This window comes from Tepidimonas sp. HKU78, assembly GCF_049860815.1.
Taxonomy (GTDB): domain Bacteria; phylum Pseudomonadota; class Gammaproteobacteria; order Burkholderiales; family Burkholderiaceae_C; genus Tepidimonas.
On record NZ_CP187547.1, the window covers coordinates 1,286,889 to 1,338,948 of the forward strand.

The window sequence follows — 52,060 nt, forward strand, 5'->3', positions numbered from 1 at the left end:
GGCGGATCATCTACACCACCAACGCCATCGAGAGCGTGCATTCGCGGTTACGCAAGATCATCAAGAGCCGCGGGCACTTCCCAAGCGACGAGGCGGCCACCAAGCTGATCTGGCTGGCCTTGCGCAACATCACCGCGGACTGGAAGCGGGCGAGCAAGGAGTGGAAATCGGCGATGAACCAGTTCGCGATACTATACGGCGACCGCTTCACCCTCGCACCACGCTGAACGACACGAGGACAGATTCAGAAACCGCCCCACACACAAAAAACAGGACATCCCCCTCGTTCGTTCCAGGTCTGACGGTCGAGGTCGATGCCGCCACTGCCGATCAGATCCTGGCGCAACAAGCTGGCATCGCTGCCGAGCCTGTTGCAAACGCCGAAGCGCCAGCCACTCCTCGCCGCCGGAAGTCCGCCGATGCTGAAACTTGACGTCACCGCCGATGTGGCCAAGGCGACCGAGCATCTGTCTGATCTGGCGAAACGGCACGTCCCCAATGCCGCCGCCCAGGCGCTCACTCGCACGGCATTCGATGCCCGCGATGCGGTGCGCGAGGGTCTGCCCGAGCGCTTCAACCTGCGCCGCCCGTGGATCAGCCGGGGCATTGGCGTCACGCCGGCCAAGCCCCGCACCTTGATGGCCGAGGTCTGGTCACGGGATCGGTTCATGGCGCTGCAGGAAACCGGGGGCACCAAGACCGGCAAGCTGGCGATTCCGGTCGGGCCGATGGCACAGACCGCCCAGACCCGCGTCATCCCCAAGAGCCAGTGGCCGGGCCGACTCTTGGCAAAGAAGAATGTGTTCTACCGCGCCGGTGCCGTGTTCGAGCGTCGTGACGAGAAGCGCATCCTGGCCTTGTACCTGCTGCGCCGCCAGCAGAAGGTCGAGCCGCGCTTTGGCATGGCCGACACCGTGCGAAGCGTGGCTCTGCGGGAGTACCAACGGCAGATGGAGCGGGCGCTGCGGGAAGAGCTGACGAAGGGCTGAAGCGTGCGTCGGAACACTGAAAGTCGATAGCCCTAAAAAGCGACAGGAAGCGTTTTGAGCGATTTTGCGATGCGGGCATCTCCGAGCATTGCCAGGGCTGCAATTGCGCCTCTGGCGACGATTAACGGGTCCTCCCGGGCCATCTGAAACGCGGGGGCCGCGCGCAGCGCGACGCTTGCCTAGCGTCAGACTCAAAAAATAGGTGGTCAGGTGGTCGGTGGTCACCCGCTCTGCCATCGACCCGTTGGAGATTTTTATGAGCATGAGTTTGCGCGCCTACGCCCGGCATCGCGGTGTAGCGCTGTCCGCCGTTCAGAAGGCGATTGCCAGTGGCCGCATTCACCCGGAACCCGATGGCAGCATCGATCCCGCCAAGGCCGATGCCCAGTGGGATCGGCACACCCGAACCGCCCAGCCGACCACCCCGAGGGTGACCACCGCCCGACCACCGCCTGTTGCCCAGCACGCTTCCCAGCCTGCCGCACCACCGCCGCAGCCCCAGGCCAGCGACGATGCCCGAGGCGTCGATTACCACAAGGCCCGGGCAGTGCGCGAAACCTACTCGGCCCGCCTGGCCAAGCTCGAATTCGAAGAGCGCACGGGCAAGCTGATCAATGCCGACGAGGTGAAGGTCAAGTACTTCAACCTTGCGCGTCTGCTGCGTGACCGCATCCAGCAGATTCCCCGCAAGGTCGCCCCGCAGATCGTGGCGGCCGTGGTCGCACAACCCGACCAGCGCGTGGTGGAAGACCTGCTGATGGAGGCGATCCGCGAAGCCCTGGAGGAACTCTCCCGATGACCGTCACCCCTGCTATGGCCAGCCGCATCGAGCTGTGGCCACTGGATCGGCTCAAGCCCTACGCCAAAAATGCGCGCACCCACTCGGATGCGCAGGTGGCACAGATCGCCAGCAGCATCGTCGAGTACGGTTTTACCGCGCCGCTGCTGGTCTCGGGTGATGGCGGCATTCTGGCTGGACATGGTCGCTTGGCCGCTGCGCAGAAACTCGCGCTCGACGTCGTGCCGGTGGTCGTCCTGGATCACCTCACGCCCACTCAGCGCCGCGCCTACATCCTGGCGGATAACCAGTTAACGCTGCAGGGAGGATGGAATGAAGAGTTGCTGGCTGCCGAACTGGCCGAGCTGTCTGCCGCCGGGTTCGACCTGGCGCTGACTGGTTTCAGCGACAAGGAGATCGAGGATCTGCTCGGCGATGCCGATCCGGACGACGACACAAATCCGCCCATGGGCGGATTTACTGGGGACGCCGACGAGGACATTCCTGATGCGCCGGTGATCCCGGTGTCACGCCCGGGCGACATCTGGCAACTCGGCGACCATCGTCTGATCTGCGGTGACTCGACCGACCCGGCTGTGGTCGCCGCGCTGATGGCGGGCGAGCGTGCGGCGCTGCTCTTTACCAGCCCGCCGTATGCCAACCAGCGCGACTACACCACCGGCGGCATCGCGAACTGGGACGCGCTGATGCAGGGCGTGTTCGGCGCTGCTCGCGCGGCACTGCGCGAGGACGCGCAAATCCTGGTCAACCTCGGGCTCGTGCATCGCGACAACGAGTGGCAGCCGTACTGGGACGGCTGGATCGCATGGATGCGCACTCAAGGCTGGCGGCGCTTTGGCTGGTACGTGTGGGACCAGTCGGTGACCGTGCCCGGCGACTGGGCCGGGCGGCTGGCGCCCCGGCACGAGTTCGTCTTCCACTTCAACCGACGCTCGCGCAAGCCGAACAAGATCGTGCCCTGCAAGTGGGCCGGGCACGAGACGCACCTGCGCGCCGACGGATCGTCCACCGCGATGCGCGGCAAGGACGGCAAGGTCGGCGCCTGGAACCACGCCGGGCAGCCGACGCAGGCGTTCCGCATCCCGGATTCCGTCATCGAGGTGACGCGTCAGCGCGGGCGTATCGGGGAGGGCATCGACCATCCGGCGGTGTTCCCGGTGGGGTTGCCCCGGTTCTTCATCGAGGCCTACACGGAGGCGGGCGAGATCGTCTTCGAGCCGTTCGCCGGCTCGGGCACCACGCTGCTGGCCGGCCAACTCACCGGCCGCCCGGTACGCGCCATCGAACTGGCTCCGTCCTACACCGACGTGGCGGTCAAGCGCTTTCAGCAGAACCACCCCGACATCCCGGTGACCTTGCTGGCCACCGGACAGACCTTTGCCGAGGTCGAGGCAGAACGCCGGATCAGTAGTGGTAGCGCCCCTGCAGAAACTCGATCCGATCCGCTTTCACCAGATAGACGCAGCGGTGCTCTTGCGTAATGCGACGTGACCACACATCCGCGCCCAAGTACTTCAGTGGTTCGGGATTGCCGATGCCCTTGAAGGGATCACGTAGTGCGGCCTTGACCAGTTCCAGTAACCGTTTGGCCGTGCGGCGTTCCGTTTCTACCCAGTAGCTCAAGTCTTCCAGAAACTCGGGCTGAAACACCGCGACGCGTTTGGCCTCAGGCTTCGAGGCCATAGTGCTTCTCAAGGGCATCGACGGCGGTCGGGGCGACATCCCCAGCACGGGCGCGTGCCAAGGCGGCCAGCAGACGCTCGGCATTCTTCGGCGAGCGCAGCAGGTGTGCCGTCTCCATCAGGCTTTGCAGCTCATCGGCGGCAATCATCGCCACCGCATCCCCGGAACGGCGGCGTACCAGTATCACTTCTCGGTCATCGACTGCGCGGTCCATGAGCGTCTTGAACTGCTCCCGGGCTTGGCTGTAGGTGGTTTCGATGGTCATGGCAACCTCCTTCTAATTGGACAGAATTATTGTACAACTATGGACCAACAAATGCTCGCTGACAAAATCGAACTCTGGCCAACCAGTCGGCTGATCCCCTACGCCAGAAACCCCAGGAAGAACGATCACGCGGTCGAGCAGATGGCCAGTGCCATCAGGGAGTTTGGCTTTCGCTTGCCCATCGTCGCCAAGAGCACCGGCGAAATTTGTGATGGCCATCTTCGCTACAAGGCCGCGCTGCATCTGGGCTTGGAACAGGTGCCGGTCATCCTCGCCGACGACCTGACCGAGACGCAGATCAAGGCCTTCCGTATCCTGGCCAACCGCTCGGCCACCTGGGCGGACTGGGACGAGGACCTGCTGCGCCTCGAACTCGAAGAGCTCAAGCTCGACGACTTCGATCTCGCGCTCACCGGCTTCGATGCCGACGAGCTCCTGGAAATCATGGCCGGCGAAGAAACCACCACCGAGGGCAACACCGACGAGGATGCTGCTCCCGAGGTGCCAGTCAACCCGGTATCCAAACCCGGCGACGTCTGGATCATGGGCCAGCACCGGCTGCTCTGTGGCGATGCGACCGATCCGGCAAGTTACGACACGCTGCTGGGCACCGAGCGGGTGGCGATGATCTTTCAAGATCCGCCGTACAACGTGGACTATGCCAACAGTCCCAAGGACAAGCTGCGCGGCACCAACCGTCCGATCCTGAACGACAACCTTGGGGACGGATTCCAGGACTTCCTGCTGGCGGCGTTCAAGCCCGCGCTGGCCCGATGCAATGGCGCGGTCTACGTGGCGATGTCCTCATCGGAACTCGACACCCTGCAGTCCGCCTTTCGGGCTGCCGGGGGCCACTGGTCCACCTTCATCATCTGGGCCAAGAACACCTTTACGCTCGGGCGCTCGGATTACCAGCGCCAGTACGAGCCAATCCTGTATGGCTGGCCCGAGGGCGCCACCCGCCACTGGTGTGGCGACCGCGATCAAGGGGATGTGTGGCACTTCAACAAGCCGCGCGTCAACGATCTGCACCCGACGATGAAGCCCGTGGAGCTGGTCGAGCGCGCCATCCGCAACTCCAGTCGGCCCGGTGATGTGGTACTCGACCCCTTCGGCGGCTCCGGTACCACGCTGATCGCCGCTGAGAAGTCCGGTCGTCAGGCGAGGTTGATTGAGCTCGATCCCAAGTACGTGGACACCATTGTTCGCAGGTGGCAGGACTACGCTGGAGCGCAGGCAGTGCGTGAGGCCGATGGCGTTCGATTCGATGACCTCGTTGGCGCTGACCCCGGAGAATCGTCACGCCTCAGTGACGGCAGCGGTGTGGCGGCACTTGGGGAAGTTGGCGCAACCGAGGAAGGGACGTCCTGCATTGGGGCCTGATTTGGCTGTGCGCTGAATCAGATCCCCACCGCATTTCGGGCAGGTTGTCGTGCTGCTATGGCGCTGCTGCAATGACGCGATGTGCGCGTTCCGGGTGGCCCAGGTCTTGGGCAACATCCCGGTGCGCAGCGCCTCGATCAACTGGGCGACTTCCTCATCCGAGAACAGCACGGTCTGCTTGCTCTTGATGTAGGTCGCGTAGCCCCTGGTCATCACGTTTGGCGGCATCGGGGTTTTCAGTTCAGCCTCACCCCAGAACATCACGACCGAATGCAGTTTGTCGTGATCGATCCCCAGGAAGTCAGCCAGCGCCTTGGTGTGCCGGTAATTCTGGTGCAACGGGTTCTGGAAGCGGTGCTTTTTGCCGAAGAGGCTCTGGGTCCACTGCTTGCTGTGCTCGTCGCCGAAGATCCAGCCCTTCATGTTCTTGGTCTCGACGACAAAAAGACCGAAGCGCGAGACGATGACGTGATCGATTTGCGTGGTGCCGTTGGCCGTCGGAATCGTCACGTTGTTGATCGAGTGATAGACCGTGTCGTCCAGGAACAGCGTGTGCGCCACCGCTCCCTGCGCTTCTCCCAGCCAGCCTTTGAATACCGACAGCAATGACATCTTCTCTCCCGTTTGCTTCTTATGACGGGTCGATGATGCCACCGATAGGGACTGAATGAACAACCGGGGTGCAGGGATGAAGCAGACACGCTGGATGTCGCTGGTGGAAGCTGTGACCAACGTGCTGGTCGGCTACGGGGTGGCGGTGGCCACCCAATGGGCGGTGTTTCCGCTTTTCGGTCTGCACGCCACATTGCAGCAGAACCTGGTGATCGGCCTGATCTTCACGGCCGTGTCGCTGGTCAGGAGCTACGTGCTGCGCCGGACGTTCGAGGCGTTGCGTATTCGTCAGCTGTCCGGAAACTCCGGATAAAGATCGCCGCTGCTGATGTCGGCGATGTAGGTGACGTCGCGAAAATCTCCGGGCGCGTCGGCCAGGATCACGCCGCCGACCGACTGGATGGCGATGCCGTACTTGCGGGTGAGTGCCGTCAGTTCGGCGATGAACTGGTCGTAGTTGGCTTCGAGTTGTGGGGTGGTGGAGATGGCGGCCACGTTGTGATCCTCACGCCGCCAGGGACTCTTCGACGATCTCGCAGTGGATCACGAAGCCCGTCAGGTAGGGAAGGCCCTTGGGGATGCCGTACTGTTTGCTGGTGCTGCGGCCAATCGTCCAGCCCATCCAGCGTTGCGTGGCCTGCGCGATGGCGTCGGCCAAGGAAGCACCGGCGTAGAGGCCGTTTTGCACATCGTCGGCAAAGTGGCGACCGTGGCGGCTGTCGAGGAAGGTGCGGACTGACTCGAGTGGCTGGCAGGTGGCGTCCGAGATCGCGGTCATGGCCAGCGGCCAGGCGGCTTCGGCGTGCTCGGCCATGGTGCCAAAAAACCCGAAGTCGGTGACGGTCGGGGCGGGGATCTGGGTGGAGGTGTTCATCTCTGGCTCCTGGTGGTTGATCGTTGCGACACCCGTAGTAACGCGCTGTTCGAGATGGAAGCCAAGCGCCTGTTCGATCTTTTTGCGCTTGGCCCCGGGGGCCCTCAATCGGCCATCGTGTCGGCACGCACCAGTTCTGCCTGGGCGCTGGCGATCAGGTCCAGGCGCACGTTGTTGGGCACGTAGGTGGCCAGATGGCTCAGCGTCCAGTTGAGGACATTGGCCTTGTCTTTGAGCGACTCGGCTTCGTCATAGCGGGCGATGTAGCGGTCGAGTTCTTCCAGGGCGCGCTGCATCGTGGCTCGGGCGTTGGCAAGCGCATCACGGCCACTGGTTTCGGCGTAGTGGGTTTGAAATTCGCGGGGGGTGTTCATGGTGTGCTTTCCTTCTCAGTTGATCGTTGCGACACCTGTATGAACGCGCTTCTCGCCACACGAGCCAAGCTCAATCTGCATCTCCCGGCAGGTCACCAGCAACGCTGGCAACAGGTTTGCCGGGATCGGGGCGTTGGGCTGCGTGCTCACGCGCTGGCTTCCTCGGCAATGCGGTAGAGGCGCTGTCCTGCACCCGGCGTGCCGGCGGGGCCTTCGATCTTCTCGGAGACGATATTCAGGCCCAGCTTCTTCTTGAGCGCGCCGGCAAAGGTGCCGCGCACCGTATGCGGTTGCCACGATGTGGCCTCGCAGATCTGCGCGATGGTGGCGCCCTCGGGGCGTTTCAACATCTCGATTACCAGCGCCTGCTTGCTGTTGCCCGGGCCACGCTTGGGCGACTCAAGGGTGCTGGCGGGTTGAACCTGCTGCCAGCTGGCTTCGGCGGCAGCTACGGCGGCTTCCAGTTCCGGGTCGTCGGCCAGGGGCGGTGTGGGTGAGGTGGCGGCACCCTTTACCGCAGGCAGCACGTCCTCCGGTTGGGCTTCGCCCTTGATGATGGAGATGGCGGCACCCGTGATGCGCCACTGGCCATTCATCTGCTCGATCAGCCCGCGCTGCGCGAGGTTGGCGATCATCTTGAGTTTGGCGCCGCCCTTGAGGTCGAGCAGCGGCTCGATCAGGCCATTGGCATCGCAATGCGCGCGGGTGATGAGCTCCAATTGGCGTTCGGTGATGGGCGTGGTTTGTGCGGACATGGTCATGCTCCTTGTGGGTGATGAAGGTCAGGCGGCTTGTTGTTCGATCGGCCGATCAGTGGCCTTGGCGGCGGCGCTTTGGCCTGCGGCCAGGCCTGCTTGGTAGGCCGCCACCAGGGCGCTTTTGACGCCCCAGACGCTGACGTCGTGGAAATCCAGGCTGTCGCTGTTTCGTGTGGCCAGGGTCTCGATGAAGAGGTGCTCCTGGGCGATCCGGGCGAGCAGCAGGTCGAGTTGCTGCGCGGCTTTGGTGGTGGTGGCTTTGGTGGTGGTCTTGCGCATGGTGTTCTCCTGGGGGTGGGTTGCTGTGCTTGTAGTAACGCGCTGTTCAAGCAGGAAGCCAAGCGCCCGTTCGATCTTTCTGCGCCAGGCGTGCCACTCAATCTCGCCCGTCCTTGAGCACCTGGATGCCGGCGTGTGCCAGGCTCAGGGCCGCGCTCTGGAAGGCCACGTGCGCCACCGTCGGCGCCTCGCGCGCATCGGTGAGCAGTTCATCCAGCACCGGCCCGACCTGGGCGCGCATCGCGGCGCAGGCGGCGTCCAGTTGGGCGGTCGTGGCCTGGCGCACCTCCGGGTAGAGGCGCACCAGTGACCTTGCCCCTGGAAACCGGATCCCTTGCTGAGTGGTTGAATACAGGCAAGGAGAACGGAAGTGACGAAGGCAACGAGAGCGCGCTACACGCTGGAGTTCAAGCTGGAAGCGGTCAGGCTGGTCAAGGCTGGCCAGAGCATGGCGGCGACGGCGAAGATCCTGGGCATTGCGCAACAGACGCTGCACAACTGGATCCGTGCGGACCGAGACGGTCGTCTGGCGGGGGCTGGAAGCAAGCCGGTGAGCCCAGAGCAGATGGAGATCGCCAGGCTGCGCGCGGAGCTGGCGCGGGTCAAGATGGAGCGCGACATCCTGGGAAAAGCGACGGCGTACTTCGCGAAGGAGCGGGGGTGAAGTACGCCTGGATCGAGCGTAACCGCAAGCGCTGGCCCGTGTCGGTGGCGTGCGCAGTTCTGGGGGTGAGCCCCAGTGGGTACCACGACCACCGTGTGCGCCAGGCACGACCACGACGTGGGATCAGCAACGATGCTCTGCTGGTTCATATCCGAGCGATCCATGCCGAAACGCGTGGCGAGTACGGCTGGCCGCGGATCTGGAAGGAACTGCTGGCACGCGGCATTCGGGTGGGTAAGGAGCGCGTTCGCAAGCTCATGAGCCTGCACGGCATCCGCGCCCGAGGCAAGCGCAAGTTCAAGGCTACGACCGACAGCAACCACAAGCTGCCGGTGGCGCCGAACCTTGTGGATCGGCAGTTCAAGCCGGCCACGCCGAACGCCGTGTGGACGAGCGACATCACGTATGTGGCCACCGACGAGGGCTGGCTGTACCTGGCGGTGATCATCGACCTGTTCAGCCGCCAGGTCGTGGGCTGGTCGATGCAGCCGCACATGCGGCGCGAGCTGGTGATTGACGCGTTGCACATGGCCTGGTTCCGCCGCCATCCGCCGCCGGGACTGATATGCCACAGCGATCGCGGCAGCCAATACTGCAGTGCCGACTTCCAGAAGGCGCTGACCGGCTACGGCATGCGCAGCTCGATGAGTCGCAAGGGGAACTGCTGGGACAATGCGCCCACGGAAAGCCTGTGGGGCTCGCTCAAGGTGGGCAGGCTGCACGGCAAACGCTTCAAGACCCGGCGCGACGCCATGGACGAGATCGTCGACTGGCTGACGTTCTACAACCACCGGCGGCTTCATTCGTCGTTGGGCTATGTCAGTCCGATGCAATTCGAACGGGCTTGGCTTGCCGCCCAGAAAAGGCAGGCTGCGTAACGGTCTCAGCTATGGGATCCGGAACTCGCGGGCAAGGTCACAGCAAGGTCAAGGCGGCTTCGCCGAGCTTGTGGCCGAGGGTGTCGAGGGATTGGGTGTTGGCGGTGTTCATGGTGTGCTCCGTGGGGTGTTGATGACATCTGTATGAACGCGCTGTTGCCGATTGAAGCCAAGCGTTCGGTCCATCTATTTCGCATCGGAGTGGCTTGTGTTCGACACTGCTGAATCGGCGGTCGAATCCGCCTGGAAACGGGGCCTCGCACCCGATCCGATCCTCACCGTCGATGACTGGGCCAACCGCCACCGGATGCTCTCGTCGGTGGCCTCCGCCGAGCCGGGACGCTGGTCGACCAGCCGCACCCCGTACCTGAAAGCCGTGATGGAGACACTGTCGGCCACCTCGCGCGTCGAGCGTGTGGTGCTGATGGCCGGGGCGCAGATTGGCAAGACCGAAGCGGGATTGAACTGGCTGGGCTACGTGATCCACCACGCTCCCGGCCCGATGCTGCTGGTGCAGCCCACAGTGGAAGGCGCCAAGCGCGTCTCCAAGCAACGGGTCGATGCGCTGATCGAAGCCAGCCCCGAGCTGGCCAGCCGGGTGAAGGACCCCCGCAGCCGCGATTCGGGCAACACCCAGCTGATGAAGGAATTTCCCGGTGGCGTGCTGATCATGACCGGCGCCAACAGTGCCGTGGGCCTGCGCTCGATGCCGGTGCGCTACCTGTTTCTCGATGAGGTGGATGGTTATCCGGGCGATGCCGATGGCGAAGGTGATCCGGTGGCGCTGGAGGGTGTCAGGATTTTTGTGTGAGGGGCCTACCATGACGACTTCCAGGAGCCCCCATGCCACGCAAGAAGACCACCCCCGCCGCGAAGCCGGACGCCATTCTTCCCGACGAGCTGCTTGAGAAGCTGATCCCCGGACCGATGGACGCCGCCGGCGTCGAGGCCGTGTTCCAGAAGCTGAAGAAGGCCGTGATCGAGCGCGCCTTGGGGGCTGAGCTGGGCGTGCACTTGGCCAGCCCCGAGGGCGGCTGCGGGAACCATCGCAACGGCCGCAGCGGCAAGACCGTGCTGACCGACGGCGGGCCGCTGCGGATCGAGGTGCCCCGCGACCGGGCCGGCAGCTTCGAACCGCAGCTGATCCCGAAGCATGAGCGCCGGTTTGCCGGCTTTGACGACCGGATCATCTCGATGTATGCCCGCGGCATGTCGGTGCGCGAGATTCAGGGCCATCTGGCCGAGATGTACGCCATCGAGGTGTCAGCGGAGTTCATCAGCGCCGTCACCGACGCGGTGATGGCCGAGGTGGGGGCCTGGCAGGCCCGGCCGCTGGAGCCGATGTACCCGGTGGTGTTCTTCGATGCCCTGCGGGTGAAGATCCGCGAGGACGGCGTGGTGCGCAACAAGGCGGTGTATCTGGCCTTGGGCGTGCTGCCGGACGGGACCCGCGACATTCTGGGGCTTTGGATCGAGAACACCGAAGGCGCGAAGTTCTGGATGAAGGTGTTCAACGATCTCAAGACCCGCGGGGTCACGGACCTGCTGATCGGCGTGGCCGACGGCCTGAAGGGCCTGCCGGAGGCACTGGAGGCGGTGTTTCCGGCCACGACCCTGCAGACCTGCATCGTGCACCTGATCCGCAACAGCCTCGACTATGCGAGCTGGAAGGACCGTAAGGCGCTGGCCGCGGCGATCAAGCCGATCTACACCGCACCGAGCGCGGAGGCCGCCGAGCGCGCGCTGGACGCGTTCGAGGCAGGGCCGTGGGGCCAGCGCTTCCCGACCGTGGTCGCGGCCTGGCGGCGGGCGTGGAGCCGGGTGATCCCGTTCTTCGCGTTCCCGCCCGAAGTGCGGCGGATCATCTACACCACCAACGCCATCGAGAGCGTGCATTCGCGGTTACGCAAGATCATCAAGAGCCGCGGGCACTTCCCAAGCGACGAGGCGGCCACCAAGCTGATCTGGCTGGCCTTGCGCAACATCACCGCGGACTGGAAGCGGGCGAGCAAGGAGTGGAAATCGGCGATGAACCAGTTCGCGATACTATACGGCGACCGCTTCACCCTCGCACCACGCTGAACGACACGAGGACAGATTCAGAAACCGCCCCACACACAAAAAACAGGACATCCCCGGCGCTGGCCGTGCAACGGGCGGCGACCTTCGTCAATCGCAAGGTGTATCTGTGCTCAACCCCGACGCTCAAAGGCTTCTCGCGCATCGAGGCGGCCTACCTGGAGTCGGACCAGCGGGTGTTCGAGGTGCCTTGCGATCACTGCGGGGCGCACAGCCCGATCCAGTGGCGGGACATCCGCTGGCCCAAGGACAAGATGGCGGACGCCGCCTGGCACTGCCCAGCCTGCGACGGCATCCATCCCGAGTACCGCAAACCGGCACTGCTCGCCAATGGCCGCTGGACAGCACGGGCTGAGGGTGATGGCAAGACGGTGGGCTTTCATCTGTCGAGCCTGTACAGCCCGTGGCTGACCTGGGGCGAGATCGCCCAGGAGCACCATGCCGCCAAGGACGATCCGGTACGGCTCAAGGTCTGGGTCAACACCAAACTGGCTGAGACCTGGGAAGACCGGGAGGGCGAGACTTTGGACGCTGAAGGCCTGATGGAACGTCGAGAAGCCTACGGGCCGGCGATTCCTGCCGAGGTGGCACTGCTGACCTGCGGTATCGACGTGCAGGACGACCGGCTCGAACTCGAAGTGGTCGGCTGGGGCCGGGACGAGGAGTCCTGGTCCATCGACTACAAGGTGCTGTGGGGCGACCCGTCCGCGCCCGAGGTCTGGGCGCAGCTGGACGAGTATCTCGCGCAGCGATTTGAACACGAAACCCTGGCCAACGGCCTGACCATCGAAGCCGCGTGCCTCGACACCGGCGGCCATCACACCCTGGCGGCCTATGCCTTCTGCAAGGGCCGGGAGCGCAAACGCATCTGGGCGATCAAGGGGGGCTCAGGCAAACGGCCGATCTGGCCCAAGCGACCGAGCAAGGCCAACAAGGGCAAGGTCAATCTGTTCACGGTGGGCGTCGATGCCGCCAAGGAAGCGATCTACGCCCGGTTGAAGAAGTCAGACGCCGGGGCCGGCGCGATGCACTTTCCGCTGGATCGGGATGCGCAGTATTTCGAGCAGCTGACGGCGGAACGGATTCGCACCCGTTACGTGAAGGGCTTCCCGCAGCGCTTCTGGTGGAAACCGGATGGCCGGCGCAACGAAGCCCTGGACTGCCGGGTGTACGCCTACGCGGCATTGCACGGCCTGCTGTCGATGGGGCTGAACCTGAACAAGCGGGTAGAAGCGCTGCCGCCGGTCCCGACCAGTCGCCAAGGCAAGAGCACACCTGTTTCGGCCCCGATGACCGCCAGCCCGCGCCGTCGGCGCATGGCGATTTCTTCGAACTACGTTTGATCAGTTCGACCAGGGGTTGAATATCTGGACTGGCAAACCTGCGAAGTCTTTGACGTTACGCGTGACTAATACCAGATCGTGCTCCAGTGCGGTGGCAGCCAGCAGGCTGTCGATGGCAGGAAGAGGTCGGCCTGATGCTGCGACCAAACGTCCCCAGCGATCGGCTACGGCGGCATCGACCGGCAGTACCCGGCCAGTGAAGAAAGTTGGCAAGTCTGTCTCCAACCAATCGAGCAGCGACTGGCGGCGCAATTCATCGCTGACGCCTTCAAGGCCTTTACGGATTTCACCCAAGGTCAGCACAGAGAGATACAGGGTGGACGGTGGTCGCCGCGAGAACCAGGCAACAACCCCGGGGTCGGGTGCCTTGCGGCGCAATTCAGACAGCACGTTGGTGTCGATCAGGTAGCTCAAAACGCTACCTCCCGGGTCAGGCTCTGATCGCGCTCAAAAGTAATGTCATCCGCCCCATAGAGCGGCGAGCGCCGCATGAAATCCACCAGCGAGTCCTGTGATTGCGACAAGCGATCAAAGGTCTCGCGCGAAATCACCACGGCCACCGACTTGCCATGCAGGGTGATGTCTTGGGGTTGGTTTTGTGCGCGTTTGACCACTTCAGACAACCGCGCCTTCGCTTCTTGCATTTGCCAGGTTTGCATTGGGATCTCCTAGTCTGACCAGACAGGTCAGAGTTTAGTGCATGCTGCCCCTTATTTCAAGGCGCTTGCCTGGAAAGGCTTTTTATGACCCTCGAACAACTCAAGGCCCAGCGCGAGGCGCTGCAGGCCGCCCGCTTCAATGGGGTGCTCACCGTCAAGGCTGGCGACAAGTGGGTGACCTACAAGTCGGACGCCGAACTGCAGTCGGCCCTGGGAGACCTGGATCGTGAGATCGCCAAGGCAGAAGGCCGCCCGCGCGCCAGGCGCATCCGCGCTTACGCCGGGAAGGGGTTGTGATGGGGATGCTCAAGAACTTGCGCCGCAAGGTCGGTGCCATGGTGGGCGGCTTCGAAGGTGGTTTATCCGCGCGACGCCTCAAGACCTTCGCCGCCAGCCGTGCCCACGTCAACACGCTGATCCAGGCCGCCGGCGCCGACATGACCGCCCGCGCCCGGTACCTGATCCGCAACAACGGCTATGCCGCTAATGCGGTCGAGTCCTGGGCGGGCAATGCCGTGGGCACGGGCATCAAGCCCTCGTCGGGCATCGCCGATGCCGTGCTCAAGGATCGGGTGCAACGCCTGTGGCTGCGCTGGACCGACGAGTCGGACGCCGAAGGGCTCACCGATTTCTATGGCCAGCAGCGCCGCGCCGCTCGGGAACTGTTCATCGCCGGGGAGGTGTTCTTCCGTATTCGCCCGCGCCGCCCAGAGGATGGTTTGAGCGTGCCGCTGCAGTTGCAGATGCTGCCGGCCGAGATGCTGCCGCTCAATCACAACCAGGCGCTCGACAACGGTCACCGCATCCGCCAGGGCATCGAGTTCGATCGCATCGGCCGACGCGTCGCTTACCACTTCCTGCGCCGCCACCCGGGCGACATCACCGATCCAGGACTGGCCGGGGAGACCGTGCGGGTGCCGGCCGAGTCGGTGCTGCACATCGTTGATCCGGTGGACGCCGGGCAACTGAGAGGCGTGTCGCGCTTCTCGCCGGCGCTCGTGAAGCTCTTTCTGCTCGACCAGTACGACGACGCCGAGCTGGATCGCAAGAAGGTCGCCGCGATGTTCGTCGGCTTCGTGCGCCGGCCCGAGCGTGACTTCGACAACGGTGGCGAGACCGATGACCGGGGCGAGCCGCTGCTGCCGCTCGAACCCGGGCAACTCCAGATCCTGGACGACGGCGAGGACATCACCTTCTCGACCCCGGCCGATGTCGGGGGCAACTACGAGTCGTTTCAGTACCGCACCTTGCTGCAGGTGGCCGCCGCGCTGGGCTTGCCCTACGCGAACCTGTCGGCCGATATGTTGAAGGCCAACTACTCCAACACCCGGGCGGCGCTGCTGGAGTTTCGCCGGCGCATCGAAGCCTTCCAGCATTCGGTGCTGGTGTTTCAACTGTGCCGAGCGGTGTGGGCGCGCTGGATGGACACGGCGGTGCTCTCTGGGGCGTTGGACCTGCCGGACTACGAGCAACGCCGCGCCGACTACCTGGACTGCAGTTGGCTACCGCCCCGCTGGGACTGGGTCGATCCCTTGAAAGACATCCGCGCCGAGATCAACGCCATCGAGGCCGGGCTCAAGTCGCGCACCCAGGCGATTGCCGAGCGCGGGTTTGATGCCGCGATGGTCGATGCCGAGATCGCAGGCGACCACCGGCGCGAGGACAGCCTGGGGCTGCGATTTGGACGTGAGCCTGCGCCGGTCCCGGCACCGGTCCCGGCACCGACTCCTGCGCAGGCGCCACCGCCAGCCCCCTCGAACTGAGGAATTCCCATGACCGATTTACCGTACCTGGCGTCCCGTCTGTATGGGACGCCGCTCCTCATTGCGCGCCCCAAACTCGAAGTCATCCTCGGGGTGGTGGCCAGAAAGCTCGCGGGCGACACCCTGGCCACGCCGCCACCGACCAACGTCGATGCCGGCATGGCCGGTGGCCTCCAATTTCAGGACGGCATTGCCATCCTCCCGGTCCTCGGCACCCTGGTGCGTCGCTCTTCGTATATCGGTGCAGCCAGTGGCCTCACCAGTTATCACGAGATCGAGGCCATGGCCGAGCAGGCCTTTGCCGACCCGCAGGTACGCGCCGTGCTGCTGGAAATCGACTCCAGTGGCGGCGAGGCCGGTGGGGTGTTCGATCTGGCGCAGCGTCTGCGGCAGCTGGCCCAGACCTCCGGCAAACCCTTGTGGGCGATTGCCGATGAGGCGGCGCTCTCAGCCGCCTATGCCATGTGCGCCCGGCACGGGCGCACTCTTGTGGGTGAAAGTCCCACCGTAAGTTGATCACAGCGAACGAAGCGAAGCGCAACTGCATGAGGGCGACCGAGTGTGGGGAGGAAGCGTGGAGCGAAACTGCGAGCCGATGGACAAGAACCGGATAGAAGGCGCTGCCGAGCAGGGCGAGCGGGCATGAATCCGCGAAGCTCTCGTGATCAAGGCGAAGCGGCGTAAATCCGGCGGTTGTGCAGTGAAGGAGTGCGTTCTTACCCGGGGAGATCTCGCCTTATGCCTGAAAGGGCGACGTGGTGACACGGAGCGAGAAGTCAGCAGAGGCCATAGTAGCTGCCAGTCGTGGGCGAAGGGCCGAACGAGAAGGAGTGCTTGAGACCATGTCGATGCTGGAAGCAAGGCGTCAGAAGTCTGCGCAAGCAGAGCGGGCGGGGGTAGCGCACGGTGAAGCCGGGCGGGAACCTGTCAGCGACGAAGCGGCCGGCCCGCGACGGGACACCGAGAGCACAGGGCCGGGACTGCTGCAAGCGGTTCTGGCGAGAGAGAACCTGCGGCGAGCATGGAAGAGAGTCAAAGCCAACAAAGGCGCAGCCGGCGTGGATGGGCTGGACATTGACCAGACCGCCCGCCATCTGGTGACGGCGTGGCCATTGATTCGGGAACAACTGCTGCAGGGGAGGTACCGGCCCAGTCCGGTACGACGGGTAACGATCCCGAAGCCGGACGGTGGCGAGCGCGAGCTCGGCATTCCGACGGTCACGGATCGGCTGATCCAGCAAGCACTGCTGCAAGTGCTGCAACCGCTACTTGACCCGACATTCAGCGAGTGCAGCTACGGCTTCCGGCCGGGCCGACGAGCCCACGACGCGATACTGGCGGCGCAGGGCTACATCCAGTCCGGACGGAAGATCGTGGTTGATGTCGATCTGGAGAAATTCTTTGATCGAGTCAACCACGACATCCTCATCGACCGCCTACGGAAACGCATCGACGATGCTGGAATCATTCGGCTGATACGGGCGTACCTGAACAGCGGCATCATGAGCGATGGCGTAGTGTTTGAGCGGTATCAAGGCACGCCGCAAGGTGGGCCGCTGTCGCCGCTGCTGGCGAATGTGATGCTGGACGAAGTGGATAAGGTACTGGAGAAGCACGGCCACTGCTTTGCGCGCTATGCCGACGACTGCAACGTCTATGTCCGTAGTCGGAAAGCTGGCGAACGGGTCATGGCGCTGCTGCGCAAGTGTTACGGCAAGCTGAGGCTCAAGATCAATGAAGCCAAGAGTGCGGTGGCCAGCGTCAAGGGAAGGAAGTTCTTGGGCTACAGCTTCTGGTTTGGCAAGGAGGGCGTCAAGCGCAGGGTGGCCGACAAGCCGATGGCGACGTTCAAGCAGCGGGTGAGGCAACTGACCCGGCGCTCAGGCGGACGCAGCATGGCGGAGGTCATTGAGCGACTGAAACCTTATCTGTTGGGATGGAAAGCCTACTTTGGGCTGGCGCAAACACCGGGCGTCTGGCGATCGCTGGACGAATGGCTGCGCCACCGACTACGGGCGATCCACCTCAAGCACTGGAAGCGGGGTAGCACGATCTACCGGGAACTGCTCAACCTAGGCGCGTCCGAACACGTGGCAAAGCGGGTGGCAGGCAATTCCCGCTGCTGGTGGCGGAATAGCGCGGGCGAGCTCAACCGGGTGCTGACCATTGCCTACTTCGACAAACTTGGCGTTCCCCGTCTCTCATGACCTCAACTTCTCGAACCGCCCGGTGCGGACCCGCATGCCGGGTGGTGTGGGAGGGGCCCGGTCAGGTATCCTGACCGCCCCTATCTCGATGTGCGCCCGGCACGGGCGCACTCTTGTGGGTGAAAGTCCCACCGTAAGTTGATCACAGCGAACGAAGCGAAGCGCAACTGCATGAGGGCGACCGAGTGTGGGGAGGAAGCGTGGAGCGAAACTGCGAGCCGATGGACAAGAACCGGATAGAAGGCGCTGCCGAGCAGGGCGAGCGGGCATGAATCCGCGAAGCTCTCGTGATCAAGGCGAAGCGGCGTAAATCCGGCGGTTGTGCAGTGAAGGAGTGCGTTCTTACCCGGGGAGATCTCGCCTTATGCCTGAAAGGGCGACGTGGTGACACGGAGCGAGAAGTCAGCAGAGGCCATAGTAGCTGCCAGTCGTGGGCGAAGGGCCGAACGAGAAGGAGTGCTTGAGACCATGTCGATGCTGGAAGCAAGGCGTCAGAAGTCTGCGCAAGCAGAGCGGGCGGGGGTAGCGCACGGTGAAGCCGGGCGGGAACCTGTCAGCGACGAAGCGGCCGGCCCGCGACGGGACACCGAGAGCACAGGGCCGGGACTGCTGCAAGCGGTTCTGGCGAGAGAGAACCTGCGGCGAGCATGGAAGAGAGTCAAAGCCAACAAAGGCGCAGCCGGCGTGGATGGGCTGGACATTGACCAGACCGCCCGCCATCTGGTGACGGCGTGGCCATTGATTCGGGAACAACTGCTGCAGGGGAGGTACCGGCCCAGTCCGGTACGACGGGTAACGATCCCGAAGCCGGACGGTGGCGAGCGCGAGCTCGGCATTCCGACGGTCACGGATCGGCTGATCCAGCAAGCACTGCTGCAAGTGCTGCAACCGCTACTTGACCCGACATTCAGCGAGTGCAGCTACGGCTTCCGGCCGGGCCGACGAGCCCACGACGCGATACTGGCGGCGCAGGGCTACATCCAGTCCGGACGGAAGATCGTGGTTGATGTCGATCTGGAGAAATTCTTTGATCGAGTCAACCACGACATCCTCATCGACCGCCTACGGAAACGCATCGACGATGCTGGAATCATTCGGCTGATACGGGCGTACCTGAACAGCGGCATCATGAGCGATGGCGTAGTGTTTGAGCGGTATCAAGGCACGCCGCAAGGTGGGCCGCTGTCGCCGCTGCTGGCGAATGTGATGCTGGACGAAGTGGATAAGGTACTGGAGAAGCACGGCCACTGCTTTGCGCGCTATGCCGACGACTGCAACGTCTATGTCCGTAGTCGGAAAGCTGGCGAACGGGTCATGGCGCTGCTGCGCAAGTGTTACGGCAAGCTGAGGCTCAAGATCAATGAAGCCAAGAGTGCGGTGGCCAGCGTCAAGGGAAGGAAGTTCTTGGGCTACAGCTTCTGGTTTGGCAAGGAGGGCGTCAAGCGCAGGGTGGCCGACAAGCCGATGGCGACGTTCAAGCAGCGGGTGAGGCAACTGACCCGGCGCTCAGGCGGACGCAGCATGGCGGAGGTCATTGAGCGACTGAAACCTTATCTGTTGGGATGGAAAGCCTACTTTGGGCTGGCGCAAACACCGGGCGTCTGGCGATCGCTGGACGAATGGCTGCGCCACCGACTACGGGCGATCCACCTCAAGCACTGGAAGCGGGGTAGCACGATCTACCGGGAACTGCTCAACCTAGGCGCGTCCGAACACGTGGCAAAGCGGGTGGCAGGCAATTCCCGCTGCTGGTGGCGGAATAGCGCGGGCGAGCTCAACCGGGTGCTGACCATTGCCTACTTCGACAAACTTGGCGTTCCCCGTCTCTCATGACCTCAACTTCTCGAACCGCCCGGTGCGGACCCGCATGCCGGGTGGTGTGGGAGGGGCCCGGTCAGGTATCCTGACCGCCCCTATCTCGATTGCCTGTGCGGCTGACCGACTGTGGCTCACACGCACCGCCGAGGTGGGCTCGATTGGTGTGGTGGCTGTGCACGTCGACGAGTCGGTGGCCGATGCGAAGGCGGGGCTTAACTACACCTTCCTGCACGCCGGCGCCCACAAGGTCGATGGCCATCCGCACGCACCGCTCTCAGCGCCAGTCGCCGCCGTCATCCAGGCCGACATCGAGCAGCTGCACGACCAGTTCATCGCCCTGGTCGCCGGGTTTCGGCGCCTAACCCCAGAGGTGGTGCGCGCCACCGAAGCCCGTGTCTATCGCGGTGAAGCCGCGCTCCAAGCGGGGCTGGCCGATCAGATCGGCACCCGCGCTGAAGCGATCACGGCCCTGCAGCGCCAGCTGGCCATGAGTGCCGGCCGCAGCCTGCGCACCAAGGCCGCTGCACTGTCGGCGGCACGCACACCCCCTCGATCCCAACCATCCCCGAAGGAGATCTCCATGAATGATCACAACCCCGTCACGCCGGTGGACGATGCCCAAGAGCACACCACTCCGAACTCAAGCCCGACCCCGGCGCAGTCACCGCAAAATCCGCCGCTCGATGAAGCGGCCATCACCGCGCAAGTTGAGCAGCGACTGCGCCGCCAACTCGCCGAGCTGACCGAGATCGCCGCCCAGGCCAAACGCCTCGGCGTGACGGTTGATCCGGCGCAGGCCCTGGCCCGTGGCGTCACCCCGGATGCGCTGCGTCAGTCGGTGCTGAAGCAGGCCGCTGAGCGCGATGTGGCGCAAGACATCGTTGCCGAGGCACCGCAGCAACCCCACACCAAACCCCAATCCGTCGCTGACAGCCCCCTGGTCAAAGCGGCCCAAGCCTATGGAGCACGTCAATGAGCACACCTTTGATTTCGCCTGCGACCCTCGGTGATCTGATCAAGCGCGAGTCCGACCCGGACTACACCCGCGAGACCGTGACCTTGAAGGCCGGCACCGCCTATCCCCTGGGCGCCGTGCTCGGCCGCATCACCGCTACGGGCGTCTATGCCTTCTCGCCAGCGGCCTCGACCACAGGTATCGAGGGTGCCGAAATTGCCTCGGCCGTGCTGCTGCACCCGGTCGCCGCCAGCAATACCGACACCCAAGCCGTCGTGCTTGCGCGTGGCCAGGTGATCGTCGCCGACCGTGCGCTGGCCTTCGATGCCTCGGTCACGGATGCCGCCGCCCGTTCCATCAAACACCAGCAACTGGCTGCCCACGGCATCGTCGTGCGTCCGCTCGCTTGATAAGGAGTTCCCCCATGACCGTGATCGTCAATCCTTTCGACGCCGGCGGCTTTACGCTGGCCGAGATGTCGGCCGCCATCCAGATGCTGCCCAACCCCTATGGCCGGGTCGGCCAGCTGGGGCTGTTTGCGCCCGAACCCATCTCGCAGCGCAACGTCACCATCGAGTCCATTGAAGGCGAACTGCGCCTGTTGCCGGCGGTAGCGGTGGGTGCGCCAGCCACCGTGGGTACCACCGACAAGCGTGAAGTGCGTTCTTTCTCGGTGCCGCACATCCCGCACAACGACGTGGTGCTGCCCGAGGAGATCCAGGGCATCCGTGGCCTGGGTCTGGCGGCCAGTGAAGACCCGCTGGTCACCGTGATGACCCGCAAACTTGCCCGGATGCGTGCGAAACACGCGCAGACGCTGGAGTACATGCGCGTCAATGCACTCTTGGGTATCACCAAGGATGGTGCTGGCAACACCCTCTACGACTGGCACGACGAGTTCGGCATCCAGAAGCCCGAGGTGGATTTCGTGTTCGGTGGCACCGAGGACATGGTCATCCACTGCACCCAGGTGGCCCGCCACATCGAGGAGAACCTCAAAGGCGAGATGATGACCACCATCCACGCCCTGGTCAGCCCCGAGTTCTTCGATGCCCTGGTCAAGCACAAGACCGTCAAGGAGGCCTATACCTTCTACCAGGGCACCGCCGGCACCAACCCGCTGCGCGACGATGTGCGCCGGGGTTTCCGCTTTGGCTCCATCCTGTTCGAGGAGTATTTCGGCACGGTGACGTTGGCCAACGGTACGTCTGTGCGCCTGATCCCGCCGCGCGAAGGCGTGGCGTTCCCGCTGGGCACGCTGGATACCTTCCGCACCTACTTCGCGCCGGCGAACCTGATGGAGGCGGTCGGCACCTACGGCCAGGAGCTCTACGCCCATCAGTTGGCGCGTCCCAATGGCACGGGCGTCGACATCTACACCCAGTCCAATCCGCTTCCCATCGTGAAACGTCCGGCGCTGACCGTTGACCTTGCCCGCGAGTTCCGGATCCCATAGCTGAGACCGTTACGCAGCCTGCCTTTTCTGGGCGGCAAGCCAAGCCCGTTCGAATTGCATCGGACTGACATAGCCCAACGACGAATGAAGCCGCCGGTGGTTGTAGAACGTCAGCCAGTCGACGATCTCGTCCATGGCGTCGCGCCGGGTCTTGAAGCGTTTGCCGTGCAGCCTGCCCACCTTGAGCGAGCCCCACAGGCTTTCCGTGGGCGCATTGTCCCAGCAGTTCCCCTTGCGACTCATCGAGCTGCGCATGCCGTAGCCGGTCAGCGCCTTCTGGAAGTCGGCACTGCAGTATTGGCTGCCGCGATCGCTGTGGCATATCAGTCCCGGCGGCGGATGGCGGCGGAACCAGGCCATGTGCAACGCGTCAATCACCAGCTCGCGCCGCATGTGCGGCTGCATCGACCAGCCCACGACCTGGCGGCTGAACAGGTCGATGATCACCGCCAGGTACAGCCAGCCCTCGTCGGTGGCCACATACGTGATGTCGCTCGTCCACACGGCGTTCGGCGTGGCCGGCTTGAACTGCCGATCCACAAGGTTCGGCGCCACCGGCAGCTTGTGGTTGCTGTCGGTCGTAGCCTTGAACTTGCGCTTGCCTCGGGCGCGGATGCCGTGCAGGCTCATGAGCTTGCGAACGCGCTCCTTACCCACCCGAATGCCGCGTGCCAGCAGTTCCTTCCAGATCCGCGGCCAGCCGTACTCGCCACGCGTTTCGGCATGGATCGCTCGGATATGAACCAGCAGAGCATCGTTGCTGATCCCACGTCGTGGTCGTGCCTGGCGCACACGGTGGTCGTGGTACCCACTGGGGCTCACCCCCAGAACTGCGCACGCCACCGACACGGGCCAGCGCTTGCGGTTACGCTCGATCCAGGCGTACTTCACCCCCGCTCCTTCGCGAAGTACGCCGTCGCTTTTCCCAGGATGTCGCGCTCCATCTTGACCCGCGCCAGCTCCGCGCGCAGCCTGGCGATCTCCATCTGCTCTGGGCTCACCGGCTTGCTTCCAGCCCCCGCCAGACGACCGTCTCGGTCCGCACGGATCCAGTTGTGCAGCGTCTGTTGCGCAATGCCCAGGATCTTCGCCGTCGCCGCCATGCTCTGGCCAGCCTTGACCAGCCTGACCGCTTCCAGCTTGAACTCCAGCGTGTAGCGCGCTCTCGTTGCCTTCGTCACTTCCGTTCTCCTTGCCTGTATTCAACCACTCAGCAAGGGATCCGGTTTCCAGGGGCAAGGTCACGTGCGGCTTTTCTCCAGCAACGGCTGGTGATCGTGATGGGAGGTGACCATGACGGTCTTCGGTGACTTGACCCGGGCCATGTCATCCATCGTGCTCACTACCTTCGGTGAGCCGGTGGTGTTTCACCTCGAAGGGCAAGCCGAAGCGCTGCCGGGTCGGGGCGTGTTCTCGGCGGCGCACCAGGAAGTAGATGCCAGCACCGGTGTGCCGGTGTCCATGGCCCAGCCGGTGCTGGAAGTGCGGCTGGCGGATCTGCCGGCCACCCCGACCGAGGGTGATGCGGTGACGGTGCAAGGGGTGCTCTACCTGATTGTCGAGGTACGCCCCGATGGGCACGGCTTTCTAAAACTGCTGCTGCACAAGAACAAGTAAGGAGGGGCGGCCATGAAGCACCCACGCACCCTGATCCGTGAGGCGGTGGCCGCGCGACTCATCGAGGCTTTGCCCAAGGTGGATGCGCGCATTACCCCCGCGCGCATCAGCATCCACCGCAGCACCCCGCTATTTGCCGGCAAGCTGCCGGCGATCCTGATCTACACCCGCGACGAGCGCATTGAGGATCAACCCAATGCCGATCCGGGGCTGCGCTATCGGAAGTTGGAGCTGTCGGTCGAGATCATCGCCAGTGGCGACGCCGCTGCCGAAGAGGCCGATGTCCTGGCGCAGGCGGTGGAAGCCACCCTCGATGCCGATGAGACCTTGGGTCTGCTGGTCGAAGGCACGCGCCTGACCCGCACCGAGGTCGATCAAGGCGGCGAGGGCGACACGCCAGTGTTGGCCGCTCGATTGTCGTTCGAGGTCAGCTACTGGACCAAGCCTGTGATCGATGACGGGGTGTTGCCGCTGCAGGTGCTGGTGAGTTGGGTGCCGGAGATCGGCACTGGCCATGAGCACAGCTATCAGCCGGTCGGCACCCACTACCGGGAGCCGGGGTCATGAGCCAGCGCAACCTGCACCAGGACATGACCGAGGCCGAACGGCGGCTGAGCAACCTGGTGATGCTGGGGCAAGTAGCCGAACTCGATGCATCGAGGGCCCGGGTGCGGGTGCAGGCCGGCCCCATCCTCACGGCCTGGCTGCCGTTTGCCACCGTGCGTGCCGGACCGGATCGGACCTGGCACGCCCCGGAGCCCGGCGAGCAAGTCGTGCTGGTGGCGCCAGGCGGTGATCTCAATCAGGCCGTGGTGGTGGGTTCGCTCTACCGCGATGCCTATCCACCGCCGGCCGACAGCGCCGACATCAGTCGCACGCTATGGCAAGACGGTGCGGTGATGGAGTACGACCGGGCTCAGCACCACTGGCATCTGTCGGTGCCGTCAGGCGGCCAGATCGTACTGGAGATCGGCCCGAGCAAGATCGAAATGACGGACGCCGGCATTCGCCTCACCGCACCCCGGATTGATCTGAACTGAACCTTCCGCAAATTTGCGGAAGGTGGCCGACCGAGGAGAAAGCAATGCCTGCAGTCACACGTCTGGGTCACCGCTGCACCGGTCACGGTTGCTGGCCGCCCCGGCCTTCTACCGGAGCAAGCGCTACGGTTTTCATCAACGGCATGGGTGCCCACCGCCAAGGCGATGGCTGGGCCACCCATTGCTGTGGGCCGGCCTGCCATGCCAGCACCCTAGCCCAGGGCAGCGGTTCGGTGTTCGTCAATGGTCGTGCTTTGGGGCGCATCGGCGACCCGGTTGCCTGTGGATCACGGGTGGCGCAGGGCTCGCTGAACGTCTTTGCGGGTGGGTAGGCAACAGCTGACCCTTGAGCGTGACGTAACTGCGCAAATTTGCGCAGTTACCGTTTCCAGTCAGACTTGCTGGCTGCCAGCAGAGCATCCCAGTCATCCGGCGGATGGCCAGACTTGAGCATTTTCTGGAAGACGATGTAGGGGTCGGTCTTGGCACCAGATGAGCGCAAGGTGTGCTCGTCGTTCACCCAGGCGAAGATGATGATCTTGGTCTTGGAGTCAAACCGAAAGAACAATCGAAAGCGCCTGCCGATCTTGGCCCGCCGCCAGTGGCGAAACGCAGGCCCCATGGTGTTGCCTTGCCGGTACTCATCCCGGTTCGGGTCACTGGGGACCACCTCGAGGATCAGCGTCGCAAGGGCATCAAAAAGTTTGACGTTGGCATTGGACTCGAAACCTGCTGGATCTTGTGCCTTGGCACGCGACGCTGCTGCCTCCAGTTTCTGCAGCTGCTCTATCAGACATTCGTGGAAGAGCAGATTCCACCCGTGACGCTGAATCACAGCGCCACGTCGCCTTCAATGTCCTCGTTCAGATCGACCCGCTTGCCAAGCGCTGCGAGCATCGAGCGCGCCAAGCCATCAGGCAGCGTCGTGATGTGTCGGCCGGACTGAATGTCTTTCTCCAGCAGGGCGAGGAAGCTGCCGATGGCCGGATCTTCGTGAGGCTCGTCGGTCACGCGGGTGACGATGACGCGGTCACCCGTGAAATCAAAGGCCACCTTGCCCCCGGCATCCACGCCCAAGGCCTGACGGATGGGCTTGGGCAGTGTGATCTGTCCCTTCGATGTGATGGTGGCAACTTCGCGAATGGCTGGCATGGTGGCCTCCTGTGAATCTGAGTGTGTTGTTATGGTAAGGAATAATCCTTACTTCGTCAAGGTGAGGTATTCGATGCTCGGAATGAACGCCCACACCGGCCAGCCCCTCGCTGGCCTCGATCACCTGCGCCAGAGCATCGCCGACATCCTCTCCACCCCCCTGAACACCCGGGTGATGCGCCGTGACTATGGCTCGCGCTTGCCGGAGCTGATCGACCAACCCATCACGCCACGTCTGGCGGTCGAACTTTACGCCGCCACCGCCGAGGCGCTGCGCCGCTGGGAGCCGCGCTTCAAACTGACCCGCGTGCGCCTGACCAACGCGCGGGCCGGCTGGGTGGAACTGACCCTGGAAGGCGAAGTACGGCTGCAGGGCTTTGAAGGCCAGACCGTCACCCTGTCGGGGCTGAGCATCGGCACTGGAGGACCTCCATGAATTTCACCCCCTCGCTGGCGCCAGAGCTCGCCGGCCTGCCCACGCCGCAGGTGCTGGAGACCCTGCGCTTCGAGACCGTGTTCGATGCGCTGCTGCGCGACTTTCAGGTGCGCTACCCGCAGTACAGCGCGCTGCTGGCCTCCGACCCGGCGATCAAGCTGATCGAGGTGGCGGCCTACCGCGAGTTGCTGCTGCGTGCCCGCATCAACGAAGCGGCGCGAGCGAATTTGCTGGCCTTTGCGGTCGGCCACGACCTGGAGCACCTGGGCGCCTTCTATGGCGTTTCCCGGCTGCCCCAGGAACAGGACGAGCCGCTGCGCCGGCGCATCCGGGCTCGCATCATGGGCTTTGCCAACGCCGGCGGCGCGGCGCACTACCGCTACTGGGCCTTGTCCGCCTCACCCGAGGTCGCCGATGTCGCCGTCGACAGCCCCGGCCCGGGTCGGGTGCGCATCAGTGTGCTGCCCACCGGCCACAGCGACACCGTGCCTGAAGCGCTTCTGGAGACGGTGCGTGCGACGGTCCTGCGCGACGACGTGCGGGTGCTGACGGATACCGTGGAAGTGGTGCCGGTGAGTCTGGTGCCAGTGACGGTATCGGCCCAGATCTGGCTTTACCCCGACACGCCCATGGCGGTGTTTGAGGGGCTGACCCCACGGCTCACCCGAGAACTCGCCCAGGCTGCCGTGCTCGGCTGGGATCTCACCCGCTCCTGGCTGATTGGGCAGCTGCAGCAACCTGGCATCCACAAGGTCGTGCTGATCCATCCGGATGCCGACATCCGCATCCACAGCACCCAGGCGGTGCGCCTGACCGATGTCCAGCTGACCTTCGTGGGCAGAGACCGGTAAGCGCGCTGCCCTGGGGTTTTTCTCCCCAGGAGGGCGCATGACACCCAACGATCTGTTGCCGCCCAATGCCACGGCACTCGAATGTTCGCTGTCGCTCTCGAGCGACCTGCTGACCCGACTGGGACACCAGACTGAGGCCCTGGCTGGCTTCAAGACTGACCCTAGCGACAGTCTCTTGCCCTGGCTGATCTGGGAATATGGCCTGGGCGAATTGCTGCCCTACCTGCCTGATCCTCGCCGGGCCATTGCCGAAGGCATCCGCTGGCAACGCCTGCGCGGCACCCCGGCGGCGCTCACCACGGCACTGTCGTGGATCGGCGCGAGCGCCACGGTCGAGCAGGAATCGCCCGGTATCCACTTTGCCGAGTTCCAGTTCGATCCGGGTCGGGTGTTGGATGACGATGCAGCAATAGCCAACCTGATCGCCATTGCCCGGCTGTCAGCGCCGGCCCGATCCCGCTTGTCACGCATCTATCACGGCTGGGATCTGCGCCGTCTGGTGCTGGACGAGAGTCGACTGGGCGAGGCGCTGCTGTCCGATCACAGCGGCGTCTTCTGGAGGGACGGGCAGACCAAGCTGTCGTTTGGGCGAGGCTTCGTGCAGCACACGCTGGCATCCGGACAACAGATCGCGCCGAACCGTGAGGCCGTGCGCTTTGCTGTGGCCCGCTTGATCGACCGGTATTTGCTCGACTTCTCGGCGCTGGGCGATCCTGGGCACACGCCCAACGAGGAAATCCTGCACTCGCATCTCTTCACACTGGCCAATGCGCTGGGGGTGCCGAATGCGACCACCTTGCTGCCCGAACGCCGATTTGCACGGGCGATGGTGGTGACCTTGCCCGCGAGTTCCGGATCCCATAGCTGAGACCGTTACGCAGCCTGCCTTTTCTGGGCGGCAAGCCAAGCCCGTTCGAATTGCATCGGACTGACATAGCCCAACGACGAATGAAGCCGCCGGTGGTTGTAGAACGTCAGCCAGTCGACGATCTCGTCCATGGCGTCGCGCCGGGTCTTGAAGCGTTTGCCGTGCAGCCTGCCCACCTTGAGCGAGCCCCACAGGCTTTCCGTGGGCGCATTGTCCCAGCAGTTCCCCTTGCGACTCATCGAGCTGCGCATGCCGTAGCCGGTCAGCGCCTTCTGGAAGTCGGCACTGCAGTATTGGCTGCCGCGATCGCTGTGGCATATCAGTCCCGGCGGCGGATGGCGGCGGAACCAGGCCATGTGCAACGCGTCAATCACCAGCTCGCGCCGCATGTGCGGCTGCATCGACCAGCCCACGACCTGGCGGCTGAACAGGTCGATGATCACCGCCAGGTACAGCCAGCCCTCGTCGGTGGCCACATACGTGATGTCGCTCGTCCACACGGCGTTCGGCGTGGCCGGCTTGAACTGCCGATCCACAAGGTTCGGCGCCACCGGCAGCTTGTGGTTGCTGTCGGTCGTAGCCTTGAACTTGCGCTTGCCTCGGGCGCGGATGCCGTGCAGGCTCATGAGCTTGCGAACGCGCTCCTTACCCACCCGAATGCCGCGTGCCAGCAGTTCCTTCCAGATCCGCGGCCAGCCGTACTCGCCACGCGTTTCGGCATGGATCGCTCGGATATGAACCAGCAGAGCATCGTTGCTGATCCCACGTCGTGGTCGTGCCTGGCGCACACGGTGGTCGTGGTACCCACTGGGGCTCACCCCCAGAACTGCGCACGCCACCGACACGGGCCAGCGCTTGCGGTTACGCTCGATCCAGGCGTACTTCACCCCCGCTCCTTCGCGAAGTACGCCGTCGCTTTTCCCAGGATGTCGCGCTCCATCTTGACCCGCGCCAGCTCCGCGCGCAGCCTGGCGATCTCCATCTGCTCTGGGCTCACCGGCTTGCTTCCAGCCCCCGCCAGACGACCGTCTCGGTCCGCACGGATCCAGTTGTGCAGCGTCTGTTGCGCAATGCCCAGGATCTTCGCCGTCGCCGCCATGCTCTGGCCAGCCTTGACCAGCCTGACCGCTTCCAGCTTGAACTCCAGCGTGTAGCGCGCTCTCGTTGCCTTCGTCACTTCCGTTCTCCTTGCCTGTATTCAACCACTCAGCAAGGGATCCGGTTTCCAGGGGCAAGGTCATGGTGCTGTCTGACAGTACGCCCCTGGGCGACCTCAATGCCAACCTGCCGCGCTTTGCCTGGCAAGAGGTGGGGCAGGTGATCACCCTGGGGGGCAGTGACAAGCTGTCCGCGACGCCGCACCGGCTGATTCGTGTCGGAGTCCTGGAGCGATTTGCTCGGGGCCATCCGGGCGACCTGGTCGTGCCAACCTTGAGTCTGCTGGCCCACCGCGACCATCTCGCTGTTCACCGTGTCCAGGCCCGCGCCGATCAGTCGCTGGGGATGTGGGCCTTGGGCGAGTCCGTGCCCAGCCTCGACCGGGGTTTTGTGCGCCGTGATCACGCCCGAGGCAACTTGGGTCTGCCCGATGCCGCTGGCTGGCGGCCACGCCTGTACCAGAGGGCGCAGGTGGTGCTCAGTGAAGTCATTCTGGGCGAGGTCAATACCCGCACGCCCCGGCGAGCACTGTTGCGCACCCGGCCGCTGCCCACCCTGGGCGATCTCACCTTGGGTGATGTGGCCGAGTTCGAGTGGCGAGCGCTGACAGAGATGCAAATTTGCATCTCTGGCCTGACCGAGAACCTGCCCTATGTCTTCGACGACGCCCGCCCGAGCCTATCGCGCTTGCTGACCCGTAGTGCTGAAGCGAGCGACGCTCCACAGATATTGACCGCGCGCGAGGCCGCCCTCAGTACACGCGCTGTTTGGCAAGGCCAGAGCTGGACCGGCGTGCGTTGGCCGACTTCGACGTGGACTGACACCCGTGAGTTGATCGGCGCTAGCTACCGCGCAGAGTGATCTCGCGTTTGTTCAGGCGAGCTTGAGCAGGGCCTTGATCTTGGCTTTGATCTCAGCGAGCTCTGCCGGCGTAGCAGAACCCTTGCGCTCAGCCTGGCGGGATTTCCAGTCCAGATTCTTGACTTGGTCAGCCAGAGCGGCCCCGGTGGCGCCATTGCCACTGAGCACGACCTCAAACGGGTAGCCCTTGATCTGGTTGGTGATCGGAACGCAGACGAGCAATCCCGAGCGCTGGTTGTAGGCCTTGGGACTGAGCACAACAGCTGGGCGCCGGCCGGCCTGCTCATGTCCGCTTTGCGGCGTGAAGTTCAACCAGACGATATCGCCCTCATCCGGAACGTACAGCGCCATCAAAGCAACTCCTGGCCCTGGGGCATCCCGAAGTCCTGCTCACCATGCCGATTCGTGGCTGTGATGCCAGCCAGTAGCTCGTCCAGGCTGTAGGTCGGCACAGCCGGTTCAATGACGATGCGACCGTTCTCGGCACGAACTTCGACCGCTTGTTCAAGTGTCAGATGTGCCGCTTCCATCACCGCTGCGGGCAAGCGAATGGCCGGGCTGTTGCCCCATTTTTTGACGAGCTGAAGCGCCATGGCAGCCTCCGTAGAAACAAAAGTAGATACGGATGAATTGTAGGCGACTTATCTCGATGTATCAACAAAAGTATCTACCAACGAACTGGAGCACCCGATGGCCATCCTGACCACCAGCGGTCGCGCCGCGCTTGCCGCCGCGATCAAAGCACAAACCCTGCATCTCGCCCTGGGCGAAGGCGACCCCTTGTGGGACACCACCAAGGCGATCAGCACACCCTTCGATGAGGCGGGGGTGATCGAGCTGGGCGTGACGCACCTGGCTGACATTCGCGTCACCTCGCTCGATGACCAGACCGAGTATCTGCTCGATGTGGACTACAGCGCCAACGCCCGCGAGGGCGTGATCCGGCGTCTACCCGATAGCACGATCCCGGAAGGCGGTGACGTCACCGTCCACTTCAAGGTCACGCATCCGCCCGAGTCGATTGGCCAGACGGCGCTGCTGCGCGAAGTCGGCCGCCGGGTGGTGGATGAGGTGCATTTCGTTGCCGCCGACCCCGAGGGCGAAATCGTGGTGCCGACCGGACGCTACAGGCTGGTCACCGAGCCCACGAACCACCTGTTCATCCGCGTGCGCTTTGACTTCGAGGATGCCGCGACCTCCATCGTGCGTGAGCAAGGACTCTTCGTCGGCACCCAGACCGATCCTGAATTGCCTATCGGGCAGAAATTCTTCGTGCCGAGCCAAGTCGTTGAGCCCGGCATCCTCCTCGTGCTGCAGAACTCGGTGCCCATCGTGCGCCAGCCCAGTACGCGCGAGACCTTCGAATTCGTCGTCACTTTCTAAATCGCGAGGCCCCCCATGATCGAGCGTTACTACAACCTGTTTGACCCGGCCAAGCACTACACCCAGTTGCTGTTCCGTGCCGGCGATGGCCTGCAGTCCCGAGAACTCAACGAGATCCAGACCACCCTGATCCACCGCCTGCAGGGCGTGGCCGATGCCTTGCTCAAGGACGGCGACATCGTCAGCGGCGCCAACCTGCAGATCGATGCCGACACGGGCTTGGTCACCCTGGAGGCGGGGCGCGTCTATCTGCGCGGTGCCGTGCGCGAGGTGCCGGCCACCACTTTCACGGTGCCGACCACCGGCCGCATTGCCGTCGGCGTGCGCTTCACCACCCGCACCGTCACCGAACTCGAAGACCCCACCTTGCGCGAGCCGGCGGTGGGCGTGCGCAACTACCAGGAGCCGGGGGCCGGCCGTCTGCAGGAGACCCTCGCCTGGGGCTGGGAAGGTGCCGGCACCAGTGACGGTAAGCCCGGAGATTTCCACGCCGTCTATGCGTTGGACAACGGTCTGCTGGAGAACCGCCGCCAGCCGCCTGTGCTCGATGGGGTCATTTCGAGCCTCGCGCGCTACGACTACGACGCCAACGGCCACTACGTCACCGAGGGGCTGGGCGTGCGCTATCTCTCCCAGGACAGCGACAGCCAAGAGCACATCTTTTCCGTGGCGGAGGGGCGCGCCAACATCGACGGCTTCAAGGTCGAGCGCACGCAGTCCCAACGTCTGCGGCTGCCTATCGATCCCGATCTACAGCGCGTCTCCAGCGAACCGCAGGTGTTCAATGACAGCGGCGATGGGTCGATGGTGGTGACCATCAACCGGCCGCCGCTGGCGCAGGTGCTCGACATCAAGGTCACGCAGCAGAAAACCGAGACGGTGGTCCATGGCGCCTTCACAGGCAGCCGCGATGTGCTGACCGAACCGACGGTCGTCGCCGTGCTGGAGGTCAAGCAAGGCGGCACCACCTACGCCCAGGGCACCGATTACAAGGTCGTGGGCGATGAGATCGACTGGTCACCCGGCGGCGCTGAACCGGCCCCGGGATCGAGCTACCAGGTCACCTACCAGTACATCGCCAGCATCACCCCAACGAACCTGACCGACACCGGCTTCACCGTCTCGGGCGTCGTGCAGGGTTCCACGATGTACATCGACTACCTGTGGAAGCTGCCGCGCGTGGATGTGCTGGCGCTCACCGCCGATGGCCAGGTGGAGCGCATCAAGGGCATCAGCCAGGTGAGGAACCCCGTCGCGCCCACGGTGCCCGCCTCGCGCCTGGCGCTGGCCGAGATCGCCTATGACTGGCGCAGTGGTTCGGAGCCGGTTGTGCGTAACGTGGCGATTCGCACCATCAAGGTCTCGGAACTCACCGCGATGCAGCGCCAGATTGCCGACCTCTATGACCTGATGGCGCTCGAACGCCTGCGGGTCGATGCCAACATTCGGGAGCCGGCCGCCAAGAAAGGTCTCTTCGTGGACAACTTCCTCGACGACGATCTGCGCGACCAGGGCGTGGCGCAAACCGGGGCCATTGTGGCCGGGGTGCTGACCCTGCCGATCACGGCCAGTGCGCAGCACGCCAAGGAGAACGGCAACGCCCTCATCACGCTGGATTACACACTGACCCCGGTGATCGAGCAGCTGGCCCGTACCGGGTCGATGAAGATCAACCCCTACCAGGCCTTCGAACCGGTGCCGGCCCGGGTCACCTTGAACCCAGCGGTTGACCAGTTCACGGTGACCAACACCACCTGGGCGTCCAACGTCACCGAGCGCCTGGTCATCGGCAGCGGTGTGCTCGAGCAGGTCGTGGAGACGCGTCGTTCGGAGCAGGTGCTGGCCTCCTCGAGTGAGGAAGCCCAGTTCCTGCGCAGCCTCAGCGTCGCCTATCGGTTGGAAGGTTTCGGGCCGAGTGAGGCGCTGGCTGCCTTGCGCTTCGACGGTATCGGGATTTCGCAGCCGGCCGGCACGGCCGCCAATGCCTCGGGCCTGCTCACGGGCAGCTTCCAGATCCCGCCAGCGATTCCGGCCGGTGCGAAGCTGGTGGAGTTTCTGGGGGCCGGTGGCAGTTACGGCTCGGCGACTTATGTAGGACGAGGCCAGATCGTCACCGAAACGCGCCGGCGGATTCTGACCACCGTGGTACGCCGCTGGGACCCGCTGGCGCAGACCTTCACGCTGCCCGAGCGCCGCACCATCGGCGGGCTGGAGCTGTGGTTCACGACCAAGGGCGGCACCGCGCCGGTGATCGTGCAGATCCGCGAGACGCAGGTTGGCCTCCCGACCACCACAGTGCTGACGGAAGGTCGCCTGGCGGCCTCGGACATCAAGACCGACGGCAATCCGACCCGGATCGCCCTCGATCCGGTGGCACTTGAGGCCAACCGCGAGTACGCCATCGTGGTGCTCACCGACGATGCCAATCACGCCGTGTCGGTGGCCGAGCTCGGCAAGTACGACCCGCGCACCGGTTGGGTCACCGCTCAGCCCTACCAGATCGGCGTGCTGCTCTCATCGAGCAATGGCATCACCTGGACACCGCACCAGACGCAGGACCTGACGTTTCGGCTGCTCGGCTGCCGCTTCACGCAAACGAGCAAGACGGTCTCGCTGGGCCAGTACACGGTGACGAATCTGTCCGATGTGATGGCGCTTGCGGGTGTCGAGCGTCCGGCCGCCGGCACCGATGTGCAGTTTCTGGCGACCGATGCCCAGGGGCGGATCTACACCTTGTCGGAAGACCGGGGTCTGGCCTTGAGCGAGAAGCTTTCCGGCAATCTGGCCGTGTCAGCCCGGCTGACCGGTACCGATACCGCCAGTCCGATCCTGTATCCGGGCACGCAGCTGGTGTTCGGCACGCTGGAGGCCGCTGGCGACTACCTGTCCCGCGCCATTCCGGCTGCTGCCACCTTCAATGTGGCGGTGACTTTCGATGCCCTGACACCTGGCACGTCCAGCGTGACGGTGCAGGCGGAGTCAGGCACGCCGGGCAGTTTCCAGACGTTGTCCTTGTCGTCGGGCGTGGAGGTGGGCAACGGCTGGGTGGAACGTACCTACAAGGCCAGCAGCCTCGTTGGCGTCGGTGCCGACCGCACCACGCGCGTGAAGCTGGCGTTATCCGGCTCACCGCAGCACCGGCCCTTCGTGCGCAACCTGCGCGTCATCGTCACCTGATGGGAGTGACCGATGACGCAGGAGCGCACGCCGCGCGGCTATCCCTTGCCGCACCCCGAGCACCTGCTGTCTGAAGACGTCCTCAACCTGCGTGAAGCCCTCACCCGCATCGATGCGGATGTGGCCGCGCAGGAGGCATCCGCTCAGCAGGGGCAAGACCAACTCACCGAACGGCTGCACCGCCAGCAACTGCGGGTGTTTCACCAGTTCGGCTTTTAAGGAGCACTCCCCATGGCCAAAGACCCCTTGCTGCGTGATGCGGTGCGCGCGATCAAAGCCAAGATCGAAACCGCCGCCGAGATCGCCACCCCGGAAGAACTGGCGTACCTCGGCACCGCCATCGACCGCATCGGTGGTCGCGCCACCGTCCTCGAGGTCGAGGAGATGGGCGACATCAAGATGGCGGAGATGTCGGCGCACGCCAACGCAGTGGAGTCGGCGACGCTCGACACCATTGCCACGGCCGCTGAGGTCGCGATTGCCAACGTCACGGCTACCAAGACAGCGGCCGAGACCGCGATCACCGCCACCAAGACGGCAGCGGAATCCTCGGTCACCCAGACCAAGAACGCGGCCTTGGCCGTGATGGCACAGACCGAGGCCAGCACAGTGGCCACCGTCAATGCGGCGGCCCAGACCGCGATCCAGCAATCGGCCAGTGCTCGCGACCAGGCGATTGCCGCCACGCAAAGCGCGGCCGATGCGGCCGTGGCCACGGCGCAAGCCGCTGCCAACAGCGTCACCCAGCAACTGGTGCTGGGGCGCAAGACCTTCTTCTTTGCCCAACTCTAAGGAGCCCCCTCGATGTCCATTCTGGGAACGGCGCTGCCAGCCGCCAACACGCTGGCAACCCTCTACGAAGTACCGACCGGCCGTCGCGCGGTGGTCAATGTCGCCGCCTGCAACAAAGGCACGGCGGCTGCCAAGGTGCGCGTGGCGCTCACCGCGTCGGCCACGCCGGCCGAAAGCGAATTCATCGAATTTGAGGTGAGTCTGGCGGCGACCGAGGTGCTGGAGCGCACCGCGCTCTCCTTGGCCGCCGGTCAGAAGATCGTGGTGCAGGCCAGCGCCGCCACGGTCAGCTTCAACGCCTGGGGCATCGAGGAGGTGGCGTAATGGGACGATTTTTGCGCACGCTGCCGGTGGAAACTGTCCCGGCCTATGAGAAGCAGCCCCTGCCACTGGTGGGGGTGTTCTCCTCGTACAACAACAGCCCGGACTGCAGCATCTACGACTCGGATTTCAATCTGGTCAGTCGGGCCAACCAGACCAATGCAGGCAATGCCTGGGCGACCTCGGGCGAGATCTGGTCAGACTACACCGGCTGGAACTACACCAACGGCCAGGTCGGCTCGAGTTCGGCAGGTTCCTATTGGATCAAGGCCACGCCCTGCTACTCGGTCGATGGCCACCAGCTGCTGCGCCTGTCCGCCAATGGCGGCATGGCGATGCGCCAGCCCGATCAGATGGGCAGCTTCATGGCCAATTTCGGTGTGGTCGTGGGGCCTGAAGGCTACCGCCAGCCGATGTCGCTGTGGTTCTCCGGCACCACCTTGCGCCAATACACGCGCGGTGGCTTTGCCCAGCTGGATCAACTCACCACCGGCCTGGCAACGGCCTCGGCCACCACCTGGGCCGGGGCCAATACCAATATGCGCAGCGCTGTCGGCTACCACTGGGTAGCCGGGCTCTTGGTGCTGATCGAGGCGCGTGACGCCAGTTGCAACTACCGCGCTCATATCTGGAAGCACCCAACGGCCAAGCTCTCGGGCAAGCCTGGCGAACTCAACCAGTTCATTCTGGAAGCCAAGGCCGGCAGCAATGGTGCGAGTTACCAGTATGTGGATTTCAGCTGGAACGCCAACGGTTCGACCGGTTATACCGAGAGCCAGTACCGGATGCGGGTGATTCCGACCAAGAGTGGAAAGATCGCCCTGGTGCGTTTTGTGCCGAGCAACTGCTCGCACATGGCCGTGCTCACCCCAGGGGTCGGCAACACCGGCACGCTGGACACGAATTTCACGACGGTGTCCTGCACCACGTCCTACGGCATCGAGCAGGGCAGCTACTACGGGATGCGTCACCAGATCACCTGGGACAACCAGTGGGTAGCAGCGTTCGCGCCCTATTACTACTACGGCTCAGGTATCTCGGGGCACGTGGTCAACACCGATGACCCCACGCGCTACTACCGCTTGTCCTACAGCAGTTCCAGTTGTGGTGTGTCGATCATCCCGATTCGCGCCAGTGGCTTTGCCTATTCCTTCCACGAGAACAACGCCGACTCCAGCCAGGGCTTGAACGTCGGCTTGATGGATTTTGCGGGGGCGGGATTCCAGACCACGGGGGTGCTGGCCAACGGTGGCGCAGTCAGTTTGTCGACCAGCCGCTACTGGATCGATACAGGTTACACGAGCACCAATTACCCCTGCCTGATGCCCGTTGAGAACTGGAAGATCTAAGGAACCGCTGAATAAACCCCACCCGCCCGTCTCGAGCGCTGCCGCGCTGGCGGATTGCGCAGAGGTGCGGCCGCAGGCGGCGGGGATGTGGTCATCAGGGGTAGAAAGCGGCCGATTTCTGCCTCCTTTGCAGCCCCCTCGGCTCTGATTGATCCGGTTTTGCCGGATTCAGGACGCACTTGGTCCTTGAGGTGCCAACAACCACCGGCGCGCCAGCACCAGGTTGGCCAGGCCAAACAGGGTGTAGAGCTGCTTGGTGTTCTTCTCCAGCCCCCGATAGCGCGTCTTGCGGTGATGAAACAGGTTCTTGATCACATGAAAGGCATGCTCGCCCTTGGCGCGGATGCGCGCCTTGACCTGCTCGAGTTTGTCCATGACCACGCCCCACGGCGTCTCGGGCAGCGCTTTGCGCTTGCCCGGCCGCATGGCGATGTGCCAGCTGAGCTGTTTGCCTTGGTTTTCTTCGCGCTTGTCTGCGCCCTGGTAGAGGGTGTCAGGATTTTTGTGTGAGGGGCCTACCATGACGACTTCCAGGAGCCCCCATGCCACGCAAGAAGACCACCCCCGCCGCGAAGCCGGACGCCATTCTTCCCGACGAGCTGCTTGAGAAGCTGATCCCCGGACCGATGGACGCCGCCGGCGTCGAGGCCGTGTTCCAGAAGCTGAAGAAGGCCGTGATCGAGCGCGCCTTGGGGGCTGAGCTGGGCGTGCACTTGGCCAGCCCCGAGGGCGGCTGCGGGAACCATCGCAACGGCCGCAGCGGCAAGACCGTGCTGACCGACGGCGGGCCGCTGCGGATCGAGGTGCCCCGCGACCGGGCCGGCAGCTTCGAACCGCAGCTGATCCCGAAGCATGAGCGCCGGTTTGCCGGCTTTGACGACCGGATCATCTCGATGTATGCCCGCGGCATGTCGGTGCGCGAGATTCAGGGCCATCTGGCCGAGATGTACGCCATCGAGGTGTCAGCGGAGTTCATCAGCGCCGTCACCGACGCGGTGATGGCCGAGGTGGGGGCCTGGCAGGCCCGGCCGCTGGAGCCGATGTACCCGGTGGTGTTCTTCGATGCCCTGCGGGTGAAGATCCGCGAGGACGGCGTGGTGCGCAACAAGGCGGTGTATCTGGCCTTGGGCGTGCTGCCGGACGGGACCCGCGACATTCTGGGGCTTTGGATCGAGAACACCGAAGGCGCGAAGTTCTGGATGAAGGTGTTCAACGATCTCAAGACCCGCGGGGTCACGGACCTGCTGATCGGCGTGGCCGACGGCCTGAAGGGCCTGCCGGAGGCACTGGAGGCGGTGTTTCCGGCCACGACCCTGCAGACCTGCATCGTGCACCTGATCCGCAACAGCCTCGACTATGCGAGCTGGAAGGACCGTAAGGCGCTGGCCGCGGCGATCAAGCCGATCTACACCGCACCGAGCGCGGAGGCCGCCGAGCGCGCGCTGGACGCGTTCGAGGCAGGGCCGTGGGGCCAGCGCTTCCCGACCGTGGTCGCGGCCTGGCGGCGGGCGTGGAGCCGGGTGATCCCGTTCTTCGCGTTCCCGCCCGAAGTGCGGCGGATCATCTACACCACCAACGCCATCGAGAGCGTGCATTCGCGGTTACGCAAGATCATCAAGAGCCGCGGGCACTTCCCAAGCGACGAGGCGGCCACCAAGCTGATCTGGCTGGCCTTGCGCAACATCACCGCGGACTGGAAGCGGGCGAGCAAGGAGTGGAAATCGGCGATGAACCAGTTCGCGATACTATACGGCGACCGCTTCACCCTCGCACCACGCTGAACGACACGAGGACAGATTCAGAAACCGCCCCACACACAAAAAACAGGACATCCCCCCCTGGTAGCCAGCGTCACCAAAGACATCCGTCTCCTTGCCATGCAAAAGATGATGCGCCTGGGTCACATCATTGACATTGGCCGCTGTGCCCACCACCGTGTGCACCAGGCCCGAGTCAGCATCGACCCCGACGTGCGCCTTCATGCCAAAGTGCCATTGGTTGCCTTTCTTCGTTTGGTGCATCTCGGGGTCGCGCTCTCCCGTGCTGTTCTTGGTCGAGCTGGGCGCAGCGATCAGGGTGGCATCCACAATGGTGCCCTGGCGCATCAAAAGCCCGCGCTTGGCAAGATGGGCGTTGATGGCCTCAAAGATCGCGGCCGTGAGGTTGTTCTCTTCGAGCAGGCGACGAAACTTGAGCAACGTCGTGGCATCGGGGGCGGCCTCGCGCCCCAAGTCAATGCCCACGAAGCGGCGGATGGCCTGGCTGTCGTACAACGCGTCCTCAATCCCTTCGTCGGACAGCCCAAAGCAGTTTTGCGCGATGTACATCCTGAGCATGCGCTCCAGCCCGATGGGCGGGCGGCCTCGGTTGCCCTTGGGGTAGTGCGGCTCGATCACCGCCACCAGCTGCGCCCAGGGGGTTGCCGCCTCGATCTGGGCCAAAAAGCGCTCACGTCGGGTCTGCTTCTTCTTGGAGATGTACTCGAGTTCGGCAAAGCTCGTCTGGGTGGGCATGGGCACTTGTCTGCGGGCTGGGCGCGTTGGCGTCATTGTGCCAAGTCTCGGGGGCTGCGTCGATTAAATCAGCGGCTCCCTAAAGGAGACCGCGATGTCCAAGCTCTACATTGCATTTCATGACAACGGGGTGGTGCGCGATATCTCCACCGAGGCGCTGGAGGGCTATTTACCAGCACCCAGCAAAGCCACTTCGACACTGGCCCTGCGCTATGCCCTGCAGGACGGCAAGGCGGTTGATCGCTTTCCCGGCAAAACCGATGAGGAGGTGTTGGCCCTCATCGCTTCGGAACAAGCAGCCCGGGTCGTGGCTGCTCCATCCCAGAAGGTCATCACCAAACTAGCCTTCATGAACCGCTTCACCATGGAGGAGTTGGCTGCGATCTACACCGCCGCCAAGACCGAGGTCATGGTCGAGGTGTTTCTCGACAAGTTGAAGATCGCTGAAGAGGTGAATCTGGCCGATGCCCAGACCATCGGTGGCCTGCAGGCGCTCGCCGCCAGCGGTCTCTTGACCGAGGCCCGGGTGCAGGAGGTGCTGCAGTGATGTCCGCCCTGATCCGCGCGATCTCACACCGCCTGTCGATGCTGGCCATTTGGATACTCTGCCAGATCGCCGCTGTGATCGCTTCCGTGTGGATGTTGGCCGCTGCTCTGACAGGCAGTCGGCGTGCCTGGACCTTGGCCGTGGCCCACGACCAGCTGGCCAACGCCGCTTTCGGTGGTCACGAAGACGAGACGCTCAGTTCCCGCGCCGGAAAGGCCGCGCGCGAGGGTAAGCGCTGGGCCTGCGTCTTCTGTCGGCTGCTGGATCGGCTTGATCCGAACCACTGCGAGAAGGCCATCGAGCCTGACGAGGGCAAGCCGCTGCGCTGAAACCTGCATTCCCCATTCACCCCCGATTTATTCCGCCCATGGGCGGATTTTTTGTTTCTGGAGAACCGTTATGGCAGACCGATTCCTGCACGGGATTGAACTCATCGAAATCGAGGACGGCGGGCGCACGGTGCGCACCGTCAAGTCCTCGGTCATTGGCCTGGTGGGCACCGCCCCCGATGCGGCCCCGGCACGGCACGCCACCCTCACGGTCGGTACGGGCGACGCCAGTTTAACGGTGCGCGCCAAGCAGGCCGGTATCGTGGGCAACAGCCTGCGACTGGAGCTGCGCCCAGCCACCGCCCCGAACCAGCCGCTGTCGATCACGCTGGATACCCGCACGCCGGGCATGACCCTGATCCTGGTGACGCTGGCGAGCGACGCCACCGGCCAGCGGGTGAGCACGGCCCAAGAGGTGGTCGCAGCCCTCAATGCCGACGAGGCGGCTTCAGCCCTGATCACGGCCGAAGTGGCCGAAGGCACGGGCGCCGGCATCCTGGCCTCGACCCTGGGCTCCAAGCCGCTGGCAGGTGGCATGGACGAGCCGTTTCCGCTCAACGTGCCGGTGCTGGTGACCAACCGGCGTCTGACCGCGCACCTGGGGACTTCAGGAACCCTGCCCTGGGCGATCACCGGCATCTACGATCAAGCCAGTCCCTTCATCTATGTGGTGCGCGTGCCCGAGGGCGACACGCTGGAAGCCACGATCAGCCATGTGATTGGGGGACAGGACGCCGCGACCGGCCAACTCTCGGGGATCGCCGCGCTGATGCAGACCCGCGCCGAGATGAAGTCGCGCATCCTGATCGCGCCGGGCTTCTCGCAGTTCAAGCCGGTGGCCGATGCGCTGATTGAAGTGGCCCAGAAGACCCGGGCGATTGCTGTGATCGATGGCCCCAACACCAACGACGAAGCGGCCATCGACTACCGCAGCCAGTTTGGCTCGGATCGAGCCTACCTGGTCGATCCCTGGCTGGTGGTGCGCAAAAAGGATGGTTCGGAAGTGGCCGAGCCGCCTTCGGCACGCGTGGCCGGCCTGATCGCCAAGTCTGACGAGACGCGGGGCTTCTGGTTCAGTCCGTCGAACCAGGTGGTACTCGGGGTGCTGCGCACCGCACGCCCCATCTCCTGGGTGATCAACGACCCGGACACCCAGGCCAATTACCTCAACGAGTTCTCGGTCACCACCTTCATCGCGCAGGACGGCATTCGCCTGTGGGGCAACCGCAGCTGCGCGACCGACAGCCGCTGGGCCTTCCTCAGTGTGCGACGCACCGCCGACATGATCAACGAGTCCTTGGTGCGCGCCCACCTGTGGGCGGTGGATCGCAACATCACCCGCACTTACATCGACGAGGTGGTGGAGATGACCAACGCCTACCTGCGGCAATTGAAGGCCCGCTCGGCGATCCTCGGCGGGCGCTGCTGGGCCGATCCTGAGCTCAATACCCCGGAGTCGATCGCTGACGGTCGGGTGTATTTCGATTTTGACTTCACCCCCCCGTACCCGGCCGAGCACATCGTGTTTCGCTCGCACCTGGTCGGTGACTACCTGGAGGAGATTCTGTAATGGCCATCGAACTACCCCGTGTCTTGAAAAACATGAACCTGTTTGTCGACGGGCGCGGCTATGCCGGCCGGGTCGATGAGATCCAGTTACCGAAGCTCACGCTGAAGACCGAGGAGCACCGTGCTGGCGGCATGGATCTGCCGGTGGAGCTCGATCTGGGCATGGAGAAGCTCGAAGCGCAGCTCACGATCTCGGACTTTGACCCGGAACTCTTCAAGCTCTTCGGGCTGCTGCCCCGGCGGCCACCCAAAGTGCTCCACTTATGGCCACCCAAATTGCTCCACCTGACCAGTGGTGACCTGATGCATTGAGCTTGGCATGTTGGTCGCCCGCTGGCCGACAGGCAGGACGTTACTTTCACCCCCTCACCAACGAGGGGACCACCGGAGTGAACGTCTTGAAGCCACACTTGCAAACCACCATATGGACGCTGCTGGAGGCCAACGCCAGCCAGCGAGAGATCGAGCGGGTCACAGGTATCTCCCGTCACACCATCCGCGCCTACCGGCAACGCTTTGCGGCCGAACGGGCAAACTGCCCCGGGGTGGCCACCGGCTCTGAGGCGGTGGCCAGTCAAACTGCCCCACCCCGGCCACCGGCTCCTGCTGTTGCCCCTGCGCCACTGGCTTCCTCCCTGTGCGAACCCCACCGTGAGTTCATCCAGGCGCAGTTGCGTCTCAAGCGCAACGCCATGGCCATCTTCCAGGACCTGGTCGACCAGCACGGCTTTGCCGGCCAGTACAACTCCGTCAAACGCTTCGTGGCCCGACTGCGCCAGAAGGAGCCCGAGCAGTTCGACCGCCTGAGCTTCCTGCCCGGCGAGGAGATGCAGGTCGACTACGGCGAAGGCGCTCCCACCCGGGTGCCGGGTTCTGATCGGTACCGCAAACCCCGCCTGTTCGTGGCCACGCTGCGCTACTCGCGGGCAAGCTTTCGCTGCGTGGTCTGGAAGTCCAGCCACCAGATCTGGGCCGAGCTGCACGAGCGGGCCTTTCGCTTCTTTGGTGGTTGCCCCCAGTACGTGGTGCTGGACAACCTCAAGGAAGGCGTCATCACGCCCGACCTGTACGAACCCGAACTCAACAAGGTCTACGCTGCCACCCTGGCGCACTACCATGTGGTGGCCGACCCAGCCCGGGTACGCGACCCCAACCGCAAGGGCACGGTCGAGCACGCTATCGGCCACACCCAGGCCACGGCCTTGAAGGGCCGGCGCTTCGAGTCCATCGAGGCCCACAACGAGTTCCTGGCGCACTGGGAGAAGAACTGGGCGGCCAAGCGCATCCACGGCACCGAGCGGCGCCAGGTGCAGGCCATGTTCGAGGAAGAACGCGCCTACCTCAAGGCGCTGCCGCTGTTGGGCATGCAGTATTTCAGCGAGGTCGAGCGCACGGTGTGCGATGACAGTTGCGTGCGCGTCGCGCACAGCAGCTACGCCGCGCGCCCGGCGGCCATCGGATCGAAGGTGCTGGTGCGCATCTACGCCCAGCGCATCGAGATCCGTCAGGCCAGCACGGGCGATCTGCTGCGCACCCACCCCAAGGCCGAGCGTCCTGGCTCTGTCGTGCTGCCCCAGGACGAGCGGGTGTTCAACCCCTCGCGCGAGACCCGCTACATCCTGCGCCAGGCCAGCGAGATCGGCGAACATGCGGCCCGTCTGTGTGAGCTGCTCTTTGCCATCGAGGGGCGGGTCGGGCAGCGCAAGCTCTGGGGCATCGTGGCTCTGGTGCGGCGCTACCCGGCCCACTGCGTCAACGCCGCCTGTGCCCAGGCCCTGGAGCAGGGCATCTACAGCTACAAGCGCGTGCTGGCTTTGAGCGAGGGTCTTTTTGCCCAGGCGCTCGCCGCCATTGAAGCCCATGCCAGCGGTGACAACGGCGCGGTGCTCACCACCCCAGAGCTGACCCAGCAGCACGGGCTCATCCGCGATGTCGATGAGTACGGTGATCTCTTCGCGCACGCCGCAGCCACGGCCACGGCAACCGTATCCAGTACCACCGCTGCCACCACCACCGCACCGGGGAGCCTGGCATGAACCTGGCCGAGATCGAACGCGCGCTGCGCGAATTGCGCCTCTCGGGCATTGCCGAGACCCTGTCGACCCGCGTGATGCAGGCCCAGGCCAGCCAGGAGCCGTTCCTGGAGACCTTCGCCGCCATGCTGCAAGACGAGCTGGACCGGCGCCGAACGCGCCTGATGGAGCGCCGCTACAAGCGCTCGGGGCTGGATGAGAAGGTCACGCTGGCCGACTTTGACTGGCGCTTCAACCCCAAGCTGCCCAGATCGGCCTGCTTTGAGCTGCACACGCTCAAGTTCATCGCAGAGGGCGCCAATGCACTGATCGTGGGCAAGCCCGGCACGGGCAAGAGCCACTTGGCCAAGGCGGTGGCCTACCAGGCCACGCTGGCCGGTCACGATGTGCGCTATCTGGAGGCGGACACCGAGTTTGGCCGCTACGCGCTGGGCAATGCCACCGAGCGGGGCTCACTGCTCAAGGAGTGGGTGCAGCCCGACCTGCTGGTCCTGGATGACCTGTTCCTGGCGCGGCGCATCAGCGAGCACGCCGCCGAGGTGTTGCAGGCCATCGTGCACCAGCGCTACAAGTTGCGCAGGTCGATCGTGGTGACCTCCAACCGGGTGGTGCAGGACTGGGGTAAGTATCTGGGCGACGCCACCATGGCCACCACCATCCTGGACCGCCTGATGCACCGCTGCGCGATGCTGGAATTCGAGGGCAAGAGCTACCGCCTCAAGGAGGCCGCCGCGCGCATCGCCATCAGCCCTGAAGCCTCATAATTCGACCGTCCTGCCTGGAGCAGTTTGACCGGCCACAAGTGGGGCAGTTTGGGGTGGCCATCGGGGGCTGGACGTCTCGGAAGCCCAGCTCACCCTGCGCGGTGCCATCCAGGCGCAGGGCCAGACCGCGCAGCCGGTGGTGGTGAATCTGCGTGGTGGCTGGAAGGAGCTCGACCCCGGCACCTGGAAGCCGGGCGACAAGAGCACGCTGACCGTGATGGTCGCGGCGCGCTACTACAAGCTCGCGATCAACGAAGAAGAGCTGATCGAGATCGATGCCGTGAACCTCGTGCGCAAGGTCGGCGGGGTCGATCAGATGGAGGCCATTCGCACGGCCATTGGGTTATGAGCCCGCCAGTGCGCAGGTCGGAGCGATCAATCTGAAATCAGCCGCTCGATGGCCGCACGGTAAGCCGCCATGTCCTCGCGCTTGGCCACTGCCAGAACCAAGACGACCAGAACGTCATCCTCGACCCGATAGACCAGCCGGTAACCCTGTTTGAGGAGTTTGATCTTGTAGCAGTCGCGCAGATCCCCATGCAATTCAGCACCCGGGACACGCGGCTGCTCAAGGCGCTTCTTCAGGAGTTTCTTGAGCACCGCTTTGACGCTGCCGTCCAGCGCATTCCATTCGTCGAGCGCTGCCGGCAGGAATTTCAGTCGGTACTGCGTCGCGCCTGGCGGCACCTCAGAGCTGGTCAAGATCGACCTCAATCGCTTGATCGACCATGGTCAGACGCTGGCGAGCCAGCTCCACCAGATCGCGGTCGGCCAGTTCCTCGACCAGCGCCTCGAAGAGCTTGGGCGTGATCATGTAGAAGGCCGGACGGTTGTGATTCAGCACTGCCACGGGCTTCTCGCCCGCTGTGCGCAGCACGCGCGCCGGGTTCTTCTTGAACTCGGACATGCTGATCGAGTAGTCGGCGTAGATCGCATCCATGGTTGATTCTCCAAATTAATGACTACGAATATAGCGCCAAATACGGCGCTATTTCAAGATGAACAGGAATAGTCTCATGAACACCACCGAACGCATCACCCTGAACTTCCCCATCGAGCACGACGGTCTGCCGATCAAGGAGATCGCCCTGCGTCGCCCCACGGTGGGTGACCACCTGGCCGCGCAGAAGGCAGCCGGGACGGACGCCGAGCGCGAGATCCGGCTGATCGCCAACCTGGCCGAGTTGCCGCCAGCGGCGATCCATCAGCTCGATATGAAGGACTACGCCCAGCTGCAGAAGGTGCTGGGCGGTTTTTTGCAGTAAATCCGGGTGAGCTCTCCGCCCTCGTGGTGGAACTCGCCCTCTACACCCACTGGCCTCGATCCGAGTTGCTTGCCCTGGAGGTGAGTGAGTTGGTCGAGGCCTTGTCATGGGCGCGGCGCTTATCCGCTGTGCCATCTTCCTGAGGTTTCACCATGGCCACTGCGCATCCCGTTCAGATCAGCATCGGTGCCACCCTGGCGGCCTCCCTTGGCTCGGCGGTGCGCGGTGCTCAGGCCCAGTTGAACCAGCTGGGCTCCACGATGGCCGAACTGGGCAACAAGCAGTTGGGCATCAAACGGCTGCAGGAGCTCAAGCATCAGGCCATCGAAGCGGGCGAGGCATGGCGCAAGGCGCAGGCCGAGGTCATGCAATTGCAGCAGACCAAGGCCGCCGGGCAGTGGTCGACCAAGGGACTGGATGCCGCTCGCGCCAGGGTGTCTGCGCTCGAGGCGAAAGCAGCCGATCCGGCATTATCCGAGGTCAAGCGCGCCCGCGCCGCCGCTGCGCTGGAGACTGCGCGTCAACGGCTCGCCGAGCAGGAGGCCAAGGCCGAGGCCCGCTATGCCCGGCAGCTCGATCACCTGGTCGAGAAGGCGGGCAAGGCCAAGACTGCCTACGAACAGATCAAGGCATCGGTGGCCAACCTGACCACCGAACTGCAAAAGTCCGGTGTCGCCACAAACAAACTCGCCAGCGAGCAGGCCCATCTCGGCTCCACGATGGAGACCTTGCGCGCCTGCACCGAAGCCCTGACCCGCGCGCAACAGGCCCAGGCCAGCAATCTGGAGCAGCGCAGCGCCTACCGCGCCCAGTTGATGGACGCGGTGGCCCTGGGCGGTGCGCTCTATGGCCTGGTGCAACCGGCGGTCCAGTTCGAGTCGGTGATGGCCGACGTCAAGAAGGTGGTGAACTTCGACACGCCGGATCAGTTCGGGCAGATGAGCAAGGATGTGCTCTTGCTGTCGACGCGCATTCCGATGGCCGCTGACGGCATCGGCGCCATCGTCGCGGCTGCAGGGCAAGCCGGCATCGCCCGCGAAGAGTTGCTGCGCTTTGCCGAGGACGCCGCCAAGATGGGGGTGGCATTTGACCTAACCGGTGAGCAGGCGGGTGCGGCCATGACAGGCCTGCGCTCGATCTTCGGCCTCACTCAGGACGAGGTGGTCAAACTCGGCGACGCCATCAACCATCTGTCCAACAACATGGATGCCAAGGCATCCGACCTGCTCAACATCGCCAACCGTGCAGGCTCGACCGCCAAGCTCTTCGGCCTGTCCGGGGCGCAGCTCAATGCCCTGGGCGCGACCTTCCTGGCACTCAAGACGCCACCCGAGGTAGCCGCCACCGGCATCAATGCGCTGCTGATGAAGTTGGCCACCGCCGACAAGCAGAACGAGAAGTTCCAGCAGGGCTTGCAGGACATCGGGCTGTCGGCCGAGGTCATGAAGCAGATGATCCAGCGTGACGCCCAAGGCGCGCTGACCACCTTCCTGCGGCAGGTCAAAAACGCCCCCGACCTGATGGGCACGCTGTCGGATCTCTTCGGCATGGAGTACGCCGACGACATCGCCAAGCTGGTGGGCTCGATGGAGACCTACGAGAAGGCAGTGGACCTGGTGGCCGATCAGACGGCCTACGCCGGCTCGATGCAGAAGGAGTACGAGGCGCGCTCGGCCACCACCGCCAACAATCTGCAGCTCCTCAAGAACCAGATGAGCCGGCTGGGCATCACGGTGGGCAATGCGCTGCTGCCGGCCTTGAACAGCCTGGTGGGCGCGTTGATGGGGCCTATCGATAGCCTGGCCCATCTCGCCGAACGGTTTCCCATCGTCACCCAGGTGGTGGTGGGCACCGTCGGTGCCGTGCTGGGCTTGAAGGTGGCCACCATCGCATTGGGCTATGCCTGGACCTTTGTGAAGGGGCCGATCCTCGGTGCCCAGGTGGCGTTTCAATCGGCGCGGGCAGGACTTGCGCTGTTGCAAGTGCAGGCAGCAGCGACCGGTGCCAGCAGCGGGTTGTTGTCACTGGCCTGGGCGCGGATTCAGACGGGCGCCCTCGGGCTGATCGCCCCGATCAAGTCGGCGGCACTGGCCTTCTGGACGATGCTGCCGGCGATTGGTGCGACCACGGCAGCGCTCTTGGCCAACCCGATCACCTGGGTCGTGGCTGGGATTGGTGTGGCGGTCGCCGGTCTCGCCCTTGTCATCCGCAAATACTGGGACCCCATTGCTGCCTATGTGGGTGGCGTGTTCCAAGGCATTCGCGCCGCAGTGCAGCCGACCATCACCAGCTTGACCACGGCCCTGGCCCCGCTGGCCCCTATCGGGCAAGCGGTCGCGTCGGTGTTTGGATTTATTGCCGATGCAGTCAGCGGCCTGGTCGGCTGGGTCGGTGATCTGCTGGCCCCGGTCACCCTCACCAAGGATGAGTTCGACAACCTGTCCGCATCCGGTCAGTCCCTCGGGACGGTGATCGGCAGCGTGTTGAGCACGGCGTTTACGGTGCTGACATTCCCGATTCGGGCAGTCAGTACGTTGGTGGGTTGGGTGATGGAGGGCTTTCGGTGGCTGGTGTCGTTCTCGCCGCTGGCTGCACTGCAAGCTGCCTGGCAACCCCTCTCGGGGTTCTTCGGCGGCCTGTGGGGCAGCGTGGTCAGTGGTGCGCAGTCGGCCTGGCAGCAACTGACCGCTGTGCTGAGTTCGCCCAGCCCACTGCAGGCGCTCCAGTCCGTCCTTGGCTCTATGCTCACCGCTCTGCGTGATCTGCCCGGCCAGTTCATGAGTCTCGGCAGTGCGATGCTGCAAGGACTCGCCCAAGGCGTGCGTAATGCCGCAGAGCAGGCCGTCGCCGCAGTCGGTGAAGTGGCGGCTGGGGTGCGTGACCGCTTCAAAACGATGCTGGGTATCCACAGTCCTTCGCGGGTATTTGCCACGCTGGGCAGTGCGCTGTCGCTCGGCCTGGCGCAAGGGGTGGCCGCCGCGGGGCCAGTGGTCGTCAATGAAGTCGGGCAGCTGGCGCAGTCGCTGCAGGCGGTGCCGTTTGCGCTGGGGACGCCCGAGGCGTCGTCGCCAGGGCTGCGGTTGCCCTCACCGGATCGGCCTTCGGTGGGCTTGGCCGTGCCGTCTGGTCAGATCTCCATACCCGGGAGCCCGTCACTGGCGGCACCGCCTTCGCCCAGCGCACCGCACACGCCCGGTGCGCCCTCGATCCACTTCGCCCCGCAGATCACCATCCACGCGCCCCCGGGCAGCGACCCGCAGGCCTTGGCCGATCTGCTCGACAGTCGGCTGCGCAGCCTGATCCGCGACGCCTTGCGCGGCTCCAGTGCCGCGTTGCACGACTGATCGTCTGTCCTGAGTTCCATTTCCTGTTGCGGAGGTTCGCTATGGCCGAACGCGTGATGTTGGCCTTGGGGCCGTTTCGTTTCGAGATGGGGCACGCCACCTACCAGAGTCTGGCCATGAGCCAGTCCTGGCGCTGGCCCGAGCAGGCGCGCATCGGGCGCGAACCCGCGCTGCAGTTCACTGGCCGCGAGCCCGCCGAGATCCGGCTGCAGGGTGTGCTGTTTCCGGGCTTCGACGCGGGCCTCAAACAAGTCGAAGAAATGCGCGAACTGGCTGATCGGGGGGAGCCGCTGCAACTGGTCGATGGCCTGGGACGGGTGTGGGGCGCGTGGGTGATCGTCGAAGTGGGCGACACCCGCAGCGTCTTGATGGACGACGGTCAGCCGCGCCGGGTGGGGTTTGAGGTCAAGCTCAAGGCCTACGGTGAGGACGAGACCGTCACCGACTACTCGGGCGGCTGGAGCCCCTTCGCGGTGCTCTCGGTCGTCGATTCGGTACTTACCGACCCCATCGGTGCGATTGATGACCTGCTCGGGTCGTTGCCCGGCTTGCTCAACGGTCTGGGCAATACCAGAGAAGTCACGCGGGTGGCGTCTGTTCACCTTGCCCTGAAGGACCTGCTCGCCACCTTCGGCGCCAGCCTCAACGGCCTGCACAGCCAGTTGATGTCGGCAGGGCTGACGACCAACGCGGTCGATCCGCTGGTCCAGCAGGTGATCACGGTGGCCAATGCACCGCTGACTTCCTCTGCCGCACTGGACGCACAGATCAGCGCCTTGCTCGCCGCGATCAATGCGCTGTGGACCACCGCTGCCCAGATCCAGGCGCGCACCGACCCCGTGCTCTACAGCCAGCGCCACAGTGAGATCGCCGGCGAGCTCGTCGCCTTGCTGGAAAAAACCCACACCGCACTGGTTTGGTTGCAGGAGGCCTTGCCATGAGGCGTAAATCGTTCGATGCCCAGGTACTTACCGCTCGCGAGGGCGAGATGCTCGATGCGCTGGTCTGGCGGCACTACGGCCGCCTCGATGTACTGCCGCTGGTCATCGAGGCCAACCGCCAACTGGCACGACTGCCGGTGGCGCAGATGCTGCGTTTGCCTGCGGGCACGCCCGTCTTTCTGCCGGTACTCCACGACCAGCCCGTGCTGCCGCTGGTACGCATCTGGTCGTGAGGAGAACGCACGATGCAACCCACCTTCCTGATCCTCGCCGACCGCACCGACATCACCCGCGCCGTGGCCGACCGGCTGCTCGAACTGGTGGTGACCGATGAAGCCGGTCTGTCCTCGGATACCCTGCGCCTGACGCTGGATGACCGACGCCGCGCCGATGGGGCGATTGCGCAGTTGCCCAAGATCGGCACGGTGCTCGAAGTCTCGCTGTCCTACGCTGGCCGCGCCTGGGTGGCGATGGGCAAGTTCATCGTCGATGAGATCGAAATCCGTTCGCCCCCAGCGACGCTGTCGGTCTCAGCCAAGGCGGCCGACATGGTCGGGCCGTTTCGCAGTCCCAAGACGCGCTCCTGGGAGGCGACGACGCTCGGGGCCGTGGTCGAAGCCATCGCTACAGAACACCGCTACCAGGCCAAGATCGACCCCGAACTCGGTGCCATCGCTGTTCCCCATCTGGACCAGACGGCCGAGTCGGACATGGCGTTGCTGACGCGTCTGGCCACGAAGCACGATGCTGTAGCGAAGCCTGTCGCGGGCTTTCTGGTGCTGGCTCGCCAAGGTGCGGCCAAGACCATCACCGGTCAGGTGCTGCCGACGCTACGGCTGGAACCCGAGCAACTGGCGCAGTGGCGCTACCAGCACAGCGCACGCAAACCGGCTGGTACCGGCAGCGCCCAAGGGGAAAACGGCCAGTCGCCCCCGCAGGTCAGCACCGGCGGCACCAAGGCTTATTGGTGGGACTTCGAGAAAGGCGAGCGCCGGGAAGTGACCACCGGATCGCCGCCCTTCGAGGAAATCCGCTACGTCCATGCTACGGAAGCCGAGGCCAAGGCCGCAGCGGCCACCCGCAAGAACACCGGTGAACGCGGCCAGGGCGAGCTCTCGTTCAGCCTGCCGGGCGATCCCAGGCTGGCGGCAGAAGGCCGGCTGTCCATCCATCTGCGCCCGGGCATCCCCACCGACTGGCGCATCAAGCGCGTCGAGCACCGCCTCGGTGCCCAGGGCTACACGACGCAGGTCGAGTGCGAGCGCTTCACCGCCGCCCCCGTTCCCATCACCCAATCTGAGTAAGGAGGCCACTGTGCCCGAAAAAGATCCTTCGACCTACGGCCTGATCACCTACCTGTGGGTGACGGGTCTGGCTGCCTGGGGTGGCCTGGTCAATTTCTATCGCAAGGTGAAGTCGGGCGAAACCCGGGCCTTCAACGTGGTCGAGCTCATCGGCGAGATCGCCACCTCGGCGTTTGCCGGGCTCATCACCTTCTGGCTGTGCGAGGCCGCGCAGTTCAATCCGCTGGTCACGGCAGCCTTGGTCGGTATCTCCGGCCACATGGGCAGCCAGGCCATCTACCAATTGGAGCGCTGGGCGCAGACGCGCTTGGGTAATTCGACCAGCAAGGAGCGGTCATGAACCCCATCGAACAGATTCTGGATGACATCCTGCGACGGGAAGGCGGCTACGTGAATCACCCGGCTGACCGGGGCGGGCCGACGAACTTCGGCATCACCGCGCAGACGCTGGGCAACTGGCGCAAGCTCGGTCGCCCCGCCACGGTTGCTGAAGTGCAGGCGCTGACGGAAACCGAAGCCCGTGCCCTCTACCGCCAGCAGTACATCACCGGCCCAGGGTTCGAGGTCATCACGCATCCGGCGCTGCTGCATTTGCTGGTCGATGCCGG

General features: G+C 64.4%; 65 protein-coding genes and 3 pseudogenes (2 of these 68 only partly in view). 47 read left to right on the forward strand and 21 right to left on the reverse strand.

From position 1 onward, the window contains the following. From ACPYIS_RS06365 to ACPYIS_RS06380, 4 genes are all read left to right on the forward strand, one after another. Nucleotides 1-227, forward strand: the 3' portion of a protein-coding gene (locus tag ACPYIS_RS06365; RefSeq protein WP_132963481.1) for an IS256 family transposase. Its footprint begins 1,012 nt before the window's first position; the window shows 227 of its 1,239 coding nt (coding positions 1,013-1,239); its start codon lies beyond the left edge, outside the window; the stop codon is at nt 225-227. Nucleotides 228-314: 87 nt separating this feature from the next. Further along, nucleotides 315-989 carry a hypothetical protein gene (locus tag ACPYIS_RS06370; RefSeq protein WP_424894874.1) on the forward strand — a complete coding sequence of 225 codons (675 nt, stop codon included), beginning with the start codon at nt 315-317 and terminating at the stop codon, nt 987-989. A gap of 256 nt (nt 990-1,245) precedes the next feature. Further along, on the forward strand, nt 1,246-1,788 hold the full coding sequence (locus tag ACPYIS_RS06375; RefSeq protein WP_424894873.1) for a hypothetical protein: 543 nt from the start codon (nt 1,246-1,248) through the stop codon (nt 1,786-1,788). Between the two features lie 14 nt (nt 1,789-1,802). Continuing rightward, the gene (locus tag ACPYIS_RS06380) at nt 1,803-3,269 is read left to right on the forward strand and encodes a site-specific DNA-methyltransferase (RefSeq protein ID WP_424894872.1); all 1,467 of its coding nucleotides are present in this window, start codon (nt 1,803-1,805) and stop codon (nt 3,267-3,269) included. Here the strand turns inward: ACPYIS_RS06380 and ACPYIS_RS06385 are convergent. Together ACPYIS_RS06385 and ACPYIS_RS06390 are read right to left on the reverse strand one after the other, a co-directional pair. Beyond that, nucleotides 3,193-3,471, reverse strand: coding sequence for a Txe/YoeB family addiction module toxin (locus ACPYIS_RS06385; protein ID WP_143902443.1), 279 nt, complete (start codon nt 3,469-3,471; stop codon nt 3,193-3,195). The two genes, ACPYIS_RS06380 and ACPYIS_RS06385, sit on opposite strands and share 77 nt — an antisense overlap. Next, nucleotides 3,455-3,736 carry a type II toxin-antitoxin system Phd/YefM family antitoxin gene (locus ACPYIS_RS06390; RefSeq protein ID WP_143902445.1) on the reverse strand — a complete coding sequence of 94 codons (282 nt, stop codon included), beginning with the start codon at nt 3,734-3,736 and terminating at the stop codon, nt 3,455-3,457. The genes ACPYIS_RS06385 and ACPYIS_RS06390 overlap by 17 nt, the downstream gene beginning before the upstream one ends. Nucleotides 3,737-3,775: 39 nt before the next feature. On the opposite strand from ACPYIS_RS06390, the gene ACPYIS_RS06395 reads away from it, so the two are divergent. Then, a complete protein-coding gene (locus tag ACPYIS_RS06395; protein WP_424894871.1) occupies nt 3,776-5,119 on the forward strand; it encodes a DNA modification methylase in 1,344 nt (447 codons plus the stop codon). Here the strand turns inward: ACPYIS_RS06395 and ACPYIS_RS06400 are convergent. After that, the gene (locus ACPYIS_RS06400) at nt 5,036-5,731 is read right to left on the reverse strand and encodes an NERD domain-containing protein (RefSeq protein WP_424894870.1); all 696 of its coding nucleotides are present in this window, start codon (nt 5,729-5,731) and stop codon (nt 5,036-5,038) included. The two genes, ACPYIS_RS06395 and ACPYIS_RS06400, sit on opposite strands and share 84 nt — an antisense overlap. Nucleotides 5,732-5,786: 55 nt before the next feature. Between ACPYIS_RS06400 and ACPYIS_RS06405 the strand changes: the two genes are divergently transcribed. Continuing rightward, nucleotides 5,787-6,044, forward strand: a complete 258-nt coding sequence (locus ACPYIS_RS06405) for a DUF7220 family protein (protein WP_424894869.1) — start codon at nt 5,787-5,789, stop codon at nt 6,042-6,044. Here ACPYIS_RS06405 and ACPYIS_RS06410 read toward each other — a convergent pair. From ACPYIS_RS06410 to ACPYIS_RS06435, 6 genes are all read right to left on the reverse strand, one after another. Further along, nucleotides 6,020-6,226 (reverse strand): hypothetical protein, encoded by a 207-nt coding sequence (locus ACPYIS_RS06410; RefSeq protein WP_424894868.1) that lies wholly within the window; start codon nt 6,224-6,226, stop codon nt 6,020-6,022. The genes ACPYIS_RS06405 and ACPYIS_RS06410 overlap by 25 nt on opposite strands. A gap of 10 nt (nt 6,227-6,236) precedes the next feature. Beyond that, on the reverse strand, nt 6,237-6,605 hold the full coding sequence (locus ACPYIS_RS06415; protein ID WP_424894867.1) for a hypothetical protein: 369 nt from the start codon (nt 6,603-6,605) through the stop codon (nt 6,237-6,239). A 104-nt stretch (nt 6,606-6,709) separates the two neighbouring features. Further along, nucleotides 6,710-6,979: a hypothetical protein gene (locus tag ACPYIS_RS06420; protein WP_424894866.1), complete on the reverse strand. Its 270-nt coding sequence runs from the start codon at nt 6,977-6,979 to the stop codon at nt 6,710-6,712. 146 nt (nt 6,980-7,125) lie between these two features. Next, nucleotides 7,126-7,698, reverse strand: a complete 573-nt coding sequence (locus tag ACPYIS_RS06425) for a DUF3489 domain-containing protein (protein WP_424894865.1) — start codon at nt 7,696-7,698, stop codon at nt 7,126-7,128. 63 nt (nt 7,699-7,761) lie between these two features. Then, nucleotides 7,762-8,016: a DUF6900 domain-containing protein gene (locus tag ACPYIS_RS06430; protein WP_424894864.1), complete on the reverse strand. Its 255-nt coding sequence runs from the start codon at nt 8,014-8,016 to the stop codon at nt 7,762-7,764. Nucleotides 8,017-8,113: 97 nt separating this feature from the next. Continuing rightward, nucleotides 8,114-8,320, reverse strand: a complete 207-nt coding sequence (locus ACPYIS_RS06435) for a hypothetical protein (RefSeq protein WP_424894863.1) — start codon at nt 8,318-8,320, stop codon at nt 8,114-8,116. 66 nt (nt 8,321-8,386) lie between these two features. On the opposite strand from ACPYIS_RS06435, the gene ACPYIS_RS06440 reads away from it, so the two are divergent. The 4 genes and pseudogenes from ACPYIS_RS06440 to ACPYIS_RS06455 all read left to right on the forward strand — a co-directional run bounded on the left by ACPYIS_RS06440 (nt 8,387) and on the right by ACPYIS_RS06455 (nt 12,980). Further along, a protein-coding gene (locus ACPYIS_RS06440; protein WP_424859250.1) for an IS3 family transposase occupies nt 8,387-9,558 on the forward strand; the annotation gives its coding sequence in 2 pieces (ribosomal slippage) (nt 8,387-8,642 and nt 8,642-9,558; 1,173 coding nt in all). 208 nt (nt 9,559-9,766) lie between these two features. Then, nucleotides 9,767-10,357 (forward strand): annotated as a pseudogene (locus ACPYIS_RS06445) (phage terminase large subunit family protein); the annotation flags it as partial. 44 nt (nt 10,358-10,401) lie between these two features. Beyond that, the gene (locus tag ACPYIS_RS06450; RefSeq protein ID WP_132963481.1) at nt 10,402-11,640 is read left to right on the forward strand and encodes an IS256 family transposase; all 1,239 of its coding nucleotides are present in this window, start codon (nt 10,402-10,404) and stop codon (nt 11,638-11,640) included. Next, nucleotides 11,574-12,980: a phage terminase large subunit family protein gene (locus ACPYIS_RS06455; RefSeq protein ID WP_424894862.1), complete on the forward strand. Its 1,407-nt coding sequence runs from the start codon at nt 11,574-11,576 to the stop codon at nt 12,978-12,980. Before ACPYIS_RS06450 ends, ACPYIS_RS06455 begins: the two co-directional genes overlap by 67 nt. Here ACPYIS_RS06455 and ACPYIS_RS06460 read toward each other — a convergent pair whose 3' ends face one another. Then, nucleotides 12,981-13,394 (reverse strand): type II toxin-antitoxin system VapC family toxin, encoded by a 414-nt coding sequence (locus ACPYIS_RS06460; protein WP_424894861.1) that lies wholly within the window; start codon nt 13,392-13,394, stop codon nt 12,981-12,983. Further along, entirely contained in the window at nt 13,391-13,639 is a 249-nt protein-coding gene (locus ACPYIS_RS06465) for a type II toxin-antitoxin system Phd/YefM family antitoxin (RefSeq protein WP_424894860.1), read from the reverse strand. Before ACPYIS_RS06465 ends, ACPYIS_RS06460 begins: the two co-directional genes overlap by 4 nt. A gap of 84 nt (nt 13,640-13,723) precedes the next feature. Here ACPYIS_RS06465 and ACPYIS_RS06470 point away from each other — a divergent pair, with 84 nt between their 5' ends. The 8 genes from ACPYIS_RS06470 to ACPYIS_RS06505 all read left to right on the forward strand — a co-directional run bounded on the left by ACPYIS_RS06470 (nt 13,724) and on the right by ACPYIS_RS06505 (nt 21,838). Further along, a complete protein-coding gene (locus tag ACPYIS_RS06470; RefSeq protein ID WP_347286749.1) occupies nt 13,724-13,936 on the forward strand; it encodes a phage head-tail joining protein in 213 nt (70 codons plus the stop codon). Nucleotides 13,937-13,941: 5 nt separating this feature from the next. Beyond that, a complete protein-coding gene (locus ACPYIS_RS06475) occupies nt 13,942-15,402 on the forward strand; it encodes a phage portal protein (RefSeq protein WP_424894859.1) in 1,461 nt (486 codons plus the stop codon). A 9-nt stretch (nt 15,403-15,411) separates the two neighbouring features. Beyond that, a complete protein-coding gene (locus ACPYIS_RS06480) occupies nt 15,412-15,918 on the forward strand; it encodes a hypothetical protein (protein WP_424894858.1) in 507 nt (168 codons plus the stop codon). A gap of 326 nt (nt 15,919-16,244) precedes the next feature. After that, complete coding sequence (gene ltrA, locus ACPYIS_RS06485; RefSeq protein ID WP_424859842.1) at nt 16,245-17,609, forward strand: group II intron reverse transcriptase/maturase; 1,365 nt, start codon at nt 16,245-16,247, stop codon at nt 17,607-17,609. A 468-nt stretch (nt 17,610-18,077) separates the two neighbouring features. Next, a complete protein-coding gene (ltrA, locus tag ACPYIS_RS06490) occupies nt 18,078-19,442 on the forward strand; it encodes a group II intron reverse transcriptase/maturase (protein WP_424859842.1) in 1,365 nt (454 codons plus the stop codon). Nucleotides 19,443-19,476: 34 nt separating this feature from the next. Then, nucleotides 19,477-20,403, forward strand: a complete 927-nt coding sequence (locus ACPYIS_RS06495) for a S49 family peptidase (protein WP_424895260.1) — start codon at nt 19,477-19,479, stop codon at nt 20,401-20,403. Then, nucleotides 20,400-20,792 carry a head decoration protein gene (locus tag ACPYIS_RS06500; protein ID WP_424894857.1) on the forward strand — a complete coding sequence of 131 codons (393 nt, stop codon included), beginning with the start codon at nt 20,400-20,402 and terminating at the stop codon, nt 20,790-20,792. The genes ACPYIS_RS06495 and ACPYIS_RS06500 overlap by 4 nt, the downstream gene beginning before the upstream one ends. A gap of 14 nt (nt 20,793-20,806) precedes the next feature. Continuing rightward, nucleotides 20,807-21,838 (forward strand): major capsid protein, encoded by a 1,032-nt coding sequence (locus tag ACPYIS_RS06505; protein WP_424894856.1) that lies wholly within the window; start codon nt 20,807-20,809, stop codon nt 21,836-21,838. 9 nt (nt 21,839-21,847) lie between these two features. Here ACPYIS_RS06505 and ACPYIS_RS06510 read toward each other — a convergent pair. Then, nucleotides 21,848-23,019 (reverse strand): IS3 family transposase gene (locus ACPYIS_RS06510; protein ID WP_424859250.1). Its coding sequence is split into 2 segments (ribosomal slippage): nt 21,848-22,764 and nt 22,764-23,019, totalling 1,173 coding nucleotides; the frame shifts between segments, so codons are not numbered across the junction. A gap of 112 nt (nt 23,020-23,131) precedes the next feature. On the opposite strand from ACPYIS_RS06510, the gene ACPYIS_RS06515 reads away from it, so the two are divergent. The 4 genes from ACPYIS_RS06515 to ACPYIS_RS06530 are packed head-to-tail and all read left to right on the forward strand — an operon-like array spanning nt 23,132 to nt 24,827. Further along, nucleotides 23,132-23,455 carry a head-tail joining protein gene (locus tag ACPYIS_RS06515; protein WP_425974053.1) on the forward strand — a complete coding sequence of 108 codons (324 nt, stop codon included), beginning with the start codon at nt 23,132-23,134 and terminating at the stop codon, nt 23,453-23,455. A gap of 12 nt (nt 23,456-23,467) precedes the next feature. Continuing rightward, nucleotides 23,468-24,022 carry a hypothetical protein gene (locus ACPYIS_RS06520; RefSeq protein ID WP_425974054.1) on the forward strand — a complete coding sequence of 185 codons (555 nt, stop codon included), beginning with the start codon at nt 23,468-23,470 and terminating at the stop codon, nt 24,020-24,022. After that, a complete protein-coding gene (locus ACPYIS_RS06525) occupies nt 24,019-24,495 on the forward strand; it encodes a phage baseplate assembly protein V (protein WP_425974055.1) in 477 nt (158 codons plus the stop codon). The genes ACPYIS_RS06520 and ACPYIS_RS06525 overlap by 4 nt, the downstream gene beginning before the upstream one ends. A gap of 44 nt (nt 24,496-24,539) precedes the next feature. Further along, on the forward strand, nt 24,540-24,827 hold the full coding sequence (locus ACPYIS_RS06530) for a PAAR domain-containing protein (RefSeq protein ID WP_425974056.1): 288 nt from the start codon (nt 24,540-24,542) through the stop codon (nt 24,825-24,827). A 47-nt stretch (nt 24,828-24,874) separates the two neighbouring features. Here the strand turns inward: ACPYIS_RS06530 and ACPYIS_RS06535 are convergent, their stop codons facing one another. Then, nucleotides 24,875-25,327, reverse strand: coding sequence for a type II toxin-antitoxin system YhaV family toxin (locus ACPYIS_RS06535; protein ID WP_425974104.1), 453 nt, complete (start codon nt 25,325-25,327; stop codon nt 24,875-24,877). Next, nucleotides 25,327-25,647, reverse strand: a complete 321-nt coding sequence (locus ACPYIS_RS06540; protein WP_425974057.1) for a type II toxin-antitoxin system PrlF family antitoxin — start codon at nt 25,645-25,647, stop codon at nt 25,327-25,329. The genes ACPYIS_RS06535 and ACPYIS_RS06540 overlap by 1 nt, the downstream gene beginning before the upstream one ends. 82 nt (nt 25,648-25,729) lie before the next feature. Between ACPYIS_RS06540 and ACPYIS_RS06545 the strand changes: the two genes are divergently transcribed. From ACPYIS_RS06545 to ACPYIS_RS06555, 3 genes are read left to right on the forward strand one after another with little or no spacing between them, the layout of a single operon-like run. Next, nucleotides 25,730-26,083: a GPW/gp25 family protein gene (locus tag ACPYIS_RS06545; protein ID WP_425974059.1), complete on the forward strand. Its 354-nt coding sequence runs from the start codon at nt 25,730-25,732 to the stop codon at nt 26,081-26,083. After that, a complete protein-coding gene (locus tag ACPYIS_RS06550; RefSeq protein ID WP_425974014.1) occupies nt 26,080-26,934 on the forward strand; it encodes a baseplate assembly protein in 855 nt (284 codons plus the stop codon). Before ACPYIS_RS06545 ends, ACPYIS_RS06550 begins: the two co-directional genes overlap by 4 nt. 37 nt (nt 26,935-26,971) lie before the next feature. Next, the gene (locus ACPYIS_RS06555) at nt 26,972-27,802 is read left to right on the forward strand and encodes a phage tail protein (RefSeq protein WP_425974061.1); all 831 of its coding nucleotides are present in this window, start codon (nt 26,972-26,974) and stop codon (nt 27,800-27,802) included. A 5-nt stretch (nt 27,803-27,807) separates the two neighbouring features. On the opposite strand, the gene ACPYIS_RS06560 is transcribed toward ACPYIS_RS06555, so the two are convergent. After that, a protein-coding gene (locus tag ACPYIS_RS06560; RefSeq protein ID WP_424859250.1) for an IS3 family transposase occupies nt 27,808-28,979 on the reverse strand; the annotation gives its coding sequence in 2 pieces (ribosomal slippage) (nt 27,808-28,724 and nt 28,724-28,979; 1,173 coding nt in all). Between the two features lie 62 nt (nt 28,980-29,041). Between ACPYIS_RS06560 and ACPYIS_RS06565 the strand changes: the two genes are divergently transcribed. Then, nucleotides 29,042-29,821, forward strand: a complete 780-nt coding sequence (locus ACPYIS_RS06565) for a hypothetical protein (protein WP_424894855.1) — start codon at nt 29,042-29,044, stop codon at nt 29,819-29,821. 12 nt (nt 29,822-29,833) lie between these two features. On the opposite strand, the gene mazF is transcribed toward ACPYIS_RS06565, so the two are convergent. Next, the gene (mazF, locus tag ACPYIS_RS06570; RefSeq protein WP_424894854.1) at nt 29,834-30,172 is read right to left on the reverse strand and encodes an endoribonuclease MazF; all 339 of its coding nucleotides are present in this window, start codon (nt 30,170-30,172) and stop codon (nt 29,834-29,836) included. Continuing rightward, entirely contained in the window at nt 30,172-30,414 is a 243-nt protein-coding gene (locus ACPYIS_RS06575) for an AbrB/MazE/SpoVT family DNA-binding domain-containing protein (RefSeq protein ID WP_424894853.1), read from the reverse strand. Before ACPYIS_RS06575 ends, mazF begins: the two co-directional genes overlap by 1 nt. A 97-nt stretch (nt 30,415-30,511) precedes the next feature. Here ACPYIS_RS06575 and ACPYIS_RS06580 point away from each other — a divergent pair, with 97 nt between their 5' ends. The 6 genes from ACPYIS_RS06580 to ACPYIS_RS06605 are packed head-to-tail and all read left to right on the forward strand — an operon-like array spanning nt 30,512 to nt 36,843. After that, nucleotides 30,512-31,204 (forward strand): hypothetical protein, encoded by a 693-nt coding sequence (locus ACPYIS_RS06580; RefSeq protein ID WP_424894852.1) that lies wholly within the window; start codon nt 30,512-30,514, stop codon nt 31,202-31,204. Nucleotides 31,205-31,219: 15 nt separating this feature from the next. Then, entirely contained in the window at nt 31,220-34,381 is a 3,162-nt protein-coding gene (locus ACPYIS_RS06585) for a DUF4815 domain-containing protein (RefSeq protein ID WP_425974016.1), read from the forward strand. A gap of 12 nt (nt 34,382-34,393) precedes the next feature. Continuing rightward, nucleotides 34,394-34,600, forward strand: coding sequence for a hypothetical protein (locus ACPYIS_RS06590; protein ID WP_347286763.1), 207 nt, complete (start codon nt 34,394-34,396; stop codon nt 34,598-34,600). Between the two features lie 12 nt (nt 34,601-34,612). Continuing rightward, complete coding sequence (locus ACPYIS_RS06595) at nt 34,613-35,173, forward strand: hypothetical protein (protein WP_347286764.1); 561 nt, start codon at nt 34,613-34,615, stop codon at nt 35,171-35,173. Nucleotides 35,174-35,185: 12 nt separating this feature from the next. After that, nucleotides 35,186-35,497: a hypothetical protein gene (locus ACPYIS_RS06600; protein WP_424894849.1), complete on the forward strand. Its 312-nt coding sequence runs from the start codon at nt 35,186-35,188 to the stop codon at nt 35,495-35,497. Beyond that, on the forward strand, nt 35,497-36,843 hold the full coding sequence (locus ACPYIS_RS06605; RefSeq protein ID WP_425974062.1) for a hypothetical protein: 1,347 nt from the start codon (nt 35,497-35,499) through the stop codon (nt 36,841-36,843). The genes ACPYIS_RS06600 and ACPYIS_RS06605 overlap by 1 nt, the downstream gene beginning before the upstream one ends. Nucleotides 36,844-37,011: 168 nt before the next feature. On the opposite strand, the pseudogene ACPYIS_RS06610 reads toward ACPYIS_RS06605, so the two are convergent. Continuing rightward, a pseudogene (locus tag ACPYIS_RS06610) lies at nt 37,012-37,338 on the reverse strand (transposase); the annotation flags it as partial. Between the two features lie 47 nt (nt 37,339-37,385). Here ACPYIS_RS06610 and ACPYIS_RS06615 point away from each other — a divergent pair. Beyond that, the gene (locus ACPYIS_RS06615; RefSeq protein WP_132963481.1) at nt 37,386-38,624 is read left to right on the forward strand and encodes an IS256 family transposase; all 1,239 of its coding nucleotides are present in this window, start codon (nt 37,386-37,388) and stop codon (nt 38,622-38,624) included. A 54-nt stretch (nt 38,625-38,678) separates the two neighbouring features. Here the strand turns inward: ACPYIS_RS06615 and ACPYIS_RS06620 are convergent. Continuing rightward, nucleotides 38,679-39,356 (reverse strand): annotated as a pseudogene (locus ACPYIS_RS06620) (IS5 family transposase); the annotation flags it as partial. Between the two features lie 94 nt (nt 39,357-39,450). Between ACPYIS_RS06620 and ACPYIS_RS06625 the strand changes: the two are divergent. From ACPYIS_RS06625 to ACPYIS_RS06655, 7 genes are all read left to right on the forward strand, one after another. Further along, a complete protein-coding gene (locus tag ACPYIS_RS06625; RefSeq protein ID WP_424894847.1) occupies nt 39,451-39,903 on the forward strand; it encodes a hypothetical protein in 453 nt (150 codons plus the stop codon). Beyond that, entirely contained in the window at nt 39,903-40,232 is a 330-nt protein-coding gene (locus ACPYIS_RS06630; RefSeq protein WP_424894846.1) for a hypothetical protein, read from the forward strand. The genes ACPYIS_RS06625 and ACPYIS_RS06630 overlap by 1 nt, the downstream gene beginning before the upstream one ends. A 70-nt stretch (nt 40,233-40,302) precedes the next feature. Continuing rightward, nucleotides 40,303-41,802 carry a phage tail sheath subtilisin-like domain-containing protein gene (locus tag ACPYIS_RS06635; protein ID WP_424894845.1) on the forward strand — a complete coding sequence of 500 codons (1,500 nt, stop codon included), beginning with the start codon at nt 40,303-40,305 and terminating at the stop codon, nt 41,800-41,802. Next, nucleotides 41,802-42,113: a phage major tail tube protein gene (locus tag ACPYIS_RS06640; protein ID WP_425974064.1), complete on the forward strand. Its 312-nt coding sequence runs from the start codon at nt 41,802-41,804 to the stop codon at nt 42,111-42,113. The genes ACPYIS_RS06635 and ACPYIS_RS06640 overlap by 1 nt, the downstream gene beginning before the upstream one ends. 77 nt (nt 42,114-42,190) lie before the next feature. Beyond that, the gene (istA, locus tag ACPYIS_RS06645) at nt 42,191-43,837 is read left to right on the forward strand and encodes an IS21 family transposase (RefSeq protein ID WP_424894389.1); all 1,647 of its coding nucleotides are present in this window, start codon (nt 42,191-42,193) and stop codon (nt 43,835-43,837) included. Further along, nucleotides 43,834-44,598 carry an IS21-like element helper ATPase IstB gene (istB, locus tag ACPYIS_RS06650; protein ID WP_045786199.1) on the forward strand — a complete coding sequence of 255 codons (765 nt, stop codon included), beginning with the start codon at nt 43,834-43,836 and terminating at the stop codon, nt 44,596-44,598. The genes istA and istB overlap by 4 nt, the downstream gene beginning before the upstream one ends. 67 nt (nt 44,599-44,665) lie before the next feature. After that, nucleotides 44,666-44,947, forward strand: coding sequence for a phage major tail tube protein (locus tag ACPYIS_RS06655; RefSeq protein WP_425974105.1), 282 nt, complete (start codon nt 44,666-44,668; stop codon nt 44,945-44,947). Nucleotides 44,948-44,973: 26 nt separating this feature from the next. On the opposite strand, the gene ACPYIS_RS06660 is transcribed toward ACPYIS_RS06655, so the two are convergent. Both ACPYIS_RS06660 and ACPYIS_RS06665 read right to left on the reverse strand, forming a co-directional pair. After that, nucleotides 44,974-45,300, reverse strand: a complete 327-nt coding sequence (locus ACPYIS_RS06660; RefSeq protein ID WP_424894844.1) for a type II toxin-antitoxin system RelE family toxin — start codon at nt 45,298-45,300, stop codon at nt 44,974-44,976. After that, nucleotides 45,287-45,538, reverse strand: coding sequence for a type II toxin-antitoxin system prevent-host-death family antitoxin (locus ACPYIS_RS06665; RefSeq protein WP_424894843.1), 252 nt, complete (start codon nt 45,536-45,538; stop codon nt 45,287-45,289). Before ACPYIS_RS06665 ends, ACPYIS_RS06660 begins: the two co-directional genes overlap by 14 nt. A 76-nt stretch (nt 45,539-45,614) precedes the next feature. Between ACPYIS_RS06665 and ACPYIS_RS06670 the strand changes: the two genes are divergently transcribed. The 7 genes from ACPYIS_RS06670 to ACPYIS_RS06700 all read left to right on the forward strand — a co-directional run. After that, entirely contained in the window at nt 45,615-45,863 is a 249-nt protein-coding gene (locus ACPYIS_RS06670) for a phage tail assembly protein (RefSeq protein WP_424894842.1), read from the forward strand. Nucleotides 45,864-46,015: 152 nt separating this feature from the next. Beyond that, the gene (locus ACPYIS_RS06675; RefSeq protein ID WP_425974066.1) at nt 46,016-49,207 is read left to right on the forward strand and encodes a phage tail tape measure protein; all 3,192 of its coding nucleotides are present in this window, start codon (nt 46,016-46,018) and stop codon (nt 49,205-49,207) included. Nucleotides 49,208-49,248: 41 nt separating this feature from the next. Beyond that, a complete protein-coding gene (locus ACPYIS_RS06680; RefSeq protein WP_424894840.1) occupies nt 49,249-50,148 on the forward strand; it encodes a phage tail protein in 900 nt (299 codons plus the stop codon). After that, nucleotides 50,145-50,381 (forward strand): tail protein X, encoded by a 237-nt coding sequence (locus ACPYIS_RS06685; protein ID WP_424894839.1) that lies wholly within the window; start codon nt 50,145-50,147, stop codon nt 50,379-50,381. Before ACPYIS_RS06680 ends, ACPYIS_RS06685 begins: the two co-directional genes overlap by 4 nt. Nucleotides 50,382-50,393: 12 nt before the next feature. Continuing rightward, nucleotides 50,394-51,452: a phage late control D family protein gene (locus ACPYIS_RS06690; protein WP_424894900.1), complete on the forward strand. Its 1,059-nt coding sequence runs from the start codon at nt 50,394-50,396 to the stop codon at nt 51,450-51,452. A 10-nt stretch (nt 51,453-51,462) separates the two neighbouring features. Beyond that, on the forward strand, nt 51,463-51,792 hold the full coding sequence (locus ACPYIS_RS06695; RefSeq protein ID WP_425974027.1) for a phage holin family protein: 330 nt from the start codon (nt 51,463-51,465) through the stop codon (nt 51,790-51,792). Further along, nucleotides 51,789-52,060, forward strand: the 5' portion of a protein-coding gene (locus tag ACPYIS_RS06700) for a glycoside hydrolase family 108 protein (protein ID WP_425974029.1). It continues 247 nt past the right edge of the window; the window shows 272 of its 519 coding nt (coding positions 1-272); its start codon is at nt 51,789-51,791; its stop codon lies off the right edge, out of view. Before ACPYIS_RS06695 ends, ACPYIS_RS06700 begins: the two co-directional genes overlap by 4 nt.

Bases quoted from the DNA above. Each gene is read 5' to 3' on its own strand.
- ACPYIS_RS06370 (WP_424894874.1), top strand. From the start codon at position 315: ATGCCGCCACTGCCGATCAGATCCTGGCGCAACAAGCTGGCATCGCTG.
- ACPYIS_RS06375 (WP_424894873.1), top strand. From the start codon at position 1,246: ATGAGCATGAGTTTGCGCGCCTACGCCCGGCATCGCGGTGTAGCGCTG.
- ACPYIS_RS06380 (WP_424894872.1), top strand. From the start codon at position 1,803: ATGGCCAGCCGCATCGAGCTGTGGCCACTGGATCGGCTCAAGCCCTAC.
- ACPYIS_RS06385 (WP_143902443.1), bottom strand. From the start codon at position 3,471: ATGGCCTCGAAGCCTGAGGCCAAACGCGTCGCGGTGTTTCAGCCCGAG.
- ACPYIS_RS06390 (WP_143902445.1), bottom strand. From the start codon at position 3,736: ATGACCATCGAAACCACCTACAGCCAAGCCCGGGAGCAGTTCAAGACG.
- ACPYIS_RS06395 (WP_424894871.1), top strand. From the start codon at position 3,776: ATGGACCAACAAATGCTCGCTGACAAAATCGAACTCTGGCCAACCAGT.
- ACPYIS_RS06400 (WP_424894870.1), bottom strand. From the start codon at position 5,731: ATGTCATTGCTGTCGGTATTCAAAGGCTGGCTGGGAGAAGCGCAGGGA.
- ACPYIS_RS06405 (WP_424894869.1), top strand. From the start codon at position 5,787: ATGAACAACCGGGGTGCAGGGATGAAGCAGACACGCTGGATGTCGCTG.
- ACPYIS_RS06415 (WP_424894867.1), bottom strand. From the start codon at position 6,605: ATGAACACCTCCACCCAGATCCCCGCCCCGACCGTCACCGACTTCGGG.
- ACPYIS_RS06420 (WP_424894866.1), bottom strand. From the start codon at position 6,979: ATGAACACCCCCCGCGAATTTCAAACCCACTACGCCGAAACCAGTGGC.
- ACPYIS_RS06430 (WP_424894864.1), bottom strand. From the start codon at position 8,016: ATGCGCAAGACCACCACCAAAGCCACCACCACCAAAGCCGCGCAGCAA.
- ACPYIS_RS06450 (WP_132963481.1), top strand. From the start codon at position 10,402: ATGCCACGCAAGAAGACCACCCCCGCCGCGAAGCCGGACGCCATTCTT.
- ACPYIS_RS06465 (WP_424894860.1), bottom strand. From the start codon at position 13,639: ATGCAAACCTGGCAAATGCAAGAAGCGAAGGCGCGGTTGTCTGAAGTG.
- ACPYIS_RS06470 (WP_347286749.1), top strand. From the start codon at position 13,724: ATGACCCTCGAACAACTCAAGGCCCAGCGCGAGGCGCTGCAGGCCGCC.
- ACPYIS_RS06475 (WP_424894859.1), top strand. From the start codon at position 13,942: ATGCTCAAGAACTTGCGCCGCAAGGTCGGTGCCATGGTGGGCGGCTTC.
- ACPYIS_RS06480 (WP_424894858.1), top strand. From the start codon at position 15,412: ATGACCGATTTACCGTACCTGGCGTCCCGTCTGTATGGGACGCCGCTC.
- ltrA (WP_424859842.1), top strand. From the start codon at position 16,245: ATGTCGATGCTGGAAGCAAGGCGTCAGAAGTCTGCGCAAGCAGAGCGG.
- ltrA (WP_424859842.1), top strand. From the start codon at position 18,078: ATGTCGATGCTGGAAGCAAGGCGTCAGAAGTCTGCGCAAGCAGAGCGG.
- ACPYIS_RS06495 (WP_424895260.1), top strand. From the start codon at position 19,477: ATGCCGGGTGGTGTGGGAGGGGCCCGGTCAGGTATCCTGACCGCCCCT.
- ACPYIS_RS06500 (WP_424894857.1), top strand. From the start codon at position 20,400: ATGAGCACACCTTTGATTTCGCCTGCGACCCTCGGTGATCTGATCAAG.
- ACPYIS_RS06505 (WP_424894856.1), top strand. From the start codon at position 20,807: ATGACCGTGATCGTCAATCCTTTCGACGCCGGCGGCTTTACGCTGGCC.
- ACPYIS_RS06515 (WP_425974053.1), top strand. From the start codon at position 23,132: ATGACGGTCTTCGGTGACTTGACCCGGGCCATGTCATCCATCGTGCTC.
- ACPYIS_RS06520 (WP_425974054.1), top strand. From the start codon at position 23,468: ATGAAGCACCCACGCACCCTGATCCGTGAGGCGGTGGCCGCGCGACTC.
- ACPYIS_RS06525 (WP_425974055.1), top strand. From the start codon at position 24,019: ATGAGCCAGCGCAACCTGCACCAGGACATGACCGAGGCCGAACGGCGG.
- ACPYIS_RS06530 (WP_425974056.1), top strand. From the start codon at position 24,540: ATGCCTGCAGTCACACGTCTGGGTCACCGCTGCACCGGTCACGGTTGC.
- ACPYIS_RS06540 (WP_425974057.1), bottom strand. From the start codon at position 25,647: ATGCCAGCCATTCGCGAAGTTGCCACCATCACATCGAAGGGACAGATC.
- ACPYIS_RS06545 (WP_425974059.1), top strand. From the start codon at position 25,730: ATGAACGCCCACACCGGCCAGCCCCTCGCTGGCCTCGATCACCTGCGC.
- ACPYIS_RS06550 (WP_425974014.1), top strand. From the start codon at position 26,080: ATGAATTTCACCCCCTCGCTGGCGCCAGAGCTCGCCGGCCTGCCCACG.
- ACPYIS_RS06555 (WP_425974061.1), top strand. From the start codon at position 26,972: ATGACACCCAACGATCTGTTGCCGCCCAATGCCACGGCACTCGAATGT.
- ACPYIS_RS06565 (WP_424894855.1), top strand. From the start codon at position 29,042: ATGGTGCTGTCTGACAGTACGCCCCTGGGCGACCTCAATGCCAACCTG.
- mazF (WP_424894854.1), bottom strand. From the start codon at position 30,172: ATGGCGCTGTACGTTCCGGATGAGGGCGATATCGTCTGGTTGAACTTC.
- ACPYIS_RS06575 (WP_424894853.1), bottom strand. From the start codon at position 30,414: ATGGCGCTTCAGCTCGTCAAAAAATGGGGCAACAGCCCGGCCATTCGC.
- ACPYIS_RS06580 (WP_424894852.1), top strand. From the start codon at position 30,512: ATGGCCATCCTGACCACCAGCGGTCGCGCCGCGCTTGCCGCCGCGATC.
- ACPYIS_RS06585 (WP_425974016.1), top strand. From the start codon at position 31,220: ATGATCGAGCGTTACTACAACCTGTTTGACCCGGCCAAGCACTACACC.
- ACPYIS_RS06590 (WP_347286763.1), top strand. From the start codon at position 34,394: ATGACGCAGGAGCGCACGCCGCGCGGCTATCCCTTGCCGCACCCCGAG.
- ACPYIS_RS06595 (WP_347286764.1), top strand. From the start codon at position 34,613: ATGGCCAAAGACCCCTTGCTGCGTGATGCGGTGCGCGCGATCAAAGCC.
- ACPYIS_RS06600 (WP_424894849.1), top strand. From the start codon at position 35,186: ATGTCCATTCTGGGAACGGCGCTGCCAGCCGCCAACACGCTGGCAACC.
- ACPYIS_RS06605 (WP_425974062.1), top strand. From the start codon at position 35,497: ATGGGACGATTTTTGCGCACGCTGCCGGTGGAAACTGTCCCGGCCTAT.
- ACPYIS_RS06615 (WP_132963481.1), top strand. From the start codon at position 37,386: ATGCCACGCAAGAAGACCACCCCCGCCGCGAAGCCGGACGCCATTCTT.
- ACPYIS_RS06625 (WP_424894847.1), top strand. From the start codon at position 39,451: ATGTCCAAGCTCTACATTGCATTTCATGACAACGGGGTGGTGCGCGAT.
- ACPYIS_RS06630 (WP_424894846.1), top strand. From the start codon at position 39,903: ATGTCCGCCCTGATCCGCGCGATCTCACACCGCCTGTCGATGCTGGCC.
- ACPYIS_RS06635 (WP_424894845.1), top strand. From the start codon at position 40,303: ATGGCAGACCGATTCCTGCACGGGATTGAACTCATCGAAATCGAGGAC.
- ACPYIS_RS06640 (WP_425974064.1), top strand. From the start codon at position 41,802: ATGGCCATCGAACTACCCCGTGTCTTGAAAAACATGAACCTGTTTGTC.
- istB (WP_045786199.1), top strand. From the start codon at position 43,834: ATGAACCTGGCCGAGATCGAACGCGCGCTGCGCGAATTGCGCCTCTCG.
- ACPYIS_RS06665 (WP_424894843.1), bottom strand. From the start codon at position 45,538: ATGGATGCGATCTACGCCGACTACTCGATCAGCATGTCCGAGTTCAAG.
- ACPYIS_RS06670 (WP_424894842.1), top strand. From the start codon at position 45,615: ATGAACACCACCGAACGCATCACCCTGAACTTCCCCATCGAGCACGAC.
- ACPYIS_RS06675 (WP_425974066.1), top strand. From the start codon at position 46,016: ATGGCCACTGCGCATCCCGTTCAGATCAGCATCGGTGCCACCCTGGCG.
- ACPYIS_RS06680 (WP_424894840.1), top strand. From the start codon at position 49,249: ATGGCCGAACGCGTGATGTTGGCCTTGGGGCCGTTTCGTTTCGAGATG.
- ACPYIS_RS06685 (WP_424894839.1), top strand. From the start codon at position 50,145: ATGAGGCGTAAATCGTTCGATGCCCAGGTACTTACCGCTCGCGAGGGC.
- ACPYIS_RS06690 (WP_424894900.1), top strand. From the start codon at position 50,394: ATGCAACCCACCTTCCTGATCCTCGCCGACCGCACCGACATCACCCGC.